Source organism: Bacillus sp. TH22, from assembly GCF_016651015.1.
Taxonomy (GTDB): Bacteria; Bacillota; Bacilli; order Bacillales; family Bacillaceae_G; genus Bacillus_A; species Bacillus_A mycoides.
The window spans coordinates 115,343-173,013 of sequence record NZ_JAEKER010000001.1 but is presented as its reverse complement, the minus strand read 5'-3'; the positions used below and the strand labels follow the sequence as shown (position 1 = coordinate 173,013).

General features: G+C 34.0%; 48 protein-coding genes, 10 pseudogenes and 3 other annotated features (2 of these 61 running past the window's edge). Of the genes and pseudogenes, 17 read left to right on the top strand and 41 right to left on the bottom strand.

From position 1 onward, the window contains the following. The 4 genes and pseudogenes from JFU18_RS00905 to rfbG form a co-directional block, all read left to right on the top strand. A pseudogene (locus JFU18_RS00905) lies at window positions 1-234 on the top strand (sugar phosphate nucleotidyltransferase); it begins 517 nt to the left of the window's first position. Window positions 235-254: 20 nt separating this feature from the next. Then, window positions 255-2,324: a glycosyl transferase gene (locus tag JFU18_RS00900; protein ID WP_201050188.1), complete on the top strand. Its 2,070-nt coding sequence runs from the start codon at window positions 255-257 to the stop codon at window positions 2,322-2,324. Window positions 2,325-2,412: 88 nt separating this feature from the next. Then, window positions 2,413-3,372, top strand: a complete 960-nt coding sequence (locus tag JFU18_RS00895; protein ID WP_201033950.1) for an NAD-dependent epimerase/dehydratase family protein — start codon at window positions 2,413-2,415, stop codon at window positions 3,370-3,372. A 28-nt stretch (window positions 3,373-3,400) separates the two neighbouring features. Further along, entirely contained in the window at window positions 3,401-4,489 is a 1,089-nt protein-coding gene (gene rfbG, locus JFU18_RS00890) for a CDP-glucose 4,6-dehydratase (RefSeq protein WP_201031251.1), read from the top strand. A gap of 376 nt (window positions 4,490-4,865) precedes the next feature. Here rfbG and JFU18_RS29690 read toward each other — a convergent pair whose 3' ends face one another. The 11 genes and pseudogenes from JFU18_RS29690 to JFU18_RS00845 form a co-directional block, all read right to left on the bottom strand. Continuing rightward, window positions 4,866-5,369: a methyl-accepting chemotaxis protein gene (locus JFU18_RS29690; RefSeq protein ID WP_242483475.1), complete on the bottom strand. Its 504-nt coding sequence runs from the start codon at window positions 5,367-5,369 to the stop codon at window positions 4,866-4,868. A gap of 45 nt (window positions 5,370-5,414) precedes the next feature. Continuing rightward, window positions 5,415-5,546: pseudogene (locus tag JFU18_RS30165) on the bottom strand (PAS domain-containing protein); the annotation flags it as partial. A gap of 135 nt (window positions 5,547-5,681) precedes the next feature. Beyond that, window positions 5,682-5,810, bottom strand: coding sequence for a hypothetical protein (locus JFU18_RS30160; RefSeq protein ID WP_274606693.1), 129 nt, complete (start codon window positions 5,808-5,810; stop codon window positions 5,682-5,684). Between the two features lie 801 nt (window positions 5,811-6,611). After that, window positions 6,612-7,775 (bottom strand): DUF418 domain-containing protein, encoded by a 1,164-nt coding sequence (locus JFU18_RS00880; RefSeq protein ID WP_201050187.1) that lies wholly within the window; start codon window positions 7,773-7,775, stop codon window positions 6,612-6,614. A gap of 155 nt (window positions 7,776-7,930) precedes the next feature. Beyond that, window positions 7,931-8,341: a GNAT family N-acetyltransferase gene (locus JFU18_RS00875; RefSeq protein WP_137059548.1), complete on the bottom strand. Its 411-nt coding sequence runs from the start codon at window positions 8,339-8,341 to the stop codon at window positions 7,931-7,933. Window positions 8,342-8,397: 56 nt separating this feature from the next. Next, window positions 8,398-9,336, bottom strand: coding sequence for a DMT family transporter (locus JFU18_RS00870; RefSeq protein WP_201031253.1), 939 nt, complete (start codon window positions 9,334-9,336; stop codon window positions 8,398-8,400). A gap of 87 nt (window positions 9,337-9,423) precedes the next feature. Beyond that, window positions 9,424-9,924: a GNAT family N-acetyltransferase gene (locus JFU18_RS00865; RefSeq protein ID WP_201031254.1), complete on the bottom strand. Its 501-nt coding sequence runs from the start codon at window positions 9,922-9,924 to the stop codon at window positions 9,424-9,426. A 32-nt stretch (window positions 9,925-9,956) separates the two neighbouring features. Then, window positions 9,957-10,496 carry a GNAT family N-acetyltransferase gene (locus JFU18_RS00860; protein WP_201033951.1) on the bottom strand — a complete coding sequence of 180 codons (540 nt, stop codon included), beginning with the start codon at window positions 10,494-10,496 and terminating at the stop codon, window positions 9,957-9,959. 15 nt (window positions 10,497-10,511) lie between these two features. Continuing rightward, window positions 10,512-11,213, bottom strand: coding sequence for a nucleotidyltransferase domain-containing protein (locus JFU18_RS00855; RefSeq protein ID WP_201031256.1), 702 nt, complete (start codon window positions 11,211-11,213; stop codon window positions 10,512-10,514). Between the two features lie 16 nt (window positions 11,214-11,229). Beyond that, a complete protein-coding gene (locus JFU18_RS00850; RefSeq protein WP_201033953.1) occupies window positions 11,230-11,913 on the bottom strand; it encodes a DNA alkylation repair protein in 684 nt (227 codons plus the stop codon). Between the two features lie 148 nt (window positions 11,914-12,061). Continuing rightward, window positions 12,062-12,730, bottom strand: coding sequence for a hypothetical protein (locus JFU18_RS00845; protein WP_201033954.1), 669 nt, complete (start codon window positions 12,728-12,730; stop codon window positions 12,062-12,064). A gap of 217 nt (window positions 12,731-12,947) precedes the next feature. Between JFU18_RS00845 and JFU18_RS00840 the strand changes: the two genes are divergently transcribed. Further along, entirely contained in the window at window positions 12,948-13,775 is an 828-nt protein-coding gene (locus tag JFU18_RS00840; protein ID WP_060750470.1) for a peptidoglycan-N-acetylglucosamine deacetylase, read from the top strand. A gap of 42 nt (window positions 13,776-13,817) precedes the next feature. Here JFU18_RS00840 and JFU18_RS00835 read toward each other — a convergent pair whose 3' ends face one another. Continuing rightward, the gene (locus JFU18_RS00835) at window positions 13,818-14,243 is read right to left on the bottom strand and encodes a WapI family immunity protein (protein WP_201031258.1); all 426 of its coding nucleotides are present in this window, start codon (window positions 14,241-14,243) and stop codon (window positions 13,818-13,820) included. Between the two features lie 118 nt (window positions 14,244-14,361). After that, on the bottom strand, window positions 14,362-14,907 hold the full coding sequence (locus JFU18_RS00830) for a TetR/AcrR family transcriptional regulator (RefSeq protein ID WP_201031259.1): 546 nt from the start codon (window positions 14,905-14,907) through the stop codon (window positions 14,362-14,364). A 173-nt stretch (window positions 14,908-15,080) separates the two neighbouring features. On the opposite strand from JFU18_RS00830, the gene JFU18_RS00825 reads away from it, so the two are divergent. Further along, entirely contained in the window at window positions 15,081-16,529 is a 1,449-nt protein-coding gene (locus JFU18_RS00825; protein WP_201033958.1) for a DHA2 family efflux MFS transporter permease subunit, read from the top strand. Between the two features lie 47 nt (window positions 16,530-16,576). Here JFU18_RS00825 and ltaS read toward each other — a convergent pair whose 3' ends face one another. The 7 genes from ltaS to JFU18_RS00790 all read right to left on the bottom strand — a co-directional run bounded on the left by ltaS (window position 16,577) and on the right by JFU18_RS00790 (window position 26,722). Next, window positions 16,577-18,550 (bottom strand): lipoteichoic acid synthase, encoded by a 1,974-nt coding sequence (gene ltaS / locus JFU18_RS00820; RefSeq protein ID WP_078206849.1) that lies wholly within the window; start codon window positions 18,548-18,550, stop codon window positions 16,577-16,579. A gap of 374 nt (window positions 18,551-18,924) precedes the next feature. Continuing rightward, a complete protein-coding gene (locus JFU18_RS00815; RefSeq protein ID WP_201033959.1) occupies window positions 18,925-19,098 on the bottom strand; it encodes an ATPase in 174 nt (57 codons plus the stop codon). Window positions 19,099-19,181: 83 nt separating this feature from the next. After that, entirely contained in the window at window positions 19,182-19,328 is a 147-nt protein-coding gene (locus JFU18_RS00810) for an ATPase (RefSeq protein ID WP_242488446.1), read from the bottom strand. A gap of 170 nt (window positions 19,329-19,498) precedes the next feature. Further along, complete coding sequence (locus tag JFU18_RS00805; protein WP_002032778.1) at window positions 19,499-21,124, bottom strand: ABC-F family ATP-binding cassette domain-containing protein; 1,626 nt, start codon at window positions 21,122-21,124, stop codon at window positions 19,499-19,501. Between the two features lie 312 nt (window positions 21,125-21,436). Beyond that, on the bottom strand, window positions 21,437-24,553 hold the full coding sequence (locus JFU18_RS00800) for an MMPL family transporter (RefSeq protein WP_201031262.1): 3,117 nt from the start codon (window positions 24,551-24,553) through the stop codon (window positions 21,437-21,439). 252 nt (window positions 24,554-24,805) lie between these two features. Then, window positions 24,806-25,372 carry a TetR/AcrR family transcriptional regulator gene (locus JFU18_RS00795; RefSeq protein ID WP_002013443.1) on the bottom strand — a complete coding sequence of 189 codons (567 nt, stop codon included), beginning with the start codon at window positions 25,370-25,372 and terminating at the stop codon, window positions 24,806-24,808. A gap of 186 nt (window positions 25,373-25,558) precedes the next feature. Next, the gene (locus JFU18_RS00790) at window positions 25,559-26,722 is read right to left on the bottom strand and encodes a GNAT family N-acetyltransferase (RefSeq protein ID WP_201031264.1); all 1,164 of its coding nucleotides are present in this window, start codon (window positions 26,720-26,722) and stop codon (window positions 25,559-25,561) included. 127 nt (window positions 26,723-26,849) lie between these two features. On the opposite strand from JFU18_RS00790, the pseudogene JFU18_RS30455 reads away from it, so the two are divergent. Further along, window positions 26,850-26,967 (top strand): annotated as a pseudogene (locus JFU18_RS30455) (IS1595 family transposase); the annotation flags it as partial. Window positions 26,968-27,011: 44 nt separating this feature from the next. Here the strand turns inward: JFU18_RS30455 and JFU18_RS00785 are convergent. The 7 genes from JFU18_RS00785 to JFU18_RS00755 form a co-directional block, all read right to left on the bottom strand. Beyond that, complete coding sequence (locus tag JFU18_RS00785; protein WP_201033962.1) at window positions 27,012-27,518, bottom strand: SpoIIAA family protein; 507 nt, start codon at window positions 27,516-27,518, stop codon at window positions 27,012-27,014. Window positions 27,519-27,535: 17 nt separating this feature from the next. Beyond that, window positions 27,536-28,825, bottom strand: coding sequence for a 3-phosphoshikimate 1-carboxyvinyltransferase (gene aroA, locus JFU18_RS00780; RefSeq protein ID WP_201031265.1), 1,290 nt, complete (start codon window positions 28,823-28,825; stop codon window positions 27,536-27,538). A 16-nt stretch (window positions 28,826-28,841) separates the two neighbouring features. Continuing rightward, a complete protein-coding gene (gene tyrA / locus JFU18_RS00775) occupies window positions 28,842-29,942 on the bottom strand; it encodes a prephenate dehydrogenase (protein WP_201031266.1) in 1,101 nt (366 codons plus the stop codon). Next, window positions 29,935-31,035, bottom strand: coding sequence for a histidinol-phosphate transaminase (gene hisC / locus JFU18_RS00770; protein WP_201031267.1), 1,101 nt, complete (start codon window positions 31,033-31,035; stop codon window positions 29,935-29,937). The genes tyrA and hisC overlap by 8 nt, the downstream gene beginning before the upstream one ends. Before the next feature lie 18 nt (window positions 31,036-31,053). Then, a complete protein-coding gene (gene aroC, locus JFU18_RS00765) occupies window positions 31,054-32,226 on the bottom strand; it encodes a chorismate synthase (protein WP_201031268.1) in 1,173 nt (390 codons plus the stop codon). 54 nt (window positions 32,227-32,280) lie between these two features. Then, window positions 32,281-32,500, bottom strand: a binding site (T-box leader). Window positions 32,501-32,509: 9 nt separating this feature from the next. Then, the gene (locus JFU18_RS00760; RefSeq protein WP_002013433.1) at window positions 32,510-33,586 is read right to left on the bottom strand and encodes a bifunctional 3-deoxy-7-phosphoheptulonate synthase/chorismate mutase; all 1,077 of its coding nucleotides are present in this window, start codon (window positions 33,584-33,586) and stop codon (window positions 32,510-32,512) included. A 194-nt stretch (window positions 33,587-33,780) separates the two neighbouring features. Beyond that, window positions 33,781-34,017: a binding site (T-box leader), on the bottom strand. Window positions 34,018-34,071: 54 nt separating this feature from the next. Beyond that, window positions 34,072-34,309, bottom strand: a binding site (T-box leader). Between the two features lie 108 nt (window positions 34,310-34,417). Continuing rightward, window positions 34,418-37,930 carry a DUF4020 domain-containing protein gene (locus JFU18_RS00755; RefSeq protein WP_201033963.1) on the bottom strand — a complete coding sequence of 1,171 codons (3,513 nt, stop codon included), beginning with the start codon at window positions 37,928-37,930 and terminating at the stop codon, window positions 34,418-34,420. A gap of 150 nt (window positions 37,931-38,080) precedes the next feature. Between JFU18_RS00755 and JFU18_RS00750 the strand changes: the two genes are divergently transcribed. Continuing rightward, window positions 38,081-38,518 (top strand): YndM family protein, encoded by a 438-nt coding sequence (locus JFU18_RS00750; protein ID WP_002032800.1) that lies wholly within the window; start codon window positions 38,081-38,083, stop codon window positions 38,516-38,518. Window positions 38,519-38,782: 264 nt separating this feature from the next. Here the strand turns inward: JFU18_RS00750 and JFU18_RS00745 are convergent, their stop codons facing one another. Continuing rightward, window positions 38,783-39,313, bottom strand: a complete 531-nt coding sequence (locus JFU18_RS00745) for a hypothetical protein (RefSeq protein WP_002031980.1) — start codon at window positions 39,311-39,313, stop codon at window positions 38,783-38,785. Window positions 39,314-39,589: 276 nt separating this feature from the next. After that, window positions 39,590-40,687 (bottom strand): YheC/YheD family endospore coat-associated protein, encoded by a 1,098-nt coding sequence (locus JFU18_RS00740; RefSeq protein ID WP_078184949.1) that lies wholly within the window; start codon window positions 40,685-40,687, stop codon window positions 39,590-39,592. A gap of 130 nt (window positions 40,688-40,817) precedes the next feature. Between JFU18_RS00740 and JFU18_RS00735 the strand changes: the two genes are divergently transcribed. The 3 genes and pseudogenes from JFU18_RS00735 to JFU18_RS00725 all read left to right on the top strand — a co-directional run. Further along, window positions 40,818-42,047 (top strand): ATP-grasp domain-containing protein, encoded by a 1,230-nt coding sequence (locus JFU18_RS00735; protein ID WP_201033964.1) that lies wholly within the window; start codon window positions 40,818-40,820, stop codon window positions 42,045-42,047. Window positions 42,048-42,184: 137 nt separating this feature from the next. Then, window positions 42,185-42,469 (top strand): annotated as a pseudogene (locus tag JFU18_RS00730) (DUF6198 family protein); the annotation flags it as partial. Window positions 42,470-42,683: 214 nt separating this feature from the next. After that, window positions 42,684-42,869 (top strand): annotated as a pseudogene (locus JFU18_RS00725) (IS4 family transposase); the annotation flags it as partial. A gap of 128 nt (window positions 42,870-42,997) precedes the next feature. Here the strand turns inward: JFU18_RS00725 and JFU18_RS00720 are convergent. Both JFU18_RS00720 and JFU18_RS00715 read right to left on the bottom strand, forming a co-directional pair. Beyond that, window positions 42,998-43,522, bottom strand: a complete 525-nt coding sequence (locus tag JFU18_RS00720) for a cysteine hydrolase family protein (RefSeq protein ID WP_078184947.1) — start codon at window positions 43,520-43,522, stop codon at window positions 42,998-43,000. A 43-nt stretch (window positions 43,523-43,565) separates the two neighbouring features. After that, window positions 43,566-44,105: a GNAT family N-acetyltransferase gene (locus tag JFU18_RS00715; RefSeq protein ID WP_201033966.1), complete on the bottom strand. Its 540-nt coding sequence runs from the start codon at window positions 44,103-44,105 to the stop codon at window positions 43,566-43,568. Between the two features lie 220 nt (window positions 44,106-44,325). Here JFU18_RS00715 and JFU18_RS00710 point away from each other — a divergent pair, with 220 nt between their 5' ends. Then, window positions 44,326-44,829 (top strand): kinase, encoded by a 504-nt coding sequence (locus JFU18_RS00710; RefSeq protein WP_078176514.1) that lies wholly within the window; start codon window positions 44,326-44,328, stop codon window positions 44,827-44,829. 28 nt (window positions 44,830-44,857) lie between these two features. Here JFU18_RS00710 and JFU18_RS00705 read toward each other — a convergent pair. The 3 genes and pseudogenes from JFU18_RS00705 to JFU18_RS00695 form a co-directional block, all read right to left on the bottom strand. After that, a pseudogene (locus tag JFU18_RS00705) lies at window positions 44,858-45,532 on the bottom strand (hypothetical protein). A 493-nt stretch (window positions 45,533-46,025) separates the two neighbouring features. Further along, window positions 46,026-47,534 carry a cell wall-binding protein EntB gene (entB, locus tag JFU18_RS00700; protein ID WP_201033967.1) on the bottom strand — a complete coding sequence of 503 codons (1,509 nt, stop codon included), beginning with the start codon at window positions 47,532-47,534 and terminating at the stop codon, window positions 46,026-46,028. Window positions 47,535-47,750: 216 nt separating this feature from the next. After that, window positions 47,751-48,244: pseudogene (locus JFU18_RS00695) on the bottom strand (nitroreductase). Window positions 48,245-48,505: 261 nt separating this feature from the next. On the opposite strand from JFU18_RS00695, the gene JFU18_RS00690 reads away from it, so the two are divergent. Both JFU18_RS00690 and JFU18_RS00685 read left to right on the top strand, forming a co-directional pair. Continuing rightward, entirely contained in the window at window positions 48,506-48,886 is a 381-nt protein-coding gene (locus JFU18_RS00690) for a VOC family protein (RefSeq protein ID WP_002127880.1), read from the top strand. A 52-nt stretch (window positions 48,887-48,938) separates the two neighbouring features. After that, window positions 48,939-49,424 carry a GNAT family N-acetyltransferase gene (locus tag JFU18_RS00685; RefSeq protein ID WP_002127881.1) on the top strand — a complete coding sequence of 162 codons (486 nt, stop codon included), beginning with the start codon at window positions 48,939-48,941 and terminating at the stop codon, window positions 49,422-49,424. A gap of 100 nt (window positions 49,425-49,524) precedes the next feature. Here JFU18_RS00685 and JFU18_RS00680 read toward each other — a convergent pair whose 3' ends face one another. Together JFU18_RS00680 and JFU18_RS00675 are read right to left on the bottom strand one after the other, a co-directional pair. Next, window positions 49,525-50,070: an NADPH-dependent FMN reductase gene (locus JFU18_RS00680; RefSeq protein ID WP_201033968.1), complete on the bottom strand. Its 546-nt coding sequence runs from the start codon at window positions 50,068-50,070 to the stop codon at window positions 49,525-49,527. 90 nt (window positions 50,071-50,160) lie between these two features. Then, a pseudogene (locus JFU18_RS00675) lies at window positions 50,161-50,300 on the bottom strand (sigma-70 family RNA polymerase sigma factor); the annotation flags it as partial. Between the two features lie 130 nt (window positions 50,301-50,430). Here JFU18_RS00675 and JFU18_RS00670 point away from each other — a divergent pair. Both JFU18_RS00670 and JFU18_RS30450 read left to right on the top strand, forming a co-directional pair. Beyond that, window positions 50,431-50,912: pseudogene (locus JFU18_RS00670) on the top strand (hypothetical protein). A 34-nt stretch (window positions 50,913-50,946) separates the two neighbouring features. After that, window positions 50,947-51,021 (top strand): annotated as a pseudogene (locus JFU18_RS30450) (hypothetical protein); the annotation flags it as partial. Between the two features lie 263 nt (window positions 51,022-51,284). On the opposite strand, the gene JFU18_RS00660 reads toward JFU18_RS30450, so the two are convergent. Both JFU18_RS00660 and JFU18_RS00655 read right to left on the bottom strand, forming a co-directional pair. Continuing rightward, entirely contained in the window at window positions 51,285-51,821 is a 537-nt protein-coding gene (locus JFU18_RS00660; protein WP_085311742.1) for a DinB family protein, read from the bottom strand. Window positions 51,822-51,932: 111 nt separating this feature from the next. Continuing rightward, on the bottom strand, window positions 51,933-52,979 hold the full coding sequence (locus tag JFU18_RS00655) for a DUF2332 domain-containing protein (protein ID WP_201033969.1): 1,047 nt from the start codon (window positions 52,977-52,979) through the stop codon (window positions 51,933-51,935). Between the two features lie 421 nt (window positions 52,980-53,400). Between JFU18_RS00655 and JFU18_RS00650 the strand changes: the two genes are divergently transcribed. Beyond that, complete coding sequence (locus JFU18_RS00650) at window positions 53,401-54,906, top strand: malate:quinone oxidoreductase (protein ID WP_274378591.1); 1,506 nt, start codon at window positions 53,401-53,403, stop codon at window positions 54,904-54,906. Between the two features lie 63 nt (window positions 54,907-54,969). On the opposite strand, the gene lsrB is transcribed toward JFU18_RS00650, so the two are convergent. The 3 genes in view from lsrB to JFU18_RS00635 are tightly spaced (each overlapping or abutting the next) and all read right to left on the bottom strand, a layout consistent with a single transcriptional unit that may run on beyond the window. Continuing rightward, window positions 54,970-56,013 (bottom strand): autoinducer 2 ABC transporter substrate-binding protein LsrB, encoded by a 1,044-nt coding sequence (gene lsrB, locus JFU18_RS00645; RefSeq protein ID WP_201033970.1) that lies wholly within the window; start codon window positions 56,011-56,013, stop codon window positions 54,970-54,972. Beyond that, window positions 56,010-57,008 (bottom strand): ABC transporter permease, encoded by a 999-nt coding sequence (locus JFU18_RS00640; protein WP_002189993.1) that lies wholly within the window; start codon window positions 57,006-57,008, stop codon window positions 56,010-56,012. The genes lsrB and JFU18_RS00640 overlap by 4 nt, the downstream gene beginning before the upstream one ends. After that, on the bottom strand, window positions 57,005-57,671 hold the 3' portion of the coding sequence (locus JFU18_RS00635; RefSeq protein ID WP_201033971.1) for an ABC transporter permease subunit. Its footprint extends 302 nt past the window's final position; the window shows 667 of its 969 coding nt (coding positions 303-969); the start codon falls outside the window, past its right edge; its stop codon occupies window positions 57,005-57,007. The genes JFU18_RS00640 and JFU18_RS00635 overlap by 4 nt, the downstream gene beginning before the upstream one ends.

The window sequence follows — 57,671 nt, the reverse complement described above, 5'->3', positions numbered from 1 at the left end:
AAAGAAAAACCATTACTTGATGCAGTAATTAACGGGGGATATTTTGTATTTAACAAAGAAATATTTGATTATTTAAGTAATAGCGAGGATTGTATCCTAGAAGAAGAACCTCTTCGAAATTTAATAAAAGATAATGAGCTCGCGGTATATGAACACAATGATTTTTGGGCTAGTGTCGATACACCTAAAGATTTAAAAATTGTAAATGAAAGTTGGAATCCTAATAAAAACTAGTGGAGAGGACTGAATAAAGTTTGTACTCTAATGATAAAAAAATAAGTTTACCGCGCTTGTATATCCCCTCTAATGAGAAAATAGTTAGTCCACTTCCAGCAGGAATTAAAGCTTTAAATCTCTCCAAAAAAAACACACAAAAAAGGGTCAATACCCAATTCGTTAAACAAAAACATGACTTAAATAATCATTTCTGTGTCATAGTAGGTAGTGAATACGTCTTGAAAATCATTGTCTTACAACAATCATTAATGCAGTACTCACAAAAATTCACATTGTGGATTTGTTGTATAGACTCTATTGCATATTCACTATTAAAAGAAATGAATCTAAGTAACGTAAATCTTTTACAAGTTGAAGAACTAGAAGATAGTGAACTAAAAGCAATTAAGAAAAAAAGAAAAGTAAATGAATATTGTTGGACTTTAAAATCTGTCTTGATTGAATATTTATTGGTTAATTATGATTTGCCATCTATTCTATATTGTGATGGTGATTTATGCTTTTTCTCTGATCCTACCATTATTTTTGACGAATGGGGTGAACATTCTATTTTTCTTACCCCTCAAAGAGATCGTGATTGGGTAGAAAAAATGTACGGAAAATATCAAGCTGGTCTAATTGGATTTAAAAATGATCTCTACGGACTAAAAAGTGTAAGATGGTGGAAACATAAATGTCTAGATTGGTGCAGTGCCGAACCTGAGGAGGGAAAGTTTGGCGACCAAAAGTATTTAGATTATATCCCTATTTATTTTCCAAAAGTAAAAATTTCAAATAACTTAGGTATCAATGCTGCGCCTTGGAACTGTATATATAATAACGATTACAAAATTGAGAGGACCAATAACGATATATTTATTGAGAACGATAAACTAGTTGTTTACCATTTTGCATGTATTACCATCTTTACTGAAAATGATTTTGATCTTTGGTCTTTAGGAGCAATTTCAATACCCAACAATATATTAAACCATATTTACACCCCATATATAGAAAGAATCCAATTTGTTTTAAAGCGATTAAAAGAAAAATTCAATAAAAATAATAAACAATTTTTAAGTAAAAAAGATATAAATGAAGCTCAAACCTTATATAAAGATTCACAATTAAGAAGAAAAATGAATGAATCCAATCATTTTATGAACTTTTCCATGATTATAAGTAAAGAGCGATTAATCCAAGGATTGACTTCTTATTATTCCTTAGAAAATTTCAATGCCAAATTTATTGTATGGATCTGTTGTATGGATGATTCAACTTATCAAATATTGAAGAAATTAAAGTTAAAGCATGCCATACTAATTCCGATAAAAGATATTGAAAATCATGAACTCTTAAGTATAAAAAATGAGCGGAGTTTACAAGAATATTGTTGGACATTAAAAGCGCCTCTTTGTCTCCATATCCTTAGTCTTTATCCGGAAGTTGATCACATTGTATATTGTGATGCTGATATGTATTTCTTTACAGCACCTAATATCATCCTTGACGAATGGTGGAAATATTCTGTATTTATTTGCCCACAAAGAAGTTCTGCTGAAATTGAAAATAAACACGGTATATACCAAGCTGGTTTAGTAGGTTTCAAAAACGATCAAAATAGTAAAGAAATTTTAACATGGTGGAAAGATAAATGCCTAGAATATTGCAAAAATCATTATGATGTTGAAATGAATAGATGGGGCGACCAAAAATATTTAAATCACATTCCTAACATTTTTTCTAATATAAAAATCATGACTCAAAAAGGGATTGATGCAGCACCTTGGAATGTAATTCTAAATAGCAGTTCTATATCAAAAACAGATAACAAAATTCTTATTGATCAAGATGAATTAATTGCTTTTCATTTTGGAAGTATGCAGATTATTAATCCAAATGAATTCGATTTATGGAAGCAAGAAACTTTAGAATTACCTCCAACGATTTTAGATTATATATACCTTCCTTATATTGAACAATTGAACAAGACATGTAGTATTCTTCATAATACTTTTGAAATATCCCTATCCCCTTTATTTGCGGATCAAATTGATACATCAACAATAAAAAATCATTTTAAATACTCCTCCTCGCATCACAATTGAGGTTCATTTTCTTCTTTTTTATAAATACATCTATTTGTTCCATTAACTAAAAATACAACTTAATAAATAAAGGATAGATTATAACACTATGATTACTTCATTTAAAAATAAAACTTTTCTTATCACGGGTGGATACGGTTTTATTGGTTCTCATTTGGTACGAAGACTTTTACATTTACAAGCAAAAATTGTTCTATTTATAAGAGCATCATCAGATTCTTGGCGACTCAAAAATATTCTAAAAAATATTGAAACCTATGAAGTAGATATACGAGACAAAGCACAAGTACAAGACGCAATAAAGAAAATTAATCCCGATTATATTTTTCATCTGGCTGCCTATGGAGTAAATTCTGCCCATACAGATTACATGCATGCTATAGAAACAAATATTATAGGGACATGTAACATTATTCAAGCAGCAAAATTCGTGAATTGTAAAAAAATCATTAATATGGGAAGTAGTTCTGAATACGGCAACAAGATGGAACCTATTCATGAAAATATGCTACTAACTCCTGTAGATATTTATGGAAGCACCAAGGCTGCCAGCACTATACTTGCCCATCAAATCGCTAGCGAAAACAATATTAACCTTATAACTCTAAGACCTTTTGGCATATTCGGAGAAGCAGAGGAGCCACATAAATTATTCAGCTATATAATCTTGCAAGTATTACAAAACAAAGATGTAAATTTAACTTTATGCAATCAATTAAGAGATTATTGTTATATAGAAAATATAATAGATGCCTGTATCCTAGCAATTGAAAACACTAATGTACAGAATGAAATTTTTAATATTGGGAGTGGTAATATTTATCCCTTAAAACATTATGTAGAATTATTGTTCAAACATTTGAACACCCATTCCAGACCAAGCTACGGTGCAATTTCCTCTAGAACAAATGAAAGATGGATTCCTGAAGCAAATATTCAAAAAATCAAAAACTCTCTTTCCTGGGAACCTAGGATTAATATTGAAGAAGGAATTATTAAAACTATTAATTGGTATAAAAATAATACAAATATATACCTAACTCCCTGAAAATATAGTACTAAAGGAGGTGGACTAATTGTTAAATAAAAACTTTAATAACGCTTTTTACGGAAAGAAAATTTTAATTACAGGACATACTGGTTTTAAAGGTTCTTGGTTATCCCTATGGTTGAATCAATTAGGCGCTACTGTAATCGGATATTCATTGGATCCTAAAAATAAAAACGATAACTTTAATATTACCAACCTTCAAAATAATGTAATTGATATTCGCGGAGACATTAGGGATTTTGATAAATTAAATAAGGTTTTTACAGATTATAAACCTGAAATTGTATTCCATTTAGCTGCACAACCTCTCGTTAAATATTCATATGAAAAACCTAAAGAAACATACGAGGTAAATATTATAGGAACTATGAATATTTTAGAAGCAATTCGATTACATGAGTCAGCTAAAATAGGAATTATGGTGACAAGTGATAAGTGTTATGAAAATAAAGAATGGCCTTGGGGTTATCGTGAAAATGATCCTATGGGTGGTCATGACATATATAGCTCAAGCAAAGGATGCTGTGAACTTTTAATTTCGTCCTATCGGAACTCTTATTTTTCGGAAGAAAAATTTTCACAACACAAGAAAATAATTGCAAGCGTTCGAGCTGGAAATGTAATTGGCGGAGGCGATTGGTCAATAGATAGGATTATTCCCGATTGTATACGAGCACTAGAATCAAACAAAAAAATTTTCATTAGAAATCCTAATGCAATTAGACCCTGGCAACATGTACTAGAACCCTTAGGCGGATATTTACTTCTCACAGAAAAAATTATAGATAATGGCATCCTTTTTTCCGGAGCATGGAACTTCGGACCATCCCTAAACAATATTGTTCCAGTAGAAAAACTAGTGACTAGTATAATAGATACTTGGGGGTGTGGAGATTGGACAACAGAAAATTTAGGCCAAGTAAATTTTCATGAAGCAAATTTACTAAATCTTGACATTAGTAAAGCAAAATTCTCCCTTAATTGGCAACCAAAGTGGTCTCTACAACAGACTTTAGAAAATACAATAGAATGGTATAAAAATTATAATTCTTTTTCTAGCACAGAGATGATAAAACTGTGTGTTAGCCAAATCGAACAATATGGCGATTTATAAAAATAATTTTTTTATAGTTATATATCCTACTATACCACCTAGACACATGCGGTTGTTTATTAAGTAATAACAATATTATTTCTTGAATTATTCCAAATCAAGCATAAAAATTATATCAAAAAAAAGGAATCACATATTCTGCTAGTGATTCCTTTTCTATGAGAGAATAATGTCTCGCTTTAACGATAATATAGCATATGTCATTGCAATATTATTTGTTCTAGTAATTTTAAAAATGTGCTTCTTTTAAATAATTTTGGTTTATATAAAGTATTATCAATTTCCGACTTCTCCCCTCAAAAAATTAAAAATAAAAAATTATGATGGTTCTATATAAACATTATAGAATTTTGCCGAGATTTAGGAATATTTGTAGTTATTTTTGACCTTGTAGCTGTTCTACCATAGTTTTAGCTTGCGTATCAAGCCTCTGGGCAGCCTCACCAATACCAATAAATTCATGGACTGCTTGTTCTATACAAGAGTTACTTTCAATAACTGTCCTTTCTGATTGTAGAGTCCCTGTACTAATCTTTTGCACCTGCTTGGTAATATTCTCTACATTAAAATGTACATCTTTAGTTACGATTTTAACTTTATTTGCTAAATTACGAACTTCATTTGCAACAACATTAAAACCACTACCATAGACACCAGCATGTGCTGCCTGAATTCCAGCATTTAAGGCTAATAAATTAGTTTGCGTGGCAATTTCATTAATAGTTTTCACCATATCCCGAATAATATTAGTTTGAGCGCTAAGTTCTTGTAACAATTTCATATTGTCATTAGTTTGTTCAACAATTTGCTTAATGGCCGTGGCAACCATATGACTCCGCGTAATTCCTTCTTGCGCACGCTCTTTTAGATTCCCTTCCATTTCTTGTAATCCATGCGTTATCTTGGCCGTTCCATTCTCACGTGCAGTAATATCTGTAGCAATTTTAATTACAGCTTGAACTTCTCCATTCTGATCTAAAACAGGAGTATACGTTGCTTCTAGCCATATAATTTCACCTTGCTTTGTAATTCTCTGTATTTTTCTTTGAAAAGAAATTCCATTTCAAAAATTTCTCCAAAAGGTATCATATTCTGGACTTTGGCTAAATTGTAATGTACAAAACTGTCGATGATGTATGTTTAGTAGTTCATCAGCTTTATAACTCATCGCATTTGCAAAATTTTGATTTGCTCATATAACCTTTCCGTAAGAATCAAATTCTATCCTAGCAAGTGAATGTTCTAAAGCAGCAAGTACCGCTCCTTGATTTAGCATTTGTGTACTAGGTGAGATAGTTTTAGAAATATAGTTAATTTTCATATATTTATTCTCCCATTTCAAATATTAATTGAATTCCATTGCATTTTCCATTTAAAATTCCTCTATTTTGTTATAATAATAATTAGAATTTTTGTCCTTATTTAAGTGGCGTATATCTAAGTTTGTATATAAATTAGGAGCAATAATAATCCTTTGACATAAAGAAAAAACACATATTTAACTGAATTGTATCATTTTTATCTTTAGCAATAATATACCTTTTTCGTAAGTCCTATATTCCCCTTCAGAAGAACGTACGCTCTTGATACAGAAGCCAATTTCGTTTAGACTATAGAACTTATAAAACTCACAAACTAAATTAAAAATCCAGACAAAATGAAAAGAGCACCCCAAAACTCAAGGTGCTCTTCTGTAAAATTATAAATGGGTATAACAGAATATAAAAAAAGACAACAAAAAGATAAAATGAACTTCCCCTGTCTTTAGGATATTATGTTCATCTCCCTTAAAATATTCATAGATGTAAAATGAAAAATGCACGAGCGTATGTTTTATTTTTTAGATTTAGATTTAGATTTACATTTAATTCAAGATTCCACTTACTGTAAGAAATTGGTTTCAATCTTATAATTATAATAATTTGATTTTCCATGCTAGATTAATTAATTTTGTAAATTTCTTTTATCGAGTATTTCATCCCTTACTATTGCACGCATAGAGCTTTGTCCATCCACATTATTTAAATTTCTTAATTGAATATATTTTGAAATAACCTAAAAAAATTTACAAGAGGTGATTATGATGACAGACGACCGTGTATTATGTCGTCTTTCACTTTATTTATTTTTTATATACTAAACGTCTCAATAAAATTTCTAATGGTCCATTAAGATTATTTTTTTCCATTATTAAAGCTAATATGACAGACAATATCCAAATACTTATTGCTATCAATGCAGCAAGAGTGTTACTTACATGCCCTCCTAAATTAAATGCTACTGGTGATAAAAATATAACAAGCAGTGCTTCATTTAAAACAAAAAATGTTAATGAGCGTTTTCCTAGAGCGATTAATGCAAGGCTAAAGTACCCTGGATTTTTCAATCTACTCCCTATTATCCCGAAACCTGTTGCATATGCTAACCCTCCAGCAATTCCAGTTAAAATATGGATTCCATTTATCATTCCAGCTGTAAATACACTTGGATACCATATAGTCCCTATAAAAGATAAAGGCAAAGCGCCTATTATAGAAATTGCTAATCCTATAGTTGTTATAAAATATAATTTTTTTAACTGTTGCTCTGGTTTTATTAATAACTTATATCTAGCAATCCACAAACCAAGAATTACAGAAGGAAGAATTGGGAACATAAAATGGATGAGTACAGGTATAATAGGAAAGAAAAGTAATCGTATCATTGTAGTACTAAGATACGTGTCTTTTGCCGAAACATCTGGTGAAAAACCATAATCGCCTATTGATTGCATATTAAATCCCCATATTATTGGGATGAAAATGGTATATAATATAGCGATAATCATAAACGTTCGAATTAATGTTTTCATTTTACACTTTAATAGTGGACAAACAAAAATACCCGCTAAACCATAGGCCATAAGAATATCTTGTCCTCCAATTAAGACCGCTAACACAATCCCAAACAGTATTAAATACAAAGAGCGTCTTCTTACTATTTTTAAAGCCTGATTTTCATTTTTCCCTTTTGATATTTGCCCTTCAAATGCTAGAACTAAACCGTAGCCTAATAATACGGCAAACATTGCTCTTGCACGGTTATCAATTATGAATATACCAAAAAGATTTACAATTTGATCAAAGAAACTACTGCTTTCCACTCTATGCATAATTCCAGGATCTGCAGCATACAAATACAGCGGTGCATGAGCAAGTACGATTAACAGCAACATAGTACCCCTTGCTAAATCTAATGAGATTGCACGCTTTTTCTCAATTGTTCCATTGTTTAATGAACTACTCATATTTTACTTCCTTCCTTAGCCTCAAATAAATATTCCAATCTTTCTTAAATTTTTGTTGAAAACTAATAAATAGTTGCTATAAAAATCAGAACAGATAAATAAAAAACGAACTATCTCTGCAAGCCCTATTCCGGATATTATATTCTAAGATTATTTCAATATGTTTTATTTTTAAAATACAAATGAAATCTTTCTATCCCCGGATATTTTTCTCCTAAACTTTTAACCTGAAAACCAATTCTCTTATAAAATTCAACTGCTTCATTGTCTGTCTCTGCTTCTACATAAGTCAACTGATGCATCGTTACTACTCCCTTTATCATTTTCAACGCAATTCCTTTATGACGATATTGTGGAGCGACTGCTATGTGGCATATTCTTGCTTTAGTTGCCCCAATTACTTCAATGCCTATACAAGCCTTTTCTTCATATTTATATAATGTCCCTTTATTACTTTTATAAAATAATACTGCTTTCTTTAAGCTTATTTCACTCGGACCGACTGCATACTGTAGTACATTTAGAATTGTATCACTTTCAATTTGTTCAACATGTTGTAAATTCATATCTCCATGCCTTTCTATGAAAAAAGATTAGCTCTTTATAAAAAGAGCTAATCTCATTACGCCGTTATTTTCTCTTCTTTTTTCACAACTACAGCTACATAACTATGAAGTATCATTCCGACAATTACAAGACTCATTCCAACCCACGATAAAGAAGACGGAATTGGAGCCGATAACCAGAGCAGCTCTCCTACTAATGCAAATAAAACTTCACCAGACTGTGTCGCCTCGACTGTTGCTAGTTTTTGCGGATCATCTTTTACAAGATCTGTCGCATAAAAGAATAATACTGTTGCAATTAAACCTGAACTAATCGCAACGATAAAACATTGGAAAACTTGACTACTTGACGGTAGTCCGCCTGTTGATACTTCATAACCAGATAGTAAAAACCAAAATGGTAAACTTGCTAATGTCATACCGAGAACTCGTTGGAAGACATCTAATTCGCCCTTACATACTTGCATCATTTTTCTATTTCCAAGTGGATATGCAAACGCAGCAATGAGTACAGGAACCACACATAAAATGGTTTCACGAATCCCTAAAGAAGAAGCGTGTTCTACTTGCATAAGAACAACACCGAATAAAATAATGCCTGACATTACTAATTCTTTCATTGGAAGTTTTTTATGTAATGGGTCTACCGCAAAAAATGGTGTTAACAAAATCCCTGCAATTATTGTAATTTGCCAAGTCGAAGCGACAAGCCACCCCGGTCCAAACGCACCCGCGAAACTAAGCGGTGCATAAAAGAGACCAAACCCTACAATACTCCATAACAACCACTCTTTCGGATTGTTTTTCATATATTGCAAGAGTTGTTTTAAATTCCCTCTATACATGACAATAAGTAGTAGCATTGGAACCATAAAGTAATACCGTAGTGATGCACTCCAAATCCAACTCCCGCCCCCTAAGTCCATCGACCGGTTTAACACAAAGGTAAAGGCAAAGAAAAACGATGCCAATATCCCTACAGCAATAGCTTTCATTTTAAAACCCCTTGTTTAGTTTCTTGTTATACTATACAACAAAATGAATATAATTAAAATTCGGAATCCTTATTATATATTTATTCTTTAAAGAAACAACACCATATATTCGTCATCACTATATACACCCTTCATCTTTAAAGCTCTCTTTTCAATTCCATAAGTTTTAAAGCCCATTGATCCGTATAATTTTTTTGCTGGTTCGTTTGTAGATACAACACCTAATGTCAATTGCTCTAGTTTTATATCTCGCGCTCTTTGAATGGCATTTGTTATTAACTCACGTGCCAATCCGTTCCGCCTGTTTTGTGCATCTACATACATCGCAACGATATGACCTTTATGTTTATACGCCTCCCTCTCTTCTGTTAGTAAAGTGACAACTCCAACCAAATGATTTTCTTCATTAAATGCACCAAATGTACAACTAGTAGTAGCTGTTAAATTACTTTCCACTCGCTTAATAGGATTTTCCTGGCGAATCGCCTCTTCATAAGTTGTTACAAATGCCTCTGGATTTACTTGTAAAGCTTGTAAACGTAAGTCCCAATATTTTTCCGCATCTTCTTTCGTAAGTAATCGAATCATTTCTCTACCCCCTTTAAGTTTACATAATATTTTTATAGACTATTTGATTGATATTCTTCTTTTAACATACTATAACGATAGCGATGAATGAATTTACCATGACGTAATCTATCATTTCTCATTATTCCTTCACAAACAAATCCTGCTTTTTCATAACTCTTTCTAGCTTGTAAATTATCTTCGTCTACTCGTAGCCAAATTTTTTCTAATTTGAATTCAGAAAAACCGATTTGTAACATACTGTATAGGGCCGCCATTCCATATTCTTTACCCAAATATTCTTTATTTCCAATTGCAATCCCTAGTTCAGCATTTTTATTTGTATTATCAAAGTTTTTTAGGTCTACCCATCCAATGTGTATACCTTCCTTTGTAACGATAGCTCGTTGTTCATAACCATTCTTTCGACTTATGCATGCTTCAATCCATCTTCTCGTATCGCCACGAGTGAACGGTGGATATTGATCTGGTACAACTAAATGTTTTGTTACTTCTGTATCTAATGACCATTGATATCGATCTTCTACATCGTCTTGTGTCAATTCTCTTAATTGAACGAATGGTACATTCATTTTGCTATCCCCTTTTCATTTCCCTATAGAAAATCCTTCGAACATTCTTCCTCCGTATTGATCTAGCGTGTTTTCTACAAAAGTAATTAATTCATTTTTCTCCTCTGTTTTATAAAAATGATCAAAAGCCGCTACAAAATGTTCTGCATATTGCTCGTCATACCTTCTTAACACCCTAATAAACCATTTTGAATTTCCAAGCCATTGACCATTTACTCTTAAAACATATTCATGTACTAAATCAGCTAATAAATTGGCAATGAACAATTCTTCTTCTCTCTTTGTTGCACCAATGAAGTCATCCAAAGTATCCGTAATAAAATAACGCTTCTGCTTCATCGTTTCTTCTGTCCATTTTTCAGGACCTTTATTTAATAAATCATTCGCTTCTCTTTTAAGTATATCTACAATTTCATCTTTTCCTTTTAGCACAATCCCTTCTGAAACTAATTGAGGTAATGAAGGTCTCCCACGCTCACAATCACTTTTAAAAAAGGTTTTATACGTTTCAAAATTATGTACGAATACTTCAACAGGCCAGCCATTACTATAGAAAGATTCTCTATAACAAGATGACAAACTTTGGTCGAATATTACAATATCAAGGTCAGATGTTTTTGTAGCCTCTCCTCTAGCAACACTTCCCCCTAGTAAAGCAACATCGCAATTCGAAAATTGTGATGTAATTATGCTTTGTGCCGCTTCCATTGGTTTCATAACCGTTCCCCTTTTCTTATTTCACTTTCTTTTTTTCAGCTCTTTCTCTCGCTTTTTTTATATACGGTTCTGCGTCTGGTGTTTTGCATGACGTTGCACCATGATCAACTTCTACTTTTCCAATTTCACGTGCAATTTCAATTGCTTGTTGCTCTAAAGCTTCATTTCGAATCCCTATCGCGATTAAAGCACTATTCATCGCTTCTTTTTTTCTATTTTTTTCATTATGTATATTTGCTTTAATTTCTTCTAGATACGGAGTGAAGAATTCATCATGTAACGTTTTATTTTTAATCGCTATATTTGCTAATAAAGACCAACCTGCTCTTCCAATCCATTCATCATCAGACTTCGTCCATTCTTCCATTCTTTCTATCGCGATTGGTGACGTACATATAGCTGTCATAAGAACGTCCATTAAACAATAGTAATCAACATCCTGAACCCATCTATTTAGTTGTTTTGACGTTAGTTTCTTCGGATCAAAAATCATCGTTGCTAAAGTCATTGCATCCATATTTTTCGTTTCCCATAATGAGATTGCTATATCATGATCCTTTTTTATCCTCTTTTTCAACAATTTTAAATTTGCAAAACTAACTCCAAATAACGGCTCTTTTGCCCCATGATTTTTAAAGATTTTACGGTTTTGTTCTGTTCCATATTCTTCTAGTTGCTGCATTACTTCTTCAAGTAACATAGGTCCACCTCTTTTATATATTTTGTTGACTTCACATATGTATGTACGATATATTCTACATTACTTTTTGGTTTTCCTATATTTATTTTTTAAATACGGTATGTGAAATTTTTATTGATTTTCTTTAAAACAACAAACATCCTCTTCCTTATTTTTCACACGGTAGTTCATTCACACTCTGTATACAATACTCCACAAGCGCATTCAACGGATTTATTATGTTCCTTCCTATTATATTTTCTACCCTTGTAGTAGCGCCTACCATAGATAATTGTGCAACTGAAAGCATTTCGTTTCTATCTTTCATAATTTCATATAAATACTTTTCTAATTTAGCATCATGCTCTTCTTTACGCCCTTGCATAATTAACTCAAATATCCCTTCTATCACTTCTACTTTTACTTGTATGGATTTATTATTCTGCTGAGCGTATAGACTTAAACGTTCCATCGTTCCTGAAACAGTACGGTTATTTGTAAATAGGATTGTCTGTGGCTCTTCAACCTGACAAATCATTTCAAAGAATGGCTCATCAATTTTCAATATAGGTATGTCTATTTTGAAATTCTCATCTAATAGCGTAATATAATCTGTACAAGTTAATAAAAGTGTATCTACATCACTTTTGGCTATATACTTTATAATATCTTTTAAATTACTCCGTGCTTGTTCTTTTTCAAAATCGCAATCTTTTTTTAATATGCGTGATAAGATGGGATCTACAAAATGGAGTATTTCGATTCCAAAAGATTGCAATGCTCGGTCAATGTATTCAATATTTGAATGATGAGCATGTAAACAAGCTAATTTTTTCATACTTATCCTCCCTTTCTAAAAAAAAAACGTGAATGAACCATTTTACATGCAGTTCCATTCATTTAATTCTTGTTTCATTTTTTCAAACCTGCAAAACAGTGAAATCTTACATACTTTTTAACAAACTTTTTTGCGCTTGTAAAAAAGTTTTTTTGCATTTCCCCCTCTAAAATTGCTAATATAGTAGAGTAGAACTTTTATAGAGAGTAGGAAAATTATGCACAATGGAATTCGGATGACAACTTTAGTGAAAAGGGCTCTGTTGATTTGCGCTGGGGTATTATTTACATACGAAGCTGCTTACGGATCAACACATATCGCTCTAGCAAGTACAGAGGATGAAGCGAAATCTGTTCAACTTGTAAGTGAAATTCAAACGTCCCTTGCTCCGAAAGAAGCTCCAAAGCACTATAACGGGCAAGTTAGAAAAGTCGCTTACTTAACATTTGACGATGGTCCTGGAAAATACACAGCTGAGCTTTTAGATATGTTAAAGAGTGAAAATGCAAAAGCAACATTCTTCCTAATTGGTTCAAACGTAAAAGCTTTCCCTGATCTTGTAAAACGTGAAGATGCTGAAGGCCACTATGTTGGGATGCACAGTATGACTCATAACTACAAGAAACTTTACACAGAAGGTCATTACGTTGATGAAATGAAAGAAGACCAAGGCTTAATCGCTGGCGTTCTAGGAAAATCTCCAGTATTAACTCGTCCATCTTACGGCTCAATGCCAGGGTTAAATGAAGCTCTTCGCAACAAAGTTGTTGAAAATGGTTTAAAAGTTTGGGACTGGACAATTGATTCATTAGACTGGAAATACAACAAAATGCCAGTAGACGCTGCATCTGCTAAAATCGTAGAAAACGTTCTACATGGTGCTACAAACCCAACAGAAGTTATTCTAATGCACGATATTCATCCACAATCAGTTAAAGCAGTACCTGGAATTATTAAAGGACTGAAAGAAAGAGGATATGAATTAGAAGCCTATAATGAGAACGAACACTTCCCATTAAACTTCTGGCATGATAATCGTATGTAATAAAAAGACTTGATTCCCTCTTGTAGGTTATCAAGTCTTTTTTTATCGTTTTGGGAATTTCCTTTGTTGCTCTTCAATAGAACGAATCATATTCTCTCTATCCTCTTGAGTTATACTGATAGAAAATTCGTACTCCTCTTCCTTACACCATTCGGGTTTAAGTTCCAGCGATAAGCGAATAACAAGGTGAAACTCCTCTTCTTTTTCTCCCATAAATTCAAACTCTAAATTTGGTTCCATGAAAGCTAGTTCGTTATATGTAGGGTTTGGTAATGCTTGAAACCATTTTATCATGTACTGTAAGTCGGCAGTTTGTAAAAAAGGATCCATCGTTTCAAAAACTTTATTTTCTTCTGATAGTTTCGCTTTTACTCTTAACCAATTTCTATCACACTCGTCTTTTGCATCTTTATATTGGTAATTTACAACCTCTAAATGTAATGATATTTTTTCATTTTGAAAATTCATGCATATCCCCCTTCTATCTCTGGATCTTTTGTTTTATAAATTTTTATTAATCCCGATACTTTAAATTATACTAGGTTATTTTAATCTTTTTTTAATACGGATAAATTGTTTGCATTTATTACCCTTTATACATAAAATAAATTTGATTTGCGATATAATCTGAACTAAAGTGAAGTCCATTCCTTATCCACCACATGATGATACCTACTAATGAAGCTGTTTTAATATCAACTGCAACATAATCGTCTGGTAAATCCTTTTTCGTATTCTCTCTTCTCGTTTCTATTAACTCTTTTAAAAATAAAAATAATTGCTCCTCAAATTGATTCATTTTAAATAATATAAATAAATAATTTCGATGGATATATAAATAATCAAGTAATTGTGTTAGCTTTTGTTTTTCTGATAAATCTTTTGCATGTATTAAATCAGCTATTTTATTTGAAAGTTCATTTGAAATCTCATTCGTGATTTGGTCTAGTACATCTTGAATATCTTGATAATGTAAGTAAAAGGTTGTTCGGTTTAATCCTGCTTTTGTTGCGACTTTCTGAACCGTTAAACTTGAAATACTAGGATTCTCACATAGGAGAGAAAAAACAGCATTTTTAAACATTTCTCTTGAACGAACTGTACGAGGATCTTCTTTTTTAGGTGTAGACATTTTGAAACTCCTTTATAGATTTTCTCTTTACTTACTCGACAGTGCATACCTTCTATGTCGAGTAGTGAACATTTTCAACAAAACTGTTCATGGTCAAAGAAAATTTATTTTGTTACCATTAATTTTATCGACACAGTGTTGATAAATCAAGAAAACAATGAAGGAGTTAACTGATGCAAAAGGAAATATCAGAAAGAAATAAAAAAATTATATTAATTGTGCTCATTTCCGGTTGTTTTTTATCAACATTAAATCAGACGCTATTAAATGTAGCGATGAGTAATTTAATGGGAGTATTTGATGTTACAGCTGCAACAGTGCAATGGCTATCGACAGGATTTATGCTCATAAATGGTGTTCTCGTGCCAATTACTGCATTTTTAATGAAACGATTTACAACTAGGCAGCTATTTATTAGCTCAATGCTCTCTTTGTTTATTGGGACTGTTTTGTGTGCATGCGCCATGAATTTTGGCACTCTGTTAACTGGAAGAATGATTCAAGCAGTTGGGGCAGGAATTATAATGCCGCTAATGATGACAGTTATTTTATATTTATACCCTAGTGAAAAGCGTGGCAGTATTATGGGAACCATCGGTTTTGCCATAATTTTTGCGCCAGCCATCGCTCCAACATTATCTGGCTTTATTATTGAATATGTATCATGGAGATGGTTATTTATTGGATTCGCTCCATTTGTATTAATCGTTATTATTCTCGCGCTAAAATATTTAATGAATGTTGCTGAGACAACAAAAGCAAAATTAGATATCGTAAGTGTCATTTTATCAACGATTGGCTTTGGTTGTATTATATTCGGATTTAGTAGTGCAGGAAGTAAAGGATGGGATCATCCAGTTGTTGTTACAATAATTATCATTGGTATAATCGTTACCTCTTTATTCTGTTTACGTCAAATAAAGTCTAACGATCCCTTATTAAATTTATCAGTATTTAACTATAAAGTTTTCACTCTTACTTCAGTCATTAACGTACTCATTACGATGATTATGTATGCAGATTTAATTCTATTACCAATTTACTTGCAAAATGGACGAGGTTTTACTGCATTTGAATCAGGTTTACTTCTATTACCTGGAGCTGTGATTAATGCCTTCTTATCACCTATCACAGGGAAAATGTTTGATAAGTACGGAGCAAAACCACTATTCATTACAGGATTAATATGTATCATTATTTCGATGTCGGGTGTAATTGATTTGACCGAATCCACAACTTATATGTATTTAATGGTTCGTACCATTATTCTACGAATTGGATTAAGTTTCATTTCGATGCCTTTAAATACAGCAGGCTTAAATGCTTTACCAAGAGAACTGGGTTCACATGGTTCAGCAGTAAATAATACAATTCGCCAATTAGCAGGTGCTATTGGAACAGCAGTCATTATCACAGTGTATACAATTCAATCCACTTCACATACTTCACAGTTATCTAGTGAGAATGGAAGCATATCAGCTATGCAAGTAACGAAATTAGCTTCTATCTTCAGCTCAAGTGATGCCTACGTATTTATGTTAGTCTTATCCTTTGTAGCTTTGATTATTGCATGTTTTATGCCTAAAAAAGTAGCACTCCAAAAATCCGAAAGTAAATCTTAAAACAAAAAATCCTACTCGTTTTCTATACGAGTAGGATTTTTTATTATTTATTTCGTTTCCCCGTCTTCAGTCGTCTTCACTTTCGTTTTATCTTTATCACGATTGTTATAGTTATATTTAGAAGGTTCTACCGGTGTAAATCCTTCTGGTGTGTAGAATCGTAATAAGTCACCGTTAACAACTTGGTCGGAGTATTTTAGTGATTTTTGAACCATTTGCTCATTTTGTTTTATTTCATCTGTAAATTCTACAGGTTTCCCAGTCGCTGTATCATAGTATTTGCCGTTAAGTGCAGTAACTGTTGGGCTTACGTAGTTACCGTTACGGAACGGAACGACTTGTTTATGCTCTGGTGATAATAAATCTGATCCGAATTGGACATAATTTTTCGTATCTGTACCTAGTAAGTGTAATAACGTTGGAAGAACGTCAATTTCTCCGCCGTATTGATGTTGTACGCCGCCTTCCATTCCTGGTACGCGAATGATTAATGGTACACGTTGTAATTGAGCATTTTCAAATGCGTTCATTTCTTTACCCATTATTTGAGACATTGCTGCACTATGATTATCTGAAATACCGTAATGATCACCGTACATAACGATAATTGAGTTATCGTATAGACCAGATTGTTTCAAGTAATCAATGAATCCTTTTACAGATTCATCTAAATAGCGTGCTGTTTGGAAGTACGTATCTACTGATGAATCACCTGTTTTAGCTGGTTCAATCGTTGCTTCCGCTTTATCAATCGGATAAGGGAAATGGTTCGATAACGTAATGAACTTCGTATAGAACGGTTGCTTCAACGTTTGTAATAACGGAATTGATTCATTAAAGAACGGTTTATCTTTTAAGCCATAGTTTACTACATCTTTTTCGTTCATATCATAGTAAGACGCATCAAAGAATTTATTAAAACCAAATGATTTATAAATATCATCACGGTTCCAGAACGTTTTATAGTTACCGTGGAACACTGCTGATGTGTATCCTTGTTGACCTAAAATAGCTGGTGCTGATTGATACGTGTTATGAGCTTTATTTGTAAAAACAGATCCTTGTGGTAATCCAAACATTGAGTTCTCTAACATGAACTCCGCATCAGATGTTTTCCCCTGTCCTGTTTGATGGAAGAAGTTATCAAAGTATAACGTATTCGCATCTTTTGTAAATGAGTTTAAGAACGGTGTAACTTCTTGCCCATTTAATTTATAATCAATTAAAAAGTTTTGGAATGACTCTAAATGAATATAAATTACGTTCATTCCTTTTCCTTTACCGAAATACTCAGGATTTGGACTTGCATAAGTTGATGTAAGATAGTTTCTAACTTCTGTCATATTATCTCCATCCGCTAATGCTCGTTCTGTTGATGCTTTCGCACTTTGAATACCATCATAAATCGTAAAGTTGTACGCCCCTAAATATTTCACGATATAATTGCGGTCAAATGTTCTAGTTAATAACTCAGGACGGTCAGATTCTGCCAGACCTAAGTTAACGCTAAAGAATAAAATACCTGCTACAAATACTAGAGATAATTTATGCTTCGCAACACGAATTGGTTTAGGATTTACAAATTTCGTTGCTACTAAAACAATTAAAATGATTGTATCTAAGAAATATAGTGGATCATATAAGTGTAGCAATGCAAAAATACTACCACCTAAATCTCCAAAGTTATTCGTTTGTGTTAATGTCGGGAACGTAATAAAGTCGCTGAAAAAGCGATAATATACTACGTTTGCGTATAAAAGTATAGACATTAGCAAATTAATAATAATTAACCAAATGTAAGCTCGTTTCCCTTTTGCGAATAATGCGAGCCCTAAAAATAGAACTGCTGAGCTTAACGGGTTGAAAAACAGTAAGAACTTTTGGATTGTGTTCGATATCCCTAAATTAAATTCTGTCACATATGCGGCATATGTTTTTAACCAAAGTAAAATAACGGCAAATACGAAAAATCCAAAATGATTACTTAATACTCGTTTACTCTTCAATAAAAATTGTTGCATCTCTCCACCTCTTTTGATCATCCAAGGCTTATTTTATATAAGTCTGTCTCTCTATTCAATTTTTCTTCTTCAAATAGATTTTATTTGTTTAACTATATGAAGAATATTAGTAATTATAATTTGTAGCTTTTATTTATTCAACTATTTCTTTTTAAACATTTTGACCTTGGTTTCTATTTAACAAAATACATTTGTAATATTTCCTGTTTTCTCCCAGAGGCTCATCCACTAATTATGACTCCACAAACTATAATCCTTTATTTCCTCATTTGCAAACTAACCTATCTCCAATTTTGGTACATTCATGTAAACTACCCAATTTCATAAAATAAAAAATGTAGTTTGGGCAATTTGCTCAAACTACACTTCTTCGACTACCGTTTATCATCGTAGCTATTCTCTCTTCTTTTAACCAATTCTTTCAGTCCCATGAATATTACATTCCAACCATGCTCAGAGCCATCATGACACCCCTTTAAAGCTTTTTCAACATCATATTTTGTCCAATCTTCTTCATGAGCAACGATTATATTTTGTGAAAATATCATTTTAAATCCTTGTTGTTTCTCTTTTATTTCAACTGTGATTTTATCTAATAATTCACTAAACTGCAGCGTTTTTAATGTAAATACTAATTTTTTTTAGGACGATTCATTTCGATATATTCCCCAATTGCTCGATGATTTTTTCCGCCACGATGATCAATAATTTCCCAACTCCCTCCTACTTCAGGAGTATTTCCCGTTACTTTATCCATCCCTTCCAATGTAAAAACCATTTCTTCATCATTTCAGGGTTTATTCACGCTTCAAAAATTTCTTACCATCGCTAATGTTATTTTTGAATAATTATTCATTTTAATCCTCCCCCACTTTATATTAAAACGAATATTTGTTTACTTAAAAAACCCCCGCTCTCATAAAAGAGAGCGGGGGTTTTAATCATTTATTATTGACCTTTGTACATTGCATCAACTTGTTTTTGAAGTTCTTGACTTTCTAAGAACTCATCATACGTTGCTACCTTATCAACTACACCGTTTGGCGTTACTTCGATAATACGGTTTGCAATTGTTTGTACGAACTGATGGTCATGAGAAGTGAATAGTAATGTTCCTTTAAATGTGATTAAACCGTTGTTTAATGCTGTAATAGACTCAAGGTCTAAATGGTTCGTCGGATCATCAAGTGTTAATACGTTTGCACCGCTTAACATCATTTTAGATAACATACAGCGAACTTTTTCTCCTCCAGATAAAACAGAAACGTTTTTCTTTACTTCTTCACCAGAGAATAGCATACGGCCTAAGAAACCACGTAAGAAACTTTCTGATTCATCTTGTGGAGAGAACTGACGTAACCAATCAATTAAAGTGTAATCACTGTTCTCGAAGTACTCAGAGTTATCTCTTGGGAAATGAGCTTGAGATGTTGTTACACCCCATTTGAATGAACCGCTATCTGGCTCCATTTCACCCATAAGAATTTTAAATAATGTTGTCATGGCAATATCGTTACGTCCGATAAATGCAACTTTATCACCTTTATTTAAAGTGAAGTTCACATTATCTAATATTTTTTCGCCATCAATCGTTTTCGAAATACCTTCAACTGTTAATAGGTCATTTCCTACTTCACGTTCTGGTGTGAAACCAACGAACGGATAACGACGTGATGATGGTCTAATATCATCTAATGTAATTTTATCTAACAATTTTTTACGAGAAGTTGCCTGTTTCGCTTTAGATGCATTTGAGCTAAAGCGTGCAATAAAGTTTTGTAACTCTTTTACTTTTTCTTCTTTTTTCTTGTTAGAATCTTGCGTTAGTTTTAATGCTAATTGGCTTGATTCATACCAGAAGTCATAGTTACCAACGTATAATTGAATTTTACCGAAATCAAGGTCAGCCATGTGCGTACATACTTTATTTAAGAAGTGACGGTCATGGGATACAACGATAACTGTATTTTCAAAGTTCATTAAGAAGTTTTCTAACCATTGAATCGCTTTTAAGTCCAAATGGTTGGTAGGCTCATCTAGTAATAGAATGTCAGGTTGACCGAATAAAGCTTGAGCAAGTAATACTTTTACTTTCTCTGCCCCTGTTAATTCAGACATCTTTTTATCATGAATATCTTCACCAATACCTAATCCTTTTAGAAGGATTGCAGCTTCTGACTCAGCTTCCCAACCGTTTAGCTCAGCGAACTCACCTTCAAGTTCTGCAGCACGCATGCCATCTTCATCACTAAAGTCTTCTTTCATGTAAATTGCATTTTTCTCTTGCATTACTTTATAAAGACGTGTGTGACCCATCATTACTGTTTCTAGTGCAGGGAACTCTTCATATTCGAAGTGATTCTGTTTTAATACTGCTAGACGCTCACCTGGCGTAATATGTATGTCACCTGTTGATTGGTCAATTTCTCCAGATAAAATCTTTAGAAATGTTGATTTACCAGCACCGTTTGCTCCAATTAAACCGTAGCAATTACCTGGCGTGAATTTTATGTTAACATCTTCAAATAATTTGCGATCTGCGAAACGCAAACTAACGTTACTTACTGTAATCATTTGTGTCCTCCTACTAATACCGCTTATTTCAGCGTTTTCTCACCGATTGTCTTAAAAAATCGCATATTACGACTCAATTATTGTAGACTATAGCTATTATATAGTAGAAGCTGGATGAATAGCAACGGTTGATTAGCTTTCTACAACGAAATCGAATAGTTTTTATCCATTCCCCTAGCTATTTTTTGTATATCATCGACCTCTTTCTAATATCCCTATTCGCTTCTCATTCTGTAATACATTGAATCATTTTTTCATTTCATATTTTATATACAAAAAACCTGTAGAGAAAACATTCCCTACAGGTTTTTCTTATTTCGTATTTATTATTTTCTCTTTATAACTCTTCAATTTACTCGTCAATCCTATTAAAGCAGGTAACAATATCGGCATTACAATTAAAGCTAATAGTAAAAGAGCAACGCCAACAACGGATGCTACTTGTATAAGTGTCAATACTCCTGAAGGAATTAACGCTGCAAATGTTCCTCCTAAAATAAGTGCCGCTGATAATACGACTCCTCCTATGTGACGAGATGCATTTACAATTTTCGTTACTGAATCCCCTTCTAGCTCATTGTATCGCATCATAACGAAGATGCTATAATCCACTCCTAAAGCGACAATCATAATGAAGCTAAAGAATGGAACATTCCAGCTTAATGACTCTACGTTTAATACATGTGCACTAATTTGTTCACTTATACCAAGTGATGCAAAGTACGCTAAAATTAACGACCCAATAATAAAGATTGAGTTTAAGAATGAGCGTGTAATCACGATTAATACAAGCGAAATCCCTAATAACATAATCGTAGCAGTACGTAGGAAATCTTGCCCGGTTACTTCTTTTAAATCAACGTTTCTAGCTGTTGTCCCTCCAATTGCTTTTTTCGCATCATTTAGTTCTGTTCCCTTTAACGTACCATCTATCGTTTTATTAATTTCTTGAATGATAGGCATCGCTTCTTTTGAATACGGGTTTACGTCTAAAATAATTGTCATTTTAGCAGTCTTTCTATCATGTGACATGTACGTATTCAATGCTTTTTGGAAATCTTCTCCTTCTAAAACTTCTTTCGGAATATAAAATTTCTCAGAGCTTTTCGACTCATTTAGCTCTCCTAAATATTTTTGAGCGTCACCTAGACCGTTACTTACTTTTCCTAAACCCTCTGTACTTTTAGATAAACCTGATTGCAATTGCCCCATCTTTTCTTGTAAATCTTTCAGTCCAGTTAATAACTGTCCTTGCCCATCGTTTATTTTCGTTAATCCAGATTGTAAGTCAGCCGATTTGTTCGAAATTTGTTTTGAACCTGTAGCTCCTTCGTTCAATCCATTTTTCAGTTCAGCAGCTCCTTTTTGTAGTTGCGTTACTCCATTGTTCATTTCCTTTAAACCATTATCTACTTTTAATAATGATTGATTTGCTTCTTTAAATGAACTCATCGCTGCTTTGTGCTGCGTCGCTAATTGATTTAATTCATTTGAAAGAACACTCAATTGCTTCTGAGCTTCTTTTGCAATTCCTAATGTTTGCTGCACATTAGGATCATTTGCTAATTCTGGTTTTGTTTGAATGAAATTGTTCATTAACGTTTCAATTTGTTCATATCCTTTTTTCGCACCATCAATCGCTTGAGAAATACTTCCGAAATATTGATCGTACGAACTTAAACCTTTTTCTAACTGAGCATAACCAGCATGAAGCTGCGAAGTTGCATTTGACAGGGCATTGATATTTCCGTTTAATGATGCTAGCCCATCCTCTATTTGCTTCGCTCCTTGTGCTCCATTGTTTATTCCATTCGATAATTGATTTAAAGCTGTCCCTAATGCTGATACGCCATTTTTCGCTTCATTTGTTCCATCAATTAACTTTTGAACATTTGCAAGACTATTTGAGTCATTACTACCCATTTTATCTTTCGCATCAGTTAATCCTTCATTAATTTCTTTTATGCCACCATTTGCATCTCCTAAGCCTGTATTTAATTCTCCGGCTTGTTTATTTATATATAATTCTTTAATCTTATCTCCAGTTGGACGCGTCGGTGAATATACTTCTGAGACTCCTTTAACTTTCGAGATTTTATCGGTAAGTTCATCTAAAGTTTGTAAAGAAGTCGCCTCATCTAACTTTTTATCCGATTGAATGACTAACGTACTTGGTGAAGAAAAACCAGGCGGAAAATGCTCTTCTATTACGTTAATCCCCATTTTTGATTCATATTTATTATCCACTTCAAATAAATCATTGTAATTAAGCGTGTTAGAATATTTTAATACGAATGGAATCGATATCACGAATACGATAATTAAAGCGATAAATGGTCTTGCTACTGAATTTTTCGCAAAGAATCCCCATAAACGACTATCCTCATGTCCTTTAAATGTTTTAACTGGATAAAACATTCCTTTTCCTAATAGCACCATGAAAAACGGATTTAAAGTGGTTAATACGAGTAGTAGTACTGCGACACCAATTGCTACCGCTGAAGTAGATTGATATAATTTAAAACTTGCTAAAGCAAGAGATGCAAAGCCAATTAGTACTGCTATCCCGCTATATAAAACGGTTTTACCTGCCGATTTAAAAGTTTCTTGCGTAGCTAAATATGCATTTTCTTGTTTACTTAATTCTTCTTTAAATCTCGTATATAATAAAATGTTATAGTCTGTTCCTACTCCAAACAGGACGACAACTACAAACACTTGCGTAAAGTTTGAAAACGGAAAATTAAATTGATCAACAAGATGGGCAATAATCCCCATTGAAATTAAATACGAAACACCAACTGTAAGAAGAGAAATAATCGGAACAACTGGTGAACGGAATACAATGATTAATACTACAAGAATGAAAATGATCGAAATAACTTCTGTCTTTTTCACGCCCTCTTGAGAGGATGTAAGAAAATCACCCGCTATTAAATCACTTCCTGTTAAGTACGTTGTAACTCCTTTCGTTTGTACTTTTTCATGAAGATTATTTACAATTTTTGGTATTTTACCGTGTTTTTTATCTACCGATATTTGCGTTAAAATAGTCGTATTATCTTTAGAAACTAATTGTTTCTCCAGTTCTTTATTATCTAAATGTGAAACGACTTCCTTAATTCCTAATTGCTCTTTTTCATTTTGCAGGGCATTGATTGTTTTCGTTATTTCCTCTTTTTGCTCATTTGTTAAAGCCTTCTTACTTCCACTATTAAAGACAGCTATAATTTCATACTTTTCAGCCCCTTCTTTATCCATCTCCTTTATCATCTTGTCAGCAATACTGCTTTGTTCTGTATTAGGAATCGTGATTTGCCCTTTTTCCTTCACTAACTGATCCATATTAGGCATCGTTACGATCATTGCAATAGTAATAACTATCCATAATAGAAAAGATAAACTTCTCCAACTTTTTAGCTTGCTCATTTGAATCATCTCCTGTTATTAGAGTTTCATGGTGCATAGAGAATGAATATTCATTCCCTGTTTTTGAAAATATCATTTCGGAATGAACGTTCATTCCTATTATCCTATTAAATTATTTTTCAATTCTATTAAATCACTACCAGCGGAATGAATATTCATTCCTTTAATTGTACAGATATATCATCTCCTGTAATCGTTTTTTATATTTATTTAGGAATGAATGTTCATTCCTGTCCTTATAAAGCTATAGAATCAAATGATTCTAATAGCATTCCAAGAGCTCTCTTCCAATTCTTTTACTAATTCTTTTGAGTATTCTAACTGCCCTGTCGCCATTACTTTTATTAATTTTTCAAGCGGTTGATATACAATAATAATTAAAGCAATTATAGGCAATGGACGAAGAAAACCTTTTTCGATTCCATCTTCAATAATATTCATAAAGAAGCCTATAAAATCGTCAAATATTTTCTTACTCTGTTCATCAAGAAAATAACTATCACAGTGCGAATTTGTAAAAAGAAAAGCATCCACATTGTTTCTCGCAAATTCAAATAAACGGTTATACGTATGACTAAACTGTTCTCGAATATTTGCTTCAACAGGAAAATCAGTTTTTATTGTTTCAGATAGCTGTAGCATGCTTTTTGAAAATAATGAGTTAACGAGTGCCTCTTTATTTTCAAAATAGCGATAAATAGTACCAGCGCCGACATTTGCTTTTTCAGCGATCATCGGAATTGTCGTACCATCGTAACCACGTTCTGCGAAAAGTTTTATAGCAGCATCAAAAATATCCTCTTGCTTATTTTTAGCCATTTTTCTCACCTCAATTTTCAGGAATGAAAATTCATTCCGTTTATAATTATAAATTACATGAATTAAAAGTCAAGTGGTTAACATTCATAATGCTTCGTTAAAAGCAGCAATGTACTATAACTAATTATGTTTAATTATAGTACATTGCTATTTACACATTAGTATGCCGCACAAAGCTTTACAAAATTAAAAGAAATCATAAATAAACGGCTTACGCACCGGCACTACATTCTCAAATGCACGTATCTCCTCTTCGCTACCGCTTATTAAGTCTATTTCATTTAATTCTAGCGGTCGCTTGTAACCAAACATAATAGTAGATAACGCATTAATATCGATTTGAATTCCATTTTCTTTTGCTGTTTCTTCTTTAACGATTGTTATTTCGTTATTTTTAAGTTGAACCGTTACGTTATTCCACGGTGCAAATGAATCTGTAATATGTAATATTACTTCTTGCTCTTCGTTGTTCCAGTTCCATTCATATTGTTTGAAAAACTGTTCTACATCTACAATTCTTCCCATGAAATATGGAGTTACTTCTGCTTTTACTCGTGGTTCTTGTAATGTGTAAAGAAGTGGTTCTGTCTCACTTAGTATCATTTCTAGATCTTTAATCATAGAATCATGTTGGCAGATGAAGTTCCAAAGACCAATTCTTGCTTCATTATGTAATGGGACAAATTCTTCTACTTTCATTTTAGAATTCTCTATTTTGTATAAAATGTAACCAGCCGCCGTTTTATTTTCATCATAGTAAACTGCCAATGTTAAATCATGATACACCGCTTGTAACCACCATTTACGTCCGCGAACTAACATACCAGAAAATCGTTCTGCAAATGTTTCATATAGATTCTCTACTTCTTCTGGATGATTATCTTTACTAAAACGTTTCACTGTACCATTCACTTGTTTTTTAATTATTAAATCGCTCTTTGTCATCTGACATACGATTCGATTCGCACAAAGTTCCCAGCCGTATTTACGATAAAATGAAACGGCAAATGGATGTAACATCGATACACTATATCCATCTCTTTTCATAGTTTGCAGTGAATGCTGAAGTAACTCTTTTACATATCCACTTCTTCTATGTTCCGGATACGTCGCTACCCCCGCAACGCCGCCCATTTTAAACTTTTCTTTTCCTATGTAAATATGAAAAGGAATTAAGTGCAACTTTGCAGCTAACTCTTCTCCTTCCATAATACCGTATATTTGATGGCTTTCCTTCATTCTTGCAATTTTCTGCTCTATCCATTCTTCATTTGCTTTATATTGAAAAGCATATTCTGATAAACGTAATGCTTCTCTAAACTTATCTTCTTTTAATTTTATAACGTTCATATATTTCTCCTCCATTCCTCGTTTGAATTATATCATAATTCAAACTATTATAGTTCGGTAAGTGAAATTAAGAGGATGTTTCAACAAAAGATATCGATTTAGAAAAAATCTAACATAAAGGCTCTTTTCAACTGCTTTATATTGGCGGCATAAGAATATTAAACGCCTTGCGTTCTCTTGGGTTTGCGAAGCTAAGAGGTACCATTGAAAGTGATGAAACTTATAACAACGGCAACATTACGGGCATAAAAAAACCAGTTGATTGAGAGAAACTGGTTCAATAAAGTTTTTATATTGGATATTCATTCAACCAAATTAATGCTTGTTCATAATCATCGAAAAATTTTACGGATTCTTTCGTATTGGATTGTTGTAAATAATTCATTATCTCCCCTTCTTCAAGGAGAAACGCAATTGCCTTACTGTGATTCAAAATGGTTTCATTGAAGAACTTATCTTTCCATGCTTTTTGAACAGAAAAATGATCTGGCGTGTATCCTTTTCTATCCACCAACAATTTGTATTTCCGCCCCTCGGAAATGAATTGCTGACAAACCTGCTCGAAACCATGAAACCATTCATAAACATCAGCTGTATTAATCTTGCCAATTAGATGGGTAACAATTAAATCCCCCGAAACCGTTGTGCTAATATTCTGTTTACCTAACTTAGAATCCTCTCCCTTAGTTACAATTATGCGTAAAAATCTCATAAAATCAATAAGGATAAAATTCTTACACAATAAAGCAACATTATTTACGAAAAAAGCCAACATAAAAAAGCAGATACATTGCATATCTGCTTCTCATCACTTTATTTAGCTAACGTTTGCAGTTCTTCAAAAAATGTAGGATACGATACACCTACTGCTTCTGCATCTTCAATCGTTGTTTCTCCTTCAGCTATACAGCCGGCAATCGCAAGCATCATTCCAATGCGGTGATCACCGTGACTATGTACTGTATTTCCTTTTAGTTTACATTTACCGTAAATAATCATTCCGTCGTCGGTCGCTTCAATACGAGCTCCTAGTTTCGTTAGTTCAGCAACGACTGTATCGATACGATTCGTTTCTTTCACTTTTAGCTCGTGTGCATCTTTAATGACTGTAATTCCATCTGCTTGTGTTGCCGCTAAAGCGATAATTGGGATTTCATCAATCAGTCGTGGAATGATATCTCCACCGATTTCGATTCCTTTCAACGGCGATGTTTCAATTGTAATATTTGCAGCAGGTTCTGATGCTCCTTCGTTAATCTGCTCTACAGTAAACGTAACGCCCATTTTCTCAAGAACATCAATAATACCTGTACGAGTCGGATTCATTCCCACATTTTGTAATAGTAGTTTACTATTTGGAATAATTGCACCTGCTACTAAGAAAAATGCCGCTGATGATACATCACCTGGCACTTGAACATCTGTTCCTTTTAGCTTTTGTCCACCAGCTAGTTTTACAGTTTTCCCCACGCGAGTTACTGTAACGCCAAACGCCTCAAGCATTCTTTCTGTATGATCGCGGGAAATATGAGGTTCTGTAACAGTTGTTACACCTTCTGCGCGAAGGCCTGCAAGTAAAATAGCTGATTTCACTTGCGCACTTGCTACCGGTGAAGTATATTCAATCGCCTTTAAATTCCCGCCTCGTATTGTGAGCGGCGTAAACGTTCCTTCTTTTCGGCCATCAATTTTTGCACCCATTTGCTTTAGTGGATTTGTTACACGTTGCATCGGTCTCTTCGCAATTGAAGCATCACCTTGCACGCAAGAAAAGAATGGTATGTTTGCAAGTATTCCTGACATTAATCGAATCGTTGTACCAGAATTACCAACATCTAATACAGCTTTTGGCTCTTGTAAACCTTCTAATCCTGTTCCAATTACCGTAACTTCGTCTCTATTTTGTGTAATCTCTACTCCCATTTCTTTAAAACAAGAAATAGTACTTAAACAATCCGCACCAGGAAGAAATCCTTTAATTGTTGTTTTACCTTCCGCGATTGCGCCAAACATGACAGCGCGATGGGAAATTGATTTATCTCCAGGGATTGTAATTGTGCCATTCAATCCGTTATTTACAGTTTGTACTCTTTTTTCTTTCACGTTGTCACCCTCCTCATTAAATTGTTTCATACGTTTGGTATTCTTTTTTTCCGAGCGCAATTTTTGCCTGCGTTCGATCCTCTTCTCTTTGGAAACTAATTCGTAAAACTCCGAGCAATCCTTCTCGCGCTTCTAATATTTGCAAGTTCGTAATACTAATTTCTTCTTCTGCTAGAATGCTTGTGATATGGGCTAATGCCCCTACTTTATCTAAAACGTCGACGTATAAGTCGTGATAGGCAGGAATCGCCCCTCTTTTTCGAACTGGTAAAGAGTCACGATATTCTTTCGCATCTGCAAAATAACTTTGTATTTCTCCTGCATCTCCTTTAGAAACCGTCTTATATAGCTCTTCCATTTCTGAAATCCATTCTTCTAATAGTTCCAATAAATGCCCGCGATTTTGCTTTACGATATCACTCCACATTTTCGGACTACTTGATGCAATACGTGTTATATCTTTAAATCCGCCTGCCGCTAGTTGATGAATAAGCGGATTATCACCAGCATGTTTCTCAACTTGTTTTACTAATCCTGCTGCAATTAGGTGCGGAAAATGACTAACTATTCCTGTTATATAATCATGTTCTTTTGTATTTAATACAAGAAAATGAGAGCCTGTTCCTTTTAACCATTCTTTTAGCTCGTCTACTTGATCCGCCTGCACGTGATTCATTGGCGTTAAAATGTAAAATGCGTTTTCAAAAAGGTGTGCCTTTGCACTTTCAACTCCTGTTTTGTGAGAACCTGCCATCGGATGACCGCCGATAAATGAAACTTTCTTTGTTAATAAAGCTTCCGCTTCATTCATGATTGTCCCTTTCGTACTTCCTACATCGGTAACAATGACATCTTCTCGTAAATGAAATGATGCAAGTTTGTGTAACAACTTTTTCGTTTCTTCAACTGGAGAGGCAAATACAATTAAATTTGCCTCCTCACATGCACGCTGTAAATCTATTGCTACTTCATCAACTACATGTAATTCTTTTGCGCGCTCTACTTGCTCTTTAAATATGTCATAACCGATAATCGTTACATCGTGCTCTTTTTTAATCGCTAATGCAAGAGAGCCTCCTATTAATCCAGTACCGATTAATACTACCTTTTTACACATTTGCCTCATCTCGAGACTTACCTTTTTTATTTTCAAAGTGTTGTTTTAACACTGAAATCACTCCTTCATTTTGTTCCCTAGTTCCGATTGTAATACGGACACCATTTGGGAACGGACGAATAATAAACCCTGCATGCGCACAAGCTTCATAAATTTCCCCAGCATTATCTACCGGCAAGAAGATAAAGTTCGTTTGCGACGGATAAAATGGAATTTCATTTTCTGTACAAAAACTCTCGTATTGTTGTAATCCTTCTGTATTAACACGAACTATTTCTTCAATAAACGCTTCATCGTTAAAAGCAATCGTCGCTGCTTTTTGCGCTAATGAAGATACGTTAAATGGCAAACGTACGACATTTAATTTCTCGATTAACTCTTCCTGTCCAATCGCATAACCAACGCGGAAAGAAGCTAATCCGTACGCTTTAGAAAACGTTCTAAGTACAAGAATGTTGTTATGTTTTTCTAGAAGCGGTAATGTCTCAGGGAAATCTTTTGCTGTTACGTATTCATAGTACGCTTCATCAATGACAATTAACGTATTTTCACTAATGCTTTCAATGAATTGAGTCAATTTTCGCTCATTCACATATGTGCCTGTCGGGTTGTTTGGATTACAAATCCATACGATTTTTGTATGTTCATCAACTGCTGAAGAAATTTCATCTAGATCATATACACCGTTCTTTAAAGCAATTTCTTTCACTTCACAGCCTTCAATAATTGCATGATGACGGTACTGAGGGAATGTCGCGCCAGCAGTTACGATATTATCTCCTTTACAGAGCACTGCACGACTTATAATTTGAATGACTTCATCAAGTCCACTACCACAAAGCACTTGTTCCATTTGCACTTGTAATTTCTCTGCAATTGTTTGACGGAGTACTTCAGCACCTCCGTCAGGATATAAAGCATGTTCCTGCCACGATTTTTGTAATTCTCCTAAAACACGAGGTGAACAGCCAAATGGATTTTCATTTGATGCTAACTTAACAAATGAATGATTCCCGTATACTTCTTTCATTTGCTCTGGTGATTTACCTGGTTTATACGGTTGTAATGATGATAGTTGATCTTTTACTCGCATGTTAAATCCACCTTTTCATTAAAATTCTTTTGCGTATTTGTTATGGTGCGAAATATTTTGTTTTAGTAATTCCATGCGATCTTTTCCGAATTGCTCGACTAGTGCACCGGCAAGTTCCCATGCAACGACAGCTTCAGCTACAACACCTGCTGCTGGTACTGCACAGCTATCAGATCTCTCAATACTCGCTTGGAACGCTTCTTTCGTATCAATATCTACGCTTGCTAACGGTTTATATAATGTAGGAATTGGCTTCATTACGCCTCTTACGACAATTGGCATACCTGTTGTCATACCGCCTTCTAAACCGCCGGCATTATTCGTATTTCTCGTGTATCCTTTTTCTTCATCCCATAAAATTTCATCGTGCACTTTACTTCCCGGCTGTCTTGCCGCTTCAAAACCAATTCCGATTTCAGCACCTTTAAACGCATTCACGCTCATAATAGCACCGGCAAGTTTTGCATCTAATTTTCGGTCGTAATGAACGTAGCTACCAACTCCAATTGGCATTCCTTCTGCAATGACTTCGACAATACCGCCTATAGAATCTCCGCTACTTTTCGCATCATCAATCGCATTCATCATCTCTTGTTCTACTTCTTTATCTAAACATCGAACTGGTGAATTTTCAGTTATCGTTTGAATTTCTTCAATTGGTAAGTTTGAAATACGCTTCGCTTGTACCCCACCAATTTCAAGAACATGCCCTGCAATTTCCACACCTAGTTCTTTCAAAATTTGTTTCGCAACTGCACCAGCAGCAACACGAACTGTCGTTTCTCTTGCAGAAGAGCGCTCTAATACGTTTCTTATATCACGATGGCCGTATTTAATTGCCCCGTTTAAATCCGCATGTCCTGGACGTGGTTTCGTTATAGTACGTTTCATTTCTTTACTTTCTTGCTCCGAAATTGGTTCAGCACCCATTACTTTCGTCCAATGTTTGAAATCATCATTTTTTACGATTAACGTAATTGGTGAACCAAGTGTCATTCCGTGACGTACACCACTTGCAATTTCAACTGTATCTGTTTCAATTTGCATGCGTCTTCCGCGCCCATGCCCTTTTTGTCTTCTTAATAATTCTTTATTAATATGTTCCGCTGTTAATGTTAAACCTGCTGGTACACCTTCTAAAATAACTGTTAACTGCGGCCCATGTGATTCTCCAGCTGTAATGTATCTCATTTCTCTTGCCCCTTTACTATTTTTTTTGTACAAAAAAGTCCCTACTGAGCGCTCAGTAGGGACGATGTTTATCGCGGTACCACCCTAGTTGTAGACTTCTTTCGTCTACCTCTCTTCTTCTTTAACGATCGTTTGACCGTCTTTCTCTCCAAAAGTTGGCGGGAAAGATGCTCCAAGGCTGTAATTCATGCTTACCTTTGTACTGATTCACACCGGCCATCAGCTCTCTTTAACAGTGAGATAAGCACTACTGTTTCCTCTTCAGCGCATTTATGATATGGAATTAAGATAATTTATTTTTGAAACCTTTTAACTCATCCATGAATCTATGGAATTCTGGAATATCCATTTGTTGCGCAGAATCTGATAACGCAACTGCTGGGTCTGGATGTACTTCCGCCATTACTGCATCTGCTCCAATTGCAAGTGCCGCTTTCGCTGTTGGTAATAGTAAATCTCTACGTCCTGTTGAATGTGTTACGTCAACGATAACTGGTAAATGTGTTTCTTTCTTTAAAATCGGTACTGCTGAAATATCTAATGTGTTACGTGTCGCTCTCTCGTATGTGCGAATACCGCGCTCACAAAGAATAATTTGGTCATTACCTTGTGCAATAATGTATTCCGCTGCATTAATGAACTCATCAATTGTTGCTGCTAATCCACGTTTTAGTAATACTGGCTTGTTAACTTTACCTACAGCTCGTAGTAAATCGAAGTTTTGCATGTTACGTGCTCCAACTTGAATTACATCAACGTATTCTAGCGCCATTTCTACGTCATTCGGATTTAAAATTTCACTAATAATCGCTAAGTCGAACTCATCTGCTACTTGTCGTAAAATTTGTAAACCTTCTACTCCCAAACCTTGGAAATCGTATGGAGATGTTCTCGGTTTGAAAGCACCGCCGCGCATTAATTTTAAGCCTTGGTCTTTCATAGCTTGCCCTACTTGGCGAACTTGCTCTAAACTTTCTACCGCACAAGGTCCCATGATGAACGTTTGTGTTCCGTTTCCAATCAATTCACCTTTAACATTAACAATTGTATTTTCTTTTTTCTTTTTACGTGAAACTAGTAATGCTTTACGGTTATCATCTTCTTGTAATTCTAAGCTTGCTTTGAAAATCGTTTTGAAAATATGTTGAATCGTTGACGTTTCGAATGGTCCTTCGTTATGCTCTGCAAGCATATCAAGTACTTCACGCTCACGTACTGGATCAAAGCGTTTCGTACCTTGTACTTGCTTTTGTTCCCCAATTTTTTGAACGATTTCACCGCGTTTGTTTAATAAGTGTAATAATTGTAAGTTAATTTCATCTACCTGTTTACGTAATTGATCTAATTCGTGATTTGCCATTTGGAAATCCTCCTCTAATGTTTTAAAAGTATAGTAAGAGAATAAAAAATTCTCTATTTTCTGAACTGGTTAATTATACAAATTTAAAGTGGAATCGATACCTCTTCTTATTTTAAACTAATAATTACCATAAAGACACTAACTACTAGTTAATAAGCCACTTTTTTGTACAAAAAAGCCCTACTGATTCAATCAGTAGGGACGATATTTATCGCGGTACCACCCTAGTTGTAGACTTATTTCGCCTACCTCTCTTCATTGTTAACGATCATCTGACCGTCTTTCCCTTCATAAAGACAATAACTATCTTTACTACGAAAAAGATGCTCCAGGACTGTAATTCGCTCTTGTTTTTGTACTGGTTCGCACCAACCACCAGCTCTCTGTTACAGGGAAACAACAACTACTTCTTTTCCTTTCAACGCGTGACTATTTTATTTTCAAGTTGGACCACTAAAATACAAAAAGTCCCTACTGAATAAATCAGTAGGGACGATATTTATCGCGGTACCACCCTAGTTGTAGACTAACTTTCCGTCTACCTCTCTTCACTGTTAACGATCAATTGACCGCTTTTCCTTCATAAAGACAATACTATCTTTACTACGAAAAAGATGCTCCAAGACTGTAATTCATGATTATCCCTGTACTGGTTCACACCAACCACCAGACTCTCTGTTACAGTAAGACTAACCACTACTGTGATCTCTTCATTGCACTTTGTTTATTCAAATGTTTTTGAAATTGAATAAGTATGATTCGTATTATAGAACGCTTTTCAAAACACTGTCAATAACTTTTTATATATTTTTTAAAAATTCCACTTCCGCCCTATGATTCCTCTTGTAAATTCTCCGTTACGATTCCGATGCGAATTATTTCATTTTCGATTAAATTTAATACATGTCTTTCTACTTCATACCTGGTTAATAGTTCTTTTATTTGTATGATCTCACTTTCAAGTAAATCGGCTTCTTGACACGTCTGAAGTAAAGTAAAAAACACATTTGCATACAATTCTTTATACGCTTTCATACGTTCTTTCTTTTCAAGTATCTCTATAAACAACTGTTTCATTTCTTCTTGATTAGATTGTCCTTCCACACCTTGAAATTTACTAGAAATAATATTTAATCCTTTTTCTAAAACCTCATCCATGCATAAAACAATACGTAAAAGCATCATGTATTCTCTCGTTGTTATTACGCCCATTTTCGGACGTTCTCTTAAAAACACACTAAGCCACGCTGTCCAAAATTTTTGTTGTTCCTTACCACTTAACGTTTTTACGTAGTAGCATAAATACTGCATAAACTTAATTTTATTCTCTTCGTTTTCTTGCATCAAAAGTGGATATAACCAATCTGTTTTTTGCTCCCAATATAATACGCATTTAATAAATACAAAGCTAAGCCATTTTAAAAATGCTTCTCTCGTATATGGATGTAGTGCATCTAAATGTTCTACTGCATACTTAATATATCGTCTTATTTCTGTAAACAAAGGTACATTAATTTGCGTATAACATAATCCCGCCCACGCATATTTCGTAAGCTCACTTTCTTTCTTTAAATCTAAGTAAGGTAGTACATTTTTCCGACACCATTGCTTCTCAATATGGTATAAAAACGTAATATCTGCTGTTAAACGAGCTAACATAAAGTTCGTTCGTTCCGAAGTAACCCTTACCTGTTCTTCAAATAAAAATAAATATTCATATACATTGCGATCATATAAGTGATCGTACGCTAACAGTTTTAGCAATACAGCTGTCATCTTCCCAACAGGATGCTGTATAGACTCATTGTAAAACTCTTGTTTTCCAATTTTAAAATCTGTTCCCCCTCTCATAACATGTGGAAATACTGAAAAAGCAAAGCGCTTTATAACCCGTATACTGTTTTCTTCTAGCTCTTCTAATCGATTGCTAATTTCATATAGAAAACTACTAATTAGCCAATGAAAAGTAGTATTTCGAGAAAACTTCTGCAATAACGGAATAATCCTTTGAATTTGCTCACTCGTTAAATTCCTATTATTTCGCCATTCTCTAATACATACAAACCATACTTCATTACTAATTTCGTGCACGCCTACTAGTTGATAAGCAAACGAAATACTCCACTCTACATTCAATTTACACGCTTTTGATAACATCTCTAAAAAATGGCGTTGTTCAAAAACACCGTCTCTTGAAAAATGCCGAACTTGCTCCATTATTTCATCGTCTTTCAGCTGCAGTAATCCATCAGCTGTTACATTGCATGTAATACGTTGTTCATTTGCCTCTTTCTTTGGAACACTGTATAGATCTGAAGAAAAATGGGGGTGTTTCTGTTTCATTAGCTCGTATCCTTCCGCCGTACACTTACTATTCGAATCACACGTGAATAGTAAGTCTAATACAAGACAAGCATCAAACGCCCTCTCTTCTGCAAGATACTCTAATACATGTTGAATTACTTCTTCTTTCGTTTCCTCTAAAGCATCTGCGTAATAATTCTTTAAAAGTTGAAACACTTCATGTTTACATGTGAAATCTAACAGAACATCTACATGTAACAGCCACTTCAGTTTGTCATCCGCTGTAACGAATACATTATTAATCATTGCTTCAATTGCAATTCGCTTTTGAAGTACACTATCAGTTTCTATCATTTCTGTAATATAATGATTTGCTTTTTTCTCATTGTTTTCACATAAATATGTAAGACACTCTTTTACAATTTGAATTAAAAATGTAAAATCATTTTGCTGTAACTCCTGCTCTGAAATTTCTCTATCTCTTCTTTTCAGTGCATTTTGTCTTAATGACAATAGTTGTATCTTTTCTAACCCCGTAACCATAATCGGATTTGCGTAGTAAGTAATATGTGGTCTCATTTTCTCTTTCCAAATTCGCTCCACATGGGAAAAAATAGGCATTGGTATACGACTCGATTCCTCGAGTTCAATCGATTCTTGCGTATCATTTCCCCATCTTCTTACACGCTTCAATTTAAGTTTCCCGTCTAAAATAAACGTTAATAGCAACAAGCCAATTTCTTTATGCTCAGGGAAAGAACATTTTTGCAATAAATATGTGATCATTTCAATAGAGCTACTATCTTTCTCTGCTGTTTCTAATAAAAGCAATGTCCATCTTGCAAACAACAAAGGGTCCATCGTTTCTTTCGTTTCGTTTAAGTAAGTACAAATTGTTCGCCACCATAACGGGGATATTTTAGAATGATTTTTAAAAATCAATTGAAATAGTTCTTTTTGATGACTAAATAGAAATTGCTCCACCAACCATTCCGCAAGCAATTCATCTACTTCATCATAATTTGCTGTAAGCAGAAATAAATTTCTTAGTTTCCCTTCTGCTTCAAGCCATTCCACCCATTCATAATCACGAGCAAATTCAACGAAGTACCGAACGGTTTCAATTTTTTTTATTGACTGTTTTATATAGGATAATTGCTCCTGCTCTACTGATGGAGGAACGGTTACAATATCACGAATACGCATTCTTTTCGTAATATAATTATCCCCCATTAATTCCGCCCACCGCTTCACCGCTTTCACAAGCGCCTGATGATTATTTGCTTTATTCGGATACACAATCGGTCTTATCCCTAAATGCTCCCAATGATATGTATTATCACCTTGTGCGACGAAAGCATAACGCCTTGTACTCGGTGGTAAGCCTGTTGCTAAATATTTCATTACAGGATCATTATGACTATACCCAACGAATAAAACAGTGTAATTTGAGAATAGATCAACTAAAAATCGTCTCGCCCACCCTTCTGTTAAGTAAGCCCTTCCAAAATCACCATCCGTTAAAATTAAAGCTTCTTTCTCTTGTTCTACATTACCATGTATGTAAGCCAACCCTTTAAACGCTCTCCCTGTCGGTAAAGCAGGTGCATAATAAATATTCAGCTCTCTATTCATTTCTGTAATTACAGACGTAAAATGTTGATCAAAGTTTGTCGTTACAATTCGAACATCCGTATCTAACGGAAACAGCCTTGGAATCGCATAGTGTAATGGATTTGGTTTTGATTTTTCTATATTAACGAGGTCTCTTGCAACTTGATGCACATCTTTCGTTTTCGCAATTTTACCGAGATAATAATCGTGGGGTTCTGTCATCTCACGCCTTTCGACATATAAAGCTTTCGAAATTTCATCAACTAAATCATCGAAATTCGGTAAGTTTGATTTCCCCTTCATAGAAACTCCTGCTCCAACGAATAATACTAACTTACCTTGTTCAAGGTGATCGATTAACTCATCTGGAATTTCTACTTCTGAAGTTATCCACATCCCGGATTCCCCCTTACCTAAAAATGTCATACGCTCTCATTTCACTATAACATTTTTTAAATGTTTTTTTAATATTTAGATAAAATTTCAGCATGATAAAGTTTTATCTAAATTAAACCGTTCCAATGTATGAACTCCTGCATTTATTGTAAAACTATGTATAAATGGGAGGTGTAAATATTGAGTGATATTACTGTAATACTTATCAAGTTTATATCATGCATCATCGCTTTTAGTATCGGACTAGCTCTATTTTTCCCAGCAACGCTCGTCCAAATCATTTCTTTTAGTCTCTTCGTCACAATCGTTTCTTATATGTTTGTTGATAAAATTATTTTAAATCGAATTGGCAATTCCGCTGCCATTATGACGGATTTCTTACTTACGTACTTAAGTGTTTGGATTTTCGGTAACATTTTATTAGACAACTACATGCAAATTGCATGGGGCAGTATCCTTTCTGCCATCGTCTTTACATTATCAGAAGTAATCGTCCATCGCTTTTCTAATTCCCACACAAGGCACAGCAATGATAACATTCGAATTAATCGCCGGTTTGCATATGGCACGGAGTTTGCTGAAGAACAGAATGTGTTGGATAAAGATAAAAAGAAGTAATGTTTTGATGAAGGAGCTCCATCGCCATCAAGCTAAAAAAAGCAAATACCCCAAAATGAATAAATTGATATCTCCAAGAGATATTGTACATTTTTTTGTTTTTTGGTGTAATAAAACGCTTATGTTGATGAGCATGGCATGTGTGCTACCCCTTCTAAAAAAGTAAAAAACAGTGTTTATCGAGAGTAAACCATCTTAACTGTAATAACTAATTAAAGAAAAGGGCAGAATCTGGATCTTCGGATACAGATTCTGCCCTTTTCTTTAATCGCATTTTTCTATTTGGTCGCCTTCTTCACCTGCATTTTCTGCCGAACTATCCGTTCCGCCTCCCACTGCATGTTGCTGTTTAGTATTAGAACTTTCGATGGCAGCATTGGTTCCCGCTGCACTGTCTTCTCCACCACCACTTGCCACTTGAGTAGCACCAGCCTGTTCCTTACGGGTTTTATTAATTTGATTATTGATGATAAGTACAAATTCCGCCTCTTCATCCGAAGTTTCTTTTTTCATTTTATGCGGCTCAATCTGGTCCCCACTAATTCCCTTATTTATGGCTTCGCCTCCAGCGCCCACCGTTTCTTGCTGTCGAGTATTCGATGAATCGATTGCTGCATTACTTCCTGCTGCACTATTTTGTCCGGCTCCACTGGCAATTTGTGTTGTATTCGGTGCAAATGTAATCTGATTATTAATGACAATGACAATTTTTCGTTTATCAGCAAGATTTCCCAAATTAATTTCTTCTCCATCTTTTTTTACAAATCGAAACGTGATTTTTTCATTGTTTTCCATATTCTCCCCCTTTGTAATATTAAATGACTGGAGAATGATAATGGATTGGACAAGCGTATTTTTTTTATAAATATGTGCCCCCGCCCACAATGAAAGATGTATTACCAGGTTCCGGTATTTTCCTCGTATTAGGTACGTTGGCTTGGCGACAGTCCAGCATCCGCCAAATTTTGATGCATGGCGAAAAACCTTATAGGAGATATAGAAAGAGAGATTAGTAGAAACATTGGTATATAAAGGTTTCTAGGTTTGATTATATTTTTCTATTTCCTTTTCTTATTTAGATTTATCAGCCAAATATCTAGCATAGTGAATTAAATTTCTAGCTACATCTAGTTCAAGATTAAATATATTAGGTACCCCTGGTCTCCAATTCACCTCAAATAACCACAATTTTTGATCTTTATCAATCCCTACATCAATTCCTAACTCATCAAATAATACATCCCTAAATAAAGAATTAAAATGGTTAGAAAAAGTTACTGCAAATCGTTCTAAATACCTTTTAATATTATACCAATCGTTATCAAACTCCGCTTTTAAAAAAACATCTAAATAAGTACTATAACCACCCTTAGCCATATTTGATACAATACTTCCTAATGGACCTATTCTCGGGAATATAGAAGTAACAACCCACCTGCCTTCCCCATTTCTTTGAACATGCAATCGAAAATCATAAACATGACCAGATTTCATTTGACATGAAATAAACTGTTGAATTATGTAACCTTGCTCTTGAATCTTATCAGATATAAAGCTCCGTAATTGTTTTTTATTAATAGATGAAATTTGTTCTGACTCATTCATACTGTAATTCATCCCATTTTTTTCAATGAAAACAATACCACTACCTTGATGTCCAGAAATAGGTTTAATAATAAGTTTTTCATAACGATTAATCATGTCAAAAAACTTATTAACATCATTTAATTCATAAAAAGGAATAAGATATTGCTTAAATTTTTTCGCTCTATTTATTCTGTTATATACACTTAATTTATTTCCAATTGAATGACTTGTAAAAGGAACTTTTTCATGTAGATAATCATAGATTTGCTGATTTTTATCACTAACATGAACACTTGCATTGTAAATAACATCTGGAAAAGAAAATTCTTGTTCCATCCATTTACCATTTTCATAAGTTTTACCTAAAATCTTCTTCGTTTCTAAATTTACTTTCCCTAAAGTAAAATAAAAAAAGTCCACACCTTCAGCTTTAGCTACAGCAGCATAAGTATATGCTTTCTTTACGTCATTCGGATCTTTCCGATGATGAAGCATACCAATTATAGTCATGTTAGTTCTTCTTCCCTTCTTTCTAAAGATTTTTTTCAAAACAAATATCAAATTCATAATATATATATTCATGTTCTCCCTCATTCAACCATTTTTCGAAAAATCCAGAACAAGCTTAACCTCATTTTAATATTCTACCTATAGAAATAATAAACCTCAGGTTTTATAAAATGATAAATGATAAAGGTTAAGGTGACATAAAATGGATACTATCGTTTTCATTGAAACAAATAAATCTGGATCAAGTAGGGAAGCAATCAAAGCAGCTGAAAAACTTAATTTCTTTACTGTTTTATTAACTAAAAAAACAAAATTTATTAATGAACGCACTATATTCCCTGATGTACATCAGATGATTTTCACTGATATACATGATTATGATAATATAATTACAACAATTGAAAAATTAAATAAATCAGGAAAAAACATAAAAGGGATATTTAGTTTTATTGATCCTTATGTTTATGTGGCTGCGCGTTTATCAGAAAAATTTTGCTCAAACTCACATACTGTATCTACTAAAGCTATCTATCGTATGGAAAACAAAATATTAACTCGTAATGTACTTAAAGAATTACCAATCTCACTCAAATATTTAATTTACAAACCAACAGAATCATTATCATCTTTTCTTGAAAAAACTAAAGAGATGAATTTCCCTCTTATTGTAAAATCCCCTAAATCAACAGGATCCAAAGATGTATTATTAGTAAAAAATAAAGATCAATTAATCTTATCTATACAAAGTCTTTTAAAAAAACTACCTAATGAAGAAATTCTACTTGAAGAATATATAGATGGACCTCAGTACTTAGTTGAAATTTTAGTTCAAGATGGAAAAGTCCATATTATAGCAGTAATTGAACAAGAAATTACACTTTTTGAACGCTTTATTGTTACTGGTTATTCTTTACTAGGACAGGTAGACAAAAGACTATATAATAGTCTTTTCAATGCAGTTAATTCTGTTATTCAGGCTTTTAATATGAAAAATGGAGCGTGTCATCTAGAACTCCGGAGAATAAAAGATATTTGGAAATTAATTGAGATAAATCCCAGAATATCAGGTGGAGCAATGAATGACATAATTGAAATTGGACATGGAATCAACTTAGTGCAAGAGACTATTCAGTTAATGTTAGGAAATCAACCTTCACTAAATAAAAAACATTATAAATATGTGTACGCTCATTACCTAACAGTTAAATCTAAAGGAAAACTAATTCGAGTTACAGGGAAAAACCGTAGTTCTAAATATCCTGGTGTAGAGAAAGTTTATATAAAACCTAAAAAAGGAACTATCTTAAAACCACCTTCATCAATGGGACATCGATGTGGATACGTTTTAGCAGCAGCCAATTTTAAAACAGAAGCGAAAAAAATAGCTTTAGAAGCAGCTAAAGAAATTTCATTTGAAATCCAAAAAGAATAAAAACAACATATGTACACCCACAGAGAAAAATATACTAAAAATCACATCTCTTATAACTCTAATTATTATAATCTGTCATTATTCATAATAAAAAAATCACTCCTCATCTATTTTTATATGAGAAGTGAGCTTTTTATATGGGCTATACACCAGCGAAACTCCCATTAATGCCGTACGATGCGTTAACTTATGCAATTAGTGAAAAATTTAATTTGAAATTCGGTAAAGCCAAAATTTCAAGCGATTTAATAAATATTTGTGTGGCTGGTACAATATGTGTAATTTTCATTCAATCATTAGGCTCAATTAGAATCGGTACACTAATTGCCGCCCCTTTTATAGGCAAAATTTTTGAGTTGATGATACCAGATTATCAACTCACTCTTCTACACTGGGTATTTAAAACAGATAAAACTGCCTAAGGAGTCATAATAAAGTATAGGAACAGGGGAATGTCTAATTTGTAGATGTGTATTTAGTAGAGAAGTGCAAAACACTAATTATACGGATTGTGATAGTGAATTTTTTCTTCAAGGCATAGCACCACATCGCTATCAAGCTAAGATTAATTTGTATGCATATAATCAAAAAAGATGCTATTTTTTTTAGAAATATACAGAAATAATGGTGTTTTGTATGACTCTATCGATTCAAGATGAGTTTCATTTATTCGCTGAAAAACTACAGTGATTTCTATCTCCAAACATCCTTCAACAGCTCGCGCAGGAGACGGGTTTCGTAAAACGTAAAAGTAAGTACGGTGCTCGGGATTTGGTCGCTTTATGTATTTGGATTAATCAACACGTAGCAAATGATTCCCTCAATCTATATCGACCGTAAATCGAAATTTTCTGGCATTTTTTTATTTGAAATCGTTTTATCGACTCACTTCGACAACTTGTTTTCAAATAAAAAAGCGGCCACTCTTTTAGAGACAGCCACTTTCCCACTTACGCTTCCACTTTCAAATCTTTAAATGCAACAACATCCGCAAATGCTCCAAACACTACGTTATGATGCTTCACAATATCTTCAGCACGTAATACATCAGTATCAAACGTACTATGCGCATCACTCACTAACGTTACTTTGTACCCTTCACTACATGCTCTGCGCGTTGTCGTGTCCACGCAGTACTCTGTTTGCATTCCTGAAATTATTACGTGCTCAATTCCTTTTTCTTGTAACACTTCGTTTAAGTTTGTCTTATAGAATGAATCTGGTGTCGTCTTTTCAACGATACTATCACCCTCTTGTGGTGCGATTGCCGCATGCACTTTCCAACCATCTGTACCTTTTTCCAAAGGATGATCTTTCGGCCCGTTATGTTGTACATAAATAACTGGAATATCATTTGAACGACATGCCCCAATAAGTTCTTGTAATGTTTGTAAAAACCTTTCCCCATTATATACTGGCATTCCCGCTGTATACATTCCAGCTTGCACATCAATAACTATTAATGCTTTTTTCATCTCACACAGCTCCCTTTGTTTGTATAAGCCCTTTCATAAATCATTATAATTGTTTATATTCCATCATCCAACAATCTTCTAATTTCCCCTCATGCAATTCATGTTCCTTTAAAACCTTCACTTTTTTAAATCCGCATTTTTCATAACACTTTATCGCACGTTCATTATTTACTCTAGGATCCATCGCTATCGCTTCTGCTCCTAAACTCTCCATAATGTATGCACTTGCTGATTGAACAAGTTTTGTGCCAATTCCTTTTCCCCAATACACTGGCTCACCGATGAATTGGTCCATGCCCCATACATTCTGCGATTCTTCATATCCATATAACGCTTTCCATTCAGAATCAACTGGATACATTTGAATGTAACCGATTGGAACGGCATCAAATTCTATTAAACATCTTTTTTCATGACCGTTTGGATGATGTATAAAATGATCAAGCACCTTTTCTACAGATTGCGGACTATCTCGTCCTTCGTAATACTGCAGGACTTCTGGGTCTGTTAGCCATTTTGAAATGATAGGTGCATCGTTTTTTATTACGTATCTAACTAATAATTGTCCCTTTTGGAATAACATAGGTCACCTCCTTATTAGTTACTCTTATAATAACTTTTCTATATGCGAATAGTAAATTTTCCAAACAGCTTTACTTGCATAATCCCACAATAAGAAATTATTCTGTTCAACCTATACTGAGTATCATAAACTATTATTTAACTAACTAAAAGAATGTTTCCCATAATGAAGTTCTTTTGTAACAGGACCTAAAAAACTAAAACAATTTGGAGATGAGACTTTGAAATCAACATTAATTATTCTTCGAGGAAACTCCGCAAGCGGCAAGACAACTATCGCAAAGGAACTGCAAGAACATTTCGGGCAAGGAACACTTCTAGTCTCACAAGACGTTGTGCGCAGAGATATGCTAAAAGTTCACGATACAATAGGTAACTTATCTCATGATTTATTATTTGAAATTACGAAGTACGGAAAAGGAAAATGTGAATTTGTTATTTTAGAAGGTATACTGAGCAGTCGTAGATACGGTGATATGCTGAAAGAATTAATACATTTTTTTGATGAAAATACGTTTACATATTACTTCGATTTATCATTAGAGGAAACAATTAGACGCCATAACACAAGGGGAAAAAGGCATGAATTTGGTGAGGATGCATTACGGAAATGGTATAATCCTCACGATACAATTGAAGTTGCTAGAGAAACTGTATTTACAGATGATTTCACGCAAAAAGATGTATTTCACACTATTCTTAATGACGTTACACAACAAAAATAAGACTGAATCATTTGTCAGTCTTATTTTATTATGTTCCTTGTATTTCAGTTTTCATAACGGAACAATCTTTACATAAGTAATAATATATATTCATTTCCCCAAACTGAAAATCAACTACTGAAATAAGTTCCCGTTCTTCAAGGTCTTGTGTAATTGTAGCAACATATTTCATCTCTTTAGAACAAGCTGGACATCCTAAATCTTCTGGAACTTCATCGTATAAAGGCGCTCCTAACAATCTACATATATATTCCGAACCGAATAAGTCAAAAGCTTCCCAGTAACGATCTTCATCAGTAGGTATATCTTCATTTTTCATATTTGTTAGCTTTACATTAGTTTTTGGTAGATCGACCGGTAGTTTATCCTCATTTTCCATTATCCAATCTTCCGTATTGTCCTGCTTTATTATTTATACCGTTTTACCACCATTACTTAACTGAAAATATTGCGGCTCCCACACCATCGAACAATTCAAGCAAGAAACGAATGGTAAAACATTCATTTCATCATTTTTAAGTTCAACAAGCCTATCATCTTTCAAATCTAAACTAAAGATTTGATGCATTTTCTCATTGCATAGCTTACATAGTGGTAAGTCACAATCTTGACCACCAAAATAATGATTATATGAATCTTTCCCTTCCATTACTCTATACCCTTTTATTTCATTATAATGTGTGCCATATAATTCTGTTGTCATATTTAATCCTCTTCTCGCTTATAAAGGTGATCCTCGATACTAATCTTTTAATAACTTTCGGTACATAAAACATTTTTTATTGTTGCTAATCATCATTTTTCTTATTCTTATCACCGTTATCTTTTTGGTATGAATACGATAATAAAATAATAACAATTTACAAGAAGACTGAGTTCTGTATCCATTCTGACGCTATAGGGATTTGGAACGTTTTAAACTCTAGTATAAGACTAAATAAAATAATTACTATTTTATGAATATTTTTCTCCTATTTATCTAATTGTATTTTAATAGTGATAGAAGAACAATATGGTTGTCAGAAATACAAATAAGGATTAAATACTTCAATAGGGTTACTTTGACCGCTCACTGTACTCAGCAGCAAAATTAATTCTTTTACATATCCTTCAAATTTTTTCAATGAATCACATTAAGGCAAAAAATAAAAGCCAGTCTCAATAAAGAGAACTGACTTCTATTTGGATAACCATTATTATAAAACTTTTACTTTAACAGTTTGCCTTCCCCAATTCATAGCTTTACTTTTTGAACCCATTAAAACATCAATACGATTTCCTTTAATAGCACTACCAGTATCACCAGCAATAGCTTCTCCATAACCTTCTACCCATACTTTAGATCCTAATGGGATTACCTTCGGATCTACTGCGATAATTCTCATATTAGGATTTGCCGTTAAATCATGACCCATCGCAGTTAAAACGCGTCCACCATATGTACCATTTTCACTTGGATCAGCAGTATATGCTGTCGCTACTACCGTTAATTCACGTTTAGCAGACTGTGTGTTATTTTTAGATACTTCTTGTGTCTTTGTTGCTTCTTTTGCTTTCGCTTCTTCTATTTCTCGTGCTTGCGCTTCTTTCTTAGCCTTTGCTATTTCCTGCGCTTTTGCTTCTTCTTTTGCTTTTGCTTCTTCTTTTGCTTTTTCTATTTCTCGTGCTTTTGCTTCTTCCTTAGCTTTTGCTATTTCTTGTGCTTTTGCTTCTTCCTTAGCCTTTTCTATTTCTTGTGCTTTTGCTTCTTCCTTAGCTTTTGCTATTTCTTGTGCTTTTGCTTCTTCTTTTACTTTTTCTTCTTCCTTGGTCTTTACTATTTCTTCTGCTTTCATTTCTTCCTTAACTTTTACTCTCTCTGTTACTTTTTCTTCTTCCTTGGTCTTTGCTATTTCTTCTGCTTTCGTTTCTTCCTTAACTTTTACTCTCTCTGTTACTTTCGCTTCTTCTTTAGGCTTTACTATTTCTTCTGCTTTCGTTTCTTCCTTAACTTTTACTCTCTCTGTTACTTTTGCTTCTTCTTTAGGCTTTACTATTTCTTCTGCTTTCGTTTCTTCCTTAACTTTTACTCTCTCTGTTACTTTTGCTTCTTCTTTAGGCTTTACTATTTCTTTTACCTTCACTTCGTTCTGCTCTTTTGTTGTTTCTTTCGCTTTTGCTATTTCTTGTACTTTTGCTTCTTTCTGCGTTTTTACTTCTTCCTTTGCTTTAACTGCTTTTTGTACTTTCGCTACTCGCTTCGTTTTCTCTTCAGCTTTCTTTTCAATTGGTGCTGTACTTGATAGGAAAGAAACATTTGCATAAGCTGTTTTTCCTTTATACTCAAATTGCAGCCATCCATCTTTTACTTGATGTGTTGATTCAATTACATCATCTTGTTTCAGTCTGCCAAGAATTTCTGATTCTGTGTTTGCTTCAGTACGTACATTTAATAGGTTTGCTGTTACATGATAAATATCTTTTGTATACTCCGAACTTACAAACAATTCTTTACCATTTAAATCAATTTTTGACCATCCTTCTTCAGTATGTATGACCTTTAACTTTTGTCCTTCTTTTACTTTTTCGACAACTTTTGATTCCGTAGTTGGCTTTTCACGTACGTTAAGTACATCCGCTGTTACGATAGTTTCTGCGATAGCAGATGTGGTAAAAGCCCCCAATCCAAGAACTGTTGCTGTTGCTGCGCCAATTATTTTTTTCATATTAGCCTCCATTGCGTTTTTTTGAGTTCTATGAAATCCTTCCATAAAATTAGGGAATTCCACAGAGTATCAAAACATTTGTAACAGTATATTAATACCACTTAATATACTGTTTTTAAAACTTTCTACTCCAATATTATCAAATTTTCATTTCTAATTCTATACATTATAAATCTACTTATCTTCTATAAACTCTTCATGACCTTCTACTTCACACTAGATAGTTGTCGCAATTCCTGCCAAAAATAAACTTACAATTGCTAAAAATGGCGTTCCAGACTATTGCACCTCTTAAGTGAAACTTATAGTCTTTATATCCTTTCATTTCCTCAGTACTAGGAATAACAACAAATCTTGGAGTAATCCGAACAAAATATAAGCCAATCGATTATTAATAAATCTACTAAATTGAAAATCATTACAATCCCAAAAGTATGTAAATAGGCTTCAATATACAATAATTTCACATGGTGATGTAGTATATATGTAGAAACTAAAGGCGTTCCGAAGAGAATAATATTGTAAATAATTCCGAAATAAAATGTTTGTTTTTTTTCATTTATCGATTTTGGCAAAACTACTTTTTGAATATCTTTCGGATAATCATTTAACCAAAGGCGAGGATTATAATACGCAGACCCTAATATCATAATAGACAGTATAAAAGACATGGAAATACCGACAATCACCATTTGTTCAAATTGCCCCACAAATGTCCCTCCTTATTTGAAATTTTGACGTACGTAATTCACTTAATTAGACATTGTATGCATGTTATGACTTAAAAATTATCTAATACCATTAATAAAAATTTTTCATTACAATCCGCTTTTTCCTAACGTCCATTCTTATTTCTTGCACTATGCATGCAAATTTAATAAAGTGAACATCTAATTAGTGTTGTTGAATTTCGCTAATTATTACAGAGTACATATTTTTTAATTTACATAAAGAATGGATTGGTGAAACGAATGAAAATCGAACATATAGCAATTTGGGTAAATGATTTAGAATTAATGCGTACTTTCTATACAAAGTACTTTAACGGTAAAGCAAACTCTTTATATCATAATGAAGCGAAACACTTTGAATCTTATTTTATTACGTTCGAATCTGGAGCGCGCCTTGAAATTATGCGTAAGAAAGGCATAGAAAACGAGCCTAACCTAAATATCACTGGCTATGCACACATGGCTTTCTCTGTTGGTAGTGAAGAACGTGTAAATGAACTAACAAAAACGTTAAAAGAAGCTGGTTCTCCTTTATTAAATGGACCACGTTTCACTGGAGATGGCTATTACGAAAGTGTAATTAGTGATCCGGAAGGCAATCAAATAGAGATCACTATTTAACTATCGTTTATCTTTTCTGAAGAACTAATAAAAATTCGTTTGGAGGAACCCTATGCATAAACTGCATTTCAAAAAATTTGAAGCAACAGATTTTAGTCCATATTTCCAGCTCGTATCAAATGAAAGAGTGATGGCACAAATTACAGAGCGTGCTATTCCGCTAGAAGAGGCACAAAACGACTATGAAAAATTGTTAAGGCGCAATGAAAAGCATAAACTGTTTGGGTCTTATAAAGTTTATGACAGTGCAACAAATGAATTTATCGGCCTTGGACATGTAACAGTGAATGAAGATAATGTAAAAGAAGCTGAAATTGGGTATATGATTTTGCCAGAGCACTGGGGAAAAAGATATGGTAGTTATATCGCAAGAGAATTAATTGAAATAGCGAAGCAGACAGATGTAAGCGTACTAAAAGCAATTATCGATCCGAGCAATACCCCCTCTCGGAAGATTTTACTAAACGTTGGTTTTACATCTGAAAAAGTTTGCGAGATTGATGGATTGCCTGGGGAGATTTTGAGTACATATATTTAACTATATAAAAAGGCAATGCTACATTTGAACTAACCGTAGCATTGCCTTTATCTTTTTTTATTATAAAAGTCCCATTTTCACCTTAATACGAACTAAATCACTATTTCTTTATCTCGTCTACTACACTTTGAACTAAAGAGATAAGAGCTTTCTTTGTATCCTCATCTGTTACTTTTGCATCATCACTAAATTTAGTTCGCACAGATGGGATTAATAACGAGCCATTTTGAACGACAATTGTATCTAGCATACCTAGTGTAAGTAATAAAGATTCATGGGCTTTATCCCCTCCCGCAATTGATGGTGAAGCTGTTATAATAGCCACTGGCTTTTTATAAAGTTCCGCTGATGAAACAAGCCATTCTAAAGCATTCTTCAAAACTCCTGGAATACTTTTTGCATACTCTGGTGTACAAATAATAAGTGCATGTGCTTCACTTAATGTCTTTCGAAATTCTTCAACAACAACCGGTGCTCCAACTCGATCTACATCCGGATTAAAATGAGGTAGTTCCTCTATCCCATTATAAATAGTGTAATCTATACCTTCTGGAATAAATGCTGCTAAAGTTTTTAATATGTTTGTGTTGGATGATCCTTCCCTAATACTTTCTGAAATCGCTATGATTTTTTTGTGTATACTCATATGATCCCCTCCTACAAACATCATACTTATGCAGTCAGAGAAAAATCAAAAATATTGAACTATTTAACAAGCTGTACATTCATCAATTTTGACATCTTGCTTTTGATTCCCTAATAAAAATACTACTGTCTATAAATATCTTTACTTGTTAATTTATAAATAACTCGAAAGGCTTCTTGGTCCCTAGGCTCCATTTTATACAGCCATTCTTTTAATTCTACTTCATCCAAAATTACGTTACCCTCTCATGATCTTTCACACTATATTCGCCCGTTTCTCACAAAAGGTTCATTTTACATAAAAATTTATTTATTACAATAAAGATATACTATATATTTTACAGAAAGGATGATTCGTATAATGAACAAAGAAGACAAACTTTATGCTGAAAATGTATTAAAACATCTCTTCATAGGAGCACAAGTTGATGGATTGCAATTTGGTATTTCTCCAGCAACTATAAAGATTCATTTTACAAATTTCGATTCGATGTTGACTATGATGGGCAATTATATGTCAACATCGAATCGAAATGGTTTTTATTTAATAATCCACCAGAAAAGTACCCTTCTAATGAGGAGGAATTTGACGATTATACTGAGGAGGAAGAATATAAGAGAATTTTTGAAGTAAGAAGAAAAAAAGTTACAAACATACAACTTGCTAATGAATCTCCGCATTTATTTATAACATTTGAGAACGGACAAATCATGTTTGTAAATGGTTTTCATGATCACTATGAATGCTGGCAAGCTGGGGTCCAATTTGAGGATTGGCTTGTAGTTGCTGCACCTGGAAATGAAATCGCTACTTGGACTCCTTATGAATTTACTAATAAATAAGCTGTCAGAAATCACAATATAAAAAGTATATCTTGCACAAGGGGCAACAGATTTACGTAAATCAATTGATGGACTAGCGACTGTTGTAAAAGAAGAATTTGAAATTTAAAATCACCTCGTTTTAACAGGAAAAAGTGGCATTTTTACTATTTCTAATGTTCGCTAATGCTTATTGCGTGATTTGGTTCCATTGCTACACAAACCCCAATACCCACCCTTAGCTTGATGGGCATGTATAGTGCCCCCTATTAGCATCAACGAGAAGGAATAGACCTTGTAAAAAAACATTTATAATTCCACTGATACGCAGAAAAATAAAAAGAGAATAATTCAGAAATTCCCTATGAATCATTCTCTTTTTATTTTCATATTTTAACATGCTGGATATGCCTTAGAACCCAAATAACGTTCTTTTACAAGTTGACGATGATGAAGCTCATGACCAGCAATAATGTTTGCTAATGCAAGAACCGTGACTTCAGAATTGTTCGCAATTCCCCTTTGTAACCAAGCTTCTTTATCTAAACTTTTAAGCAAATGCATAGTAGATTGGCGAACAACTATTAAATTCTCAAGAAGATCTTGCATAGATTGCTTATCAAAAGTTGCTCTAAGAACATACATATCATCGTTATATCCAGGAAGTTCTGCTGTCTCGCCTCTTGCTATGGAAAGCAATCGATACGCCATAATACGTTCAGTATCCGCAATATGACCGATTACTTCTTTTATACTCCATTTATTAGGAGCATATCTAAAATGTCCCTCACTATCAGAAATATCCTTCAACAAAAGATTCGTTTCCTTCATTTGTTGCTCTAAAATATGTATGATATCTCCATCTGGTATTAAGTTTATGTACGTTGAATAATAGGGGTTATATTCATTTGCCTCTGGTCTCTTTTGCATGCTCATCATCCTTTTTATTTTTATCCTTATATACAACTTATCATAAATTATTATCATATTAATCAAAAAATTTATTTTTAAAACAAAAGGTCCCCATCCTATAGGATTACATTAACAAAGCGGCTTATCCCCAAGCCCCCAACTAAACCATCCTCCATGCCCTTCCGTTTCCCCAACAGTTTCACAATATTCGTTTCCGTTAATATAATAATCAATATGAAGGTCCCGGTCCCACATGTTGTTATATAGGTGGAATACATCACGTTTTGCACCTATTTCTTTAATTTGTTTTTCTAGCTTATGTTTTACATTTTCAGGTATTTGATTTGCGACGTGTGTATGGAAAATGCAGATTACAGCATCTTCCCTTATTTGATTTGCAATGGCTGGAAGAAGTGCTACACCGTCCCCTTCAATTAATTGTACTGATTTTTCTTTTACAAGCGTTGCTGCTTGATCGAATAGTTCAAGTCTTTCTTTATGTTCTGGCCAAATAAGCGCGCGTAACCATAAATAATCTTCTTCATCATTTAAATTATTCACATGTAAATCTAGTCCGATTCTTTCTACGACAGGTGGACTTTGTTTTAGCAGATTCGGCATATTCTCCCCTCTTATTTCAGAGGTTAAATGAACATTCGATTGTGTATTTCCATACACTTCTTCCATTCCATATGAATAACGATATTGATCCCAAAATAGTTGTAATCCCGCACTTGTACCAATTTCTATTAACGCCAATGGTTTGTTCACTTTATTAAATATGTAACAGAAACTTGGATATAAATAGGCACATCGTCTTACTTCATTCGTTTGAACAAGTTTCGTTTGTAATAAAGAGATAATTTCTTCTCGATATACATGGCAAAAATCTTTAAATTGGTAAAAGGCATTTTCAAAATTTATATCAGCATTTTCAACTAAACTTTGATAATAGTTTTTTAAACTGTGCTCTTTTCCTTTTAGCAATAAATAATGGACTGCACCTAATAATAAGTTTGGGACTGGTTGACCAGGTTGTGCGTAGGAAGCTAACGTAAGAACTTCCTCATCTTCAGAAATTTTTATTGATAAGTATTCGTATAAAACACTCGATCCTTTACATTCATTCGCAGAAAAATCCCGAAATAAGTTTGCGATTTGTTCACGTGTAAGCAATGGTATCCCTCCTATTTAATTTTCTGAATAATCTTATCATTAAAATGTTATTTATACTATTTTTTCACATTAAATGTTTCAAAATAGAATTTTACTAGTTCTCAAAGATAAAGAATTTAAGTATTTATAAGCTTTTTTGGGATAACATCAAACTGGAATTCTTCTCCAAATCTAGCTTTACTACTATGCAGTTTACCCTTATGGCAGAAGAATTCTAAGAAATAAAACGTTAAATAGTTTAAAATTATCAGATAACACTAGATATTTTACTCTATTAATTATTATAATAGAGTATGAGATGGTTATATAATTGAGACAAAAAAGATAGATTCCTAGGTGGGGCCTAGGCGGTGTTTTCTTTTTACGGCTTAGAAATAAAAAACACCTACTCTTTTTTGCCAATATAGGGGATGGAGAGATTATCATGAGCAACATGCAGCAAAAAACAGACGTTATCTTAATTGGCGCAGGAATTATGAGCGCAACGTTAGGATCATTACTGAAAGAATTGGCACCTGAATGGGAAATTAAAGTATTTGAAAAACTCGCAAATGCCGGAGAAGAAAGTTCTAACGAATGGAATAATGCCGGTACAGGACATTCTGCGCTATGTGAGCTTAACTATACATCCGAAAAATCCGACGGATCTATAGATATTGGTAAAGCTGTAAAAGTTAACGAACAATTTCAACTTTCAAGACAATTCTGGGCGTATCTTGTAAAAAGAAATTTAATTCGTAATCCACAAGATTTTATTATGCCACTACCTCATATGAGTTTGGTACAAGGGGAAAAAAATGTAGAGTTTCTAAAAAAACGTTTTGAAGCGCTTTCAAAAAATGCTCTATTCCAAGGAATGGAATTTGCTGATGCACCTGACACATTAAAAAAATGGCTTCCACTCATTATGGAAGGTCGTAATTCTAATGAACCTATGGCTGCAACAAAAATTGATTCTGGAACAGATGTTAACTTTGGTGCGCTAACACGTATGTTATTTGATTACTTAAAAACTAAAAATGTGGAGCTTAACTACAAACATAGTGTCGAAAATATTAAACGTGCGAAGAACGGTTTGTGGGAAGTAAAAGTACATGATATGAATAGTGGTAAAATCGAACACCATACTGCAAAATTCGTCTTTATCGGCGGCGGTGGCGGTAGCCTACCTCTACTTCAGAAGACTGGTATTCCTGAGTCAAAACATATTGGAGGATTCCCAGTAAGTGGACTATTTATGGTATGTAAAAACCAAAAAATTGTAGAGCAGCATCATGCAAAAGTATACGGAAAAGCTAAAGTTGGTGCTCCGCCAATGTCTGTACCTCACCTTGATACAAGATATATAGACAACAAAAAAGCTTTACTGTTTGGACCATTTGCAGGTTTCTCACCTAAATTCTTAAAAACTGGCTCAAACCTTGATTTAATTGGTTCTGTAAAACCGAATAACGTCTTAACGATGTTAGCAGCCGGTGTAAAAGAAATGGGATTAACAAAATACTTAATCCAACAAGTTATGTTATCACACGAAAAGCGTATGGAAGAATTACGTGAGTTTATTCCGAACGCTAAAAGTGAAGATTGGGATACTGTCGTTGCTGGACAACGTGTGCAGGTAATTAAAGATACTGATGCAGGTGGGAAAGGAACACTTCAATTTGGTACAGAAGTTGTTAGTGCAAATGACGGATCAATCGCTGCGTTACTTGGCGCTTCTCCAGGTGCTTCTACTGCTGTTCACGTTATGCTTGAAGTATTAGAAAAATGCTTCCCAGAACGTATACTAGAATGGGAGCCAAAGATAAAAGAAATGGTCCCTTCTTACGGCGTGTCACTTACGGAAAATCCAAGACTGTTCCAAGAGCTTCACGCTTCAACAGGACGCACACTTGGGTTAAATGAAAAAGAAGCTGTTCACAATTAATGAATAGATTAAAAAAACGACATAATAAAAACGTCCGATATATTCGGACGTTTTTATTTTCTACTAGAAAGTATACTTATCAATATTATCCTTCGTAAATACAACTCGTTCAGGTAATACGATAATACCATTTCCTTCTGCCTCATAATCATACCCTTGAATAGAGTTCGGCTCTACTTTCACTTTTCCGATTCCTTTTACTTCAAAGCTATCCCCGACTTTTAACTTCTTCCCTTTTACAACAATTTCATTTGCAACATACGTTGCGAGGGCACCTTGTTGTTTTACATCCCATAATCCAAATTGTTGTACTGTTCCTCGTTTTACATAATCACGCATAACGTTCGGTGTCGAAAATCCCGTTACGACTACTTTCTTACCCATTTTCAAATTCTCAGCTGCTTGCGCCATTGCTGGTAGTGCTGTTGCATCTGGACATATTACTGCGTTAATATCTGGATACGTTTTTAAAATACTCTCCCCTACCGATAAAGATTTTTGAGCATTATTTTCACCGTATTGCGTCGTTACAATTTCCCAATTCGGATATTTCTCTTTAATAATCTCTTTCGCCTTCGTTACCCATTGATTTTGATCTGTTACAGTCGGGCTTGAATAAAAGAATGCGACCTTCCCTTTATCTCCAATTTGCTTAGATGTCATTTCTATTAATAACTTTGCTAGTTGGTCTGGTGTACCTTGGCTAATATAAAACGAACGGTCTTTCGGATTCACATCAGAATCCCACGTTAATACGGTCATCCCCTTTTTCTTTGCACGTTGTAATGATTGCGAGAGACCATCAACTGACGTAGATGAAACCATAATTGCATCGTAGTTTTGATTAATAAAATTGTTTATATATTTTACTTGCCCTGATACGCTCGCTTCAGAAGGTCCATCATATTTCACTTGTACACCTAACTTATCTCCCATCTCTTTTGCACCTTCACCGCCTGATGTAAAGAAGCCAACTCCCGTTAATTTCGGAATGAATGCAAATTTCACATCATCTGCTTTTTTCTTATCCGCTGTTTGGCTAGAACAAGCAATTAAACCGATTAAACAAATACACATAATAATAACAATCCCCAGTTTTCTCTTCATGACATTTCCCCCTTATGCAAATTCCTTCTTTTCCCCGTAGTGAATCGTTGTAATTTGAAATGTCTCATAATAACAGAAACAATAAGGATAATACCTATTACTACATTAGATTGTTCATTCGTTAAGCCCGTCATTTGTAAACCGTACTGCATGAGTCCTATAAAAATACTCGCTAGTACTGTCCCAATAATACTCCCTTTTCCGCCTGTAATAAGTGTGCCGCCTAATACAACTGCCGTAATTACTGGCAAAATCGTTTCACTTCCAATATCTGCACGAGCTGAACCGAAATACGCTGTTAAGAAAGCTCCTCCTAATCCACCTCCTAACCCAGAAAGTACGTAAGCAATAATCACTACTTTCTTCGTTCGAATGCCGGAATATCTCGCCGTACTTTCATTTGCGCCAGTTAATTTTGCGTAGCGACCATATGTTGTACGGTGAAACAATATCGTAAATACTATCGTTAAAATGACAAGGAGCCATAATAGATTAGGTATACCGATAAAACTACCATTTGCCATTTGCACATACGAATCTGGTAAACCACTTATTCCTTCATAGCCCGCTGCACCCGAACCACCTGAAATAACAAGGGCGATTCCTGCATATAAAAACATCGTTCCAAGTGTAACGACAAGAGGTTCTACATCTGTCATTTTTATAATAAGTCCATTTAATCCGCCCGCTATGCAACTTATTACGAGCGCAATGATAACGGCCAACAGTATAGGCATGCCATTCATCCAAAGTGCTCCGATAAGAATCGAAGTAAGCCCCATAATAGATCCTACTGATACATCAATTCCGCCAGTTACAATGACAAATGTCATCGGAATAGCTGCGATTGAAATAATGAGGAAATCGTTCATACTAAAAAGGAGGTTACTAATGTTTAAGAAATCACTATTTATGAAACTAAAGAGAATGAGTTCTACGAGAAGCAATATGAGAAGAACCCCTTCCCATCTATACAAGCTACGTATTCCCCTCATAGATTCACCCTTCTTTCTTCTAGTTGCCGGAGTTTCTTCCATTTTTTTAAGACACTATCTATTATGATGATGAGTAAAAGTAAAAATCCTGAAATAGCACTATTCCAAAATGCAGGTATTTTTAAAAAGACGAGTGAACTGCTTATCACTTCTAAAAAAAATGCACCTAATGCCGCTCCAAATATAGAACCTGTTCCTCCTTTTAAATGAATACCACCTAAAACAGCAGCGGCGATCACTTGCAATTCTATCCCTGTACCTGTTTGATTTGGAACGAATCCAATATTCATTACGAATATGCATCCAGCGAGCCCAGCGCTTATGCCTGATATGATAAACACGTATATTTTCACTTTATCTACATGTATTCCAATAAGCCTTGCACCATCTTCATTATCACCGACAGCATAAAAATATCTTCCAATTTGTACTTTCATTAAAAAGAAATATAGTAGTAGTAATATGATAAGAACGGTCCATACCGTTACCGGAATGCCTAACATCATAATAGAAGAAATTTGTTTATACTCATTCGGAATATCTTCAATCCACTTTCCGCCCGTGAATAGTAACATTGCACCTCTAATAATACCGAGCATTCCTAATGTCATAATGATAGCTGGCACTCGAAATTTCGTAACACCAATTCCATTTACCATACCA

What these genes read in the sequence shown, in the direction of transcription:
- JFU18_RS00755 (WP_201033963.1), bottom strand. Translation starts at nt 37,930, where the DNA reads ATGACATTTTTAGGTAAGGGGGAATCCGGGATGTGGATAACTTCAGAA.
- JFU18_RS00800 (WP_201031262.1), bottom strand. Translation starts at nt 24,553, where the DNA reads ATGAGCAAGCTAAAAAGTTGGAGAAGTTTATCTTTTCTATTATGGATA.
- JFU18_RS00840 (WP_060750470.1), top strand. Translation starts at nt 12,948, where the DNA reads ATGCACAATGGAATTCGGATGACAACTTTAGTGAAAAGGGCTCTGTTG.
- JFU18_RS00660 (WP_085311742.1), bottom strand. Translation starts at nt 51,821, where the DNA reads ATGCAAAAGAGACCAGAGGCAAATGAATATAACCCCTATTATTCAACG.
- JFU18_RS00690 (WP_002127880.1), top strand. Translation starts at nt 48,506, where the DNA reads ATGAAAATCGAACATATAGCAATTTGGGTAAATGATTTAGAATTAATG.
- JFU18_RS00845 (WP_201033954.1), bottom strand. Translation starts at nt 12,730, where the DNA reads ATGAAAAAATTAGCTTGTTTACATGCTCATCATTCAAATATTGAATAC.
- JFU18_RS00880 (WP_201050187.1), bottom strand. Translation starts at nt 7,775, where the DNA reads ATGAGTAGTTCATTAAACAATGGAACAATTGAGAAAAAGCGTGCAATC.
- JFU18_RS00790 (WP_201031264.1), bottom strand. Translation starts at nt 26,722, where the DNA reads ATGAACGTTATAAAATTAAAAGAAGATAAGTTTAGAGAAGCATTACGT.
- JFU18_RS00640 (WP_002189993.1), bottom strand. Translation starts at nt 57,008, where the DNA reads ATGAGGGGAATACGTAGCTTGTATAGATGGGAAGGGGTTCTTCTCATA.
- tyrA (WP_201031266.1), bottom strand. Translation starts at nt 29,942, where the DNA reads ATGTGTAAAAAGGTAGTATTAATCGGTACTGGATTAATAGGAGGCTCT.
- JFU18_RS29690 (WP_242483475.1), bottom strand. Translation starts at nt 5,369, where the DNA reads ATGGAAGGGAATCTAAAAGAGCGTGCGCAAGAAGGAATTACGCGGAGT.
- JFU18_RS00835 (WP_201031258.1), bottom strand. Translation starts at nt 14,243, where the DNA reads ATGAATTTTCAAAATGAAAAAATATCATTACATTTAGAGGTTGTAAAT.
- JFU18_RS00895 (WP_201033950.1), top strand. Translation starts at nt 2,413, where the DNA reads ATGATTACTTCATTTAAAAATAAAACTTTTCTTATCACGGGTGGATAC.
- JFU18_RS00795 (WP_002013443.1), bottom strand. Translation starts at nt 25,372, where the DNA reads ATGGCTAAAAATAAGCAAGAGGATATTTTTGATGCTGCTATAAAACTT.
- JFU18_RS00740 (WP_078184949.1), bottom strand. Translation starts at nt 40,687, where the DNA reads ATGAATATATATATTATGAATTTGATATTTGTTTTGAAAAAAATCTTT.
- JFU18_RS00680 (WP_201033968.1), bottom strand. Translation starts at nt 50,070, where the DNA reads ATGAGTATACACAAAAAAATCATAGCGATTTCAGAAAGTATTAGGGAA.
- JFU18_RS00850 (WP_201033953.1), bottom strand. Translation starts at nt 11,913, where the DNA reads ATGTTACTTGAAGAAGTAATGCAGCAACTAGAAGAATATGGAACAGAA.
- JFU18_RS30160 (WP_274606693.1), bottom strand. Translation starts at nt 5,810, where the DNA reads ATGAAAATTAACTATATTTCTAAAACTATCTCACCTAGTACACAAATG.
- JFU18_RS00760 (WP_002013433.1), bottom strand. Translation starts at nt 33,586, where the DNA reads ATGGCAAATCACGAATTAGATCAATTACGTAAACAGGTAGATGAAATT.
- JFU18_RS00735 (WP_201033964.1), top strand. Translation starts at nt 40,818, where the DNA reads ATGGATACTATCGTTTTCATTGAAACAAATAAATCTGGATCAAGTAGG.
- hisC (WP_201031267.1), bottom strand. Translation starts at nt 31,035, where the DNA reads ATGCGAGTAAAAGATCAACTATCATCATTACAACCGTATAAACCAGGT.
- JFU18_RS00815 (WP_201033959.1), bottom strand. Translation starts at nt 19,098, where the DNA reads ATGATATTTTCACAAAATATAATCGTTGCTCATGAAGAAGATTGGACA.
- JFU18_RS00720 (WP_078184947.1), bottom strand. Translation starts at nt 43,522, where the DNA reads ATGAAAAAAGCATTAATAGTTATTGATGTGCAAGCTGGAATGTATACA.
- entB (WP_201033967.1), bottom strand. Translation starts at nt 47,534, where the DNA reads ATGAAAAAAATAATTGGCGCAGCAACAGCAACAGTTCTTGGATTGGGG.
- aroC (WP_201031268.1), bottom strand. Translation starts at nt 32,226, where the DNA reads ATGAGATACATTACAGCTGGAGAATCACATGGGCCGCAGTTAACAGTT.
- lsrB (WP_201033970.1), bottom strand. Translation starts at nt 56,013, where the DNA reads ATGAAGAGAAAACTGGGGATTGTTATTATTATGTGTATTTGTTTAATC.
- JFU18_RS00825 (WP_201033958.1), top strand. Translation starts at nt 15,081, where the DNA reads ATGCAAAAGGAAATATCAGAAAGAAATAAAAAAATTATATTAATTGTG.
- JFU18_RS00855 (WP_201031256.1), bottom strand. Translation starts at nt 11,213, where the DNA reads ATGAAACCAATGGAAGCGGCACAAAGCATAATTACATCACAATTTTCG.
- JFU18_RS00685 (WP_002127881.1), top strand. Translation starts at nt 48,939, where the DNA reads ATGCATAAACTGCATTTCAAAAAATTTGAAGCAACAGATTTTAGTCCA.
- JFU18_RS00715 (WP_201033966.1), bottom strand. Translation starts at nt 44,105, where the DNA reads ATGTTATTCCAAAAGGGACAATTATTAGTTAGATACGTAATAAAAAAC.
- JFU18_RS00860 (WP_201033951.1), bottom strand. Translation starts at nt 10,496, where the DNA reads ATGAATGTACCATTCGTTCAATTAAGAGAATTGACACAAGACGATGTA.
- JFU18_RS00830 (WP_201031259.1), bottom strand. Translation starts at nt 14,907, where the DNA reads ATGTCTACACCTAAAAAAGAAGATCCTCGTACAGTTCGTTCAAGAGAA.
- JFU18_RS00805 (WP_002032778.1), bottom strand. Translation starts at nt 21,124, where the DNA reads ATGATTACAGTAAGTAACGTTAGTTTGCGTTTCGCAGATCGCAAATTA.
- JFU18_RS00810 (WP_242488446.1), bottom strand. Translation starts at nt 19,328, where the DNA reads ATGGTTTTTACATTGGAAGGGATGGATAAAGTAACGGGAAATACTCCT.
- JFU18_RS00865 (WP_201031254.1), bottom strand. Translation starts at nt 9,924, where the DNA reads ATGATTCGATTACTTACGAAAGAAGATGCGGAAAAATATTGGGACTTA.
- JFU18_RS00745 (WP_002031980.1), bottom strand. Translation starts at nt 39,313, where the DNA reads ATGGAAAACAATGAAAAAATCACGTTTCGATTTGTAAAAAAAGATGGA.
- JFU18_RS00870 (WP_201031253.1), bottom strand. Translation starts at nt 9,336, where the DNA reads ATGAAAGCTATTGCTGTAGGGATATTGGCATCGTTTTTCTTTGCCTTT.
- ltaS (WP_078206849.1), bottom strand. Translation starts at nt 18,550, where the DNA reads ATGCAACAATTTTTATTGAAGAGTAAACGAGTATTAAGTAATCATTTT.
- JFU18_RS00785 (WP_201033962.1), bottom strand. Translation starts at nt 27,518, where the DNA reads ATGCAATGTATCTGCTTTTTTATGTTGGCTTTTTTCGTAAATAATGTT.
- JFU18_RS00875 (WP_137059548.1), bottom strand. Translation starts at nt 8,341, where the DNA reads ATGAATTTACAACATGTTGAACAAATTGAAAGTGATACAATTCTAAAT.